We start from the raw sequence: 56,554 nt of genomic DNA on the forward strand, positions 1-56,554 counted from the left end.
CACGATTCACTACCTTTAGGATCAAGGTTTAATGTAATACTCAATATTATGAAAAAAAAACGACACCCTCATTGAAAGGGCCTGTATTTCCGTTCCAGAGTTTGCAAAACTCTACCAAAAATTAAAGCGTTCCGTTGAGCTGGCCGGCAAGAGCCAGAGTACCCTTACCAACTATGCGCGCTGCCTGGCGCACCTTGCCCTCCATTTTAACTGTAGTCCACTTGCCCTGGATGAAGAACAGATCTTGGACTATCTACACGTTTTAAAGTCGCAGCACAAGACGCCATCCGACAGTTTTTTCAAGCACACCGTCTACGGGCTTCGCTATGCCTATCGCCTCTTTGGGATGAACGAGATGCGTGTGGTTCTTCCTTCCATTGAACGTCCCAAGACACTCCCGGTGGTATTGAACCAAAGAGAGATAAAACAACTGTTGAAGACCCCTAAACTGCTCAAGCACCGCTTGGTCCTGGCCATGCTCTATGGCTGTGGACTTCGCAATTTTGAACTGTGCAACCTACAGCGCAAGGACTTGGATTTTGATAGGATGATGCTGCACGTGCGCCAGGGGAAAGGGCGCAAGGATCGTTATGTTCCCCTGTCCAAAATGCAGGTCCGCGGCCTACAGAGATACTTCCTGGCAGAAAACCCGGATACGTGGTGTTTTACGGGCAATGACAAATCAGGCAGACCGAGCCGGATCTCTTCCCAGGGCGTTCAGTGGATCGTCCGCGAGGCTCGCAGGCACAGTGGCATCCAAAAGGAGATCACCGCCCATATCCTGCGGCACAGCTATGCCACCCACTTGCTGGAAATGGGTCTGGACATTATGAGCGTAAAGGATCTTTTGGGACATGCAGATATCCAGACCACCCTTATCTACCTCCATGTGGCACAATCGGGCAGGCAAAGGCCGTTCAGTCCGCTGGACAGGCTTTATGGCCAATAGGGATGTCCAAGCCTGTCCATGAAGTAGCCCATATCCTGGAGCGAAACAGGGAGCACCTTGCCGCTCATTGTGCCAATAGCTGGCAAGAACGTACCCTGCACGCGTTGCGCAAATGTCGGACCTCGGCCTTGGGCGGTCACATCGATCGTTGTGAGAATCCAACCTGCGGTAGGTTGCACCTTAGTTATAACAGTTGTCGCAACCGTCACTGTCCGAAGTGCCAGGGCCATAAAAAAGAGGAATGGATCCGCGCCAGGGAGGCAGATCTGTTGAAGGTTCCCTACTTCCATGTAGTGTTTACCATACCTGCGGAGCTGAACCGGTTATGTCTGTACGAACCAAAGTTGGCGTACGGTCTTCTGTTCAAAACAGCTTGGGGCATTATCCGGGATTTTGGTGGCAATCCCAAGTTTTTGGGCGGCCGGATGGGAATGGTCGCCATCCTGCACACTTGGGGGCAGAACCTTTCGCTGCACCCGCACCTGCACTGTATAGTTCCCGGGGGTGGCATTGCCAGATCGGGCAAATGGAAACCTGCCAAGAGTAAGGGAAAGTATCTGTTCCCTGTAAAGGCAATGAGTAAGGTCTTCAGGGCTCGATTTGTGGCCGGATTGCGTAAAGCGCTGGGGAAGCAACAACCTCCCTCTTTTTACCAAAGCCTGTTCCAACATCATTGGGTGGTCTATTGCAAGCGTCCGTTCTTGGGGCCTTCACAGGTAGTGGAATACTTGGGCCGCTATACCCATAAGATTGCCATCAGTAACCATCGGATAAAAGGTCTGGAAGGCGGAAACGTACGGTTCATGGTAAAGGATTATCGGCACGGGGGCAAGAAATCTGTGCTTGCGCTGCCCGATGCCGAATTCATCAGGCGCTTCGCACTACATGTCCTGCCCAAGGGATTTACACGGATCAGGCATTATGGTATTTTGAGCAGTTATTACAAAAGAACTGTGATCCCGCAGCTCCAGAAAGACCTGGGAATGCCAAAGCTTGGGGAGACAGGGCCATTGATGCACCGAAAATGTCCAATATGCAAAAAGGGAAACCTTGTTACCGTTGCAACTTTTACCGCCCGTGGACCACCAGGGCACTGGCTGGAGCAGATCAATAATCAAATAAAACGACCTATATAAAAAAAAGCGCAAGTCACGCGCAACAGGATATCTATGGTCAAAAATGAAGGAAACTGAGTGAAAAACGTTGAAAAGAAGCGAAGAGGAACTGCAAAACCAATCTTGCACTTCTAATCTTCAATAATAAAGCAAGCAAATACTCCCAAACAAAAAAATCAACTATTAAAAACCCATCTTAAATCCAATCAATCCCCATAGTAGGCAAACCGACCAACACCGGTTCAGTCAACACGGCATTCATGTTGGGTCGTACCGACCACACGAATGCTTAGTTATTGTAACACGTTTTATTTAATCTTTTTATATGTCTGTTCGTAATCTTCTTGATTATCTATTAATTCATTTTTGGAGTTTAAGAAGAGGACAAAACTCCCCATTGATGTTTTATAGTCATTTATAGTGTCTTTATTTATCCAATGTTGTGAGCCAAAATATCGAAAGAATATAGCACTATCCTTAGCAATTGTAAACTTGCCTTTTTCGATAATAGTGTCGTTTTTATAATTTTTAAAAGTGCGTTTCCATATATTATTTTCATAAAAATGAATTTCACTATAAAAGTTGGGATTGTCCATTACCCAAGTACCTTCTAAATTAGACTTGGCATTTTCTGCCTTATACAAAATCGGTAATTCTATATATTTTGTACTATCATTTGTAAAATAGTATTGTGTCCCCATTCCATTGTCAAAACCTAAAACCCCATAATTTTTATTAAAAATCACAGGTCCCATTCCATCCATTATTCCTGGGTCAGAATTATATATATCAAAATCAATTGTTTTTGGATATCTATCAGATTCTATTTTTTCAAATTCCAGAGGTCCAGCCATGAGGCGGTCAGAATGCTTTAAATATCTAAAACTTTTATTTTTTGTTGAGTCTGTTTTATTTGTGTAATCATAAATTACCACACTATCCCTCTCTCGGATTGTTAATTCGTAATCAGCACTATAAACCAAAGTTCTAAAATCAAAAATTCTTAAATACCTGTTTTCAGTCTGTTTTGGTTCTTTTATCTTAGAATCAGAACAGCTAAATATTATTAAAATCAGAAATAGGTTTATTGTGTTTTTCAAAATTTTAAATAAAGGTTAAATTTAGAATAATTTTCTTCCATTAAAATTTAACTCACTCGCTTAATAAAGGAATGAATTTATTTATGTGGGGGAATGTGTTACAACGTTTAGTATATGAAAAGTAGGCGATTTCGAAGCACGCAACTTTCGGTTAAGCACAAACTTTGATACGAGCCACAAACCTTGAGTTTATTACTGTTTCGCCTATTTTTTATATACATTGTTGCCAGTAGTCTTTAGTCCGTTGTTTGTTCGGTTTCTTCTTCAGATTCTTCCTCTTCATCAAAAATTTCCGAAATCTTATTTAGCATTTCCTCTAAATTATCTTTTTCGTCATCCAATAGATTCCCAAAATCCGTATCGTCAATTGTGTTATTTTCTAACAATTGTTTTATCATTTCAGTATAAGTGAAATCAACTGGTACTGTTCCCTGCTGTATTTTCACAGTAATATCGTTGTTGTCTTCTTTATTAAATAGTAATTTCATTATTCCGTAAATTTTTTCAGATTATATTTCTTGACCCTTTTTTTGATTGAAGATTTTCCTCCGTCCGTAATTGAAGCAATTAAGTCAACAACACTCGTTCCATCTATTTCTCCCTCTAAAGGACTTGACTTGATTATAAGTTTGTTGTTTTCATTTTTGCACAGAATGACATTTTGTGCGTCTGCGAGCATTGGAATGGTAGCATTGTGAGACACTAAAATTATTTGTTTCTTGCTTTTGATTTTTTTTACTGCGTTGACCAAACCTTTATTAATGTAATCTGTTGCTAAATTATCTTCAGGTTGGTCAATTATTATTGGCGCACTATCTTTATCGTAACCTAAAATAATGTCTAGAATAACAGATGTTTTCCAGCCTGGACTTAACCTCTCAAATTCACGACCATCGTTGGTAATAATTTTATATTTCTTTTTATTTAACTCTTCAAAGCTGTTATAGATTTTACTTTCGAAATCATCATAATCGTGAACTTTGGGTTGTTGTTTTTTAAAATTAGTTTCAAAAAGTAATTCTGGTGTAATACTGTCAAAATCTGTGATTTTGGTTTTTAAATAATGATTTACAACCTCGACAAATTTTGTGGTATTCAGTACAAAATCATTTTCAATAAATAATTTATGACCCATTGATTCAATTTCTTCTGAATCAAATTTTAATGCAAAACTTGATATTGAGTTGATAGTTCTATGAAATTGTCTATATGCTCTGACATATTTCTTTAATGTCTCAAGAAGTTTATTAAAATTTTGTCTTTTCGTTTGTTCTTCTGAATTTGAATGTTTTAATGCTTGATTGTATGACTCTTTATTTAGCTCTAATAATTGTCTTACTTTTTTTTCTTTATTTGAAATTTCTAAAACAACATCTAATTCATTTTTTAAATTCTCTATTAAACTAGAATCGTGATTGATGAATGGATAATTGGACAAAAATGTTTCCAGAGAATTCAGAGATAATATATAATTGTCATAAGTTCCTTTTGAAAAACGTAGTTTTTCATTTTCGATTTCAGTTGGTTGTAAATTATCGTAAATATTAGTTTCTAAGTTAGACCTAGTTAATAACCTTGAAAGGATTGGAATGGTTAATAAAGTTTGGCTTTCTTCTTCTAAAATCTTGACACATCTAATTAATTCTTCAATGTTTTTTTTAAATTCTCTTAAACCATTATTGATATTTAATTTTATTTCATCATCTCCGGGAAAAACTCTTTTAATGATGTCAATATTTTCGATTTTGTCCTTACTGATATTATTAACAACACCCATTATATAATTTTGAGAAAGATAATGGGGCATCATTCCTGAAGGGTTTACAATCGTAATTTTGTCAATATCGTATTGGTTATAAATAGATTCCTCTGTATTTTTATTTAGACATTTGACAATAGAATCAACAAGGAGAGTTTTTCCACTTGAGGAACCGCCAATTATTACATTTAAACCTGACGTCAATTCAATGTCTATTTCAATGTTATCTTTTTTATGAGAAACGGACTGTATATTTTCTGAATAGAATTTTGGTTTAGTAGGAGAATAGACAAGTCTTGATTGTTCGGATAATGACAGCCTTAAACCGCTAAATGTTGGTTCTGCTAACATCCAAGTAGGATTAAATGGATTTTTGTCTTTTCCATTTGGGTATGTAATTGGCGTATAATTATCACTACAAGTAATTAGATTTACAAATTCGTTAATACCTAATTTCTTAAAATATTCTTGAGTTCTTTCAAGACCATTGTCGCCTCTTGCAGTAAAACCTTCGAAGTGATTATAGTAAACATTCCTTTCTAGTGTTCCATCAAGTCGTGTATCTCTTGGAATTGAAGTGTTAAACGTAGCGTGGGATTGTCCTCCGTGAGGAAGAAGCATAAATTCATAAGAATCGAACTTATTGATAATATCTTGAATTGATGGAATTTGAGGGTCATCCTTTCTCACAATTTTATCAGGATATAATTCGTCAAGCTTTGTGTTTATATCATCTAAAATTTCGTCTGTAATAACTTTTATGTCAAAATAGATGTGACAATGATATGCTGGACAACCATCATAATTCCTGATATGAAGCTCGACACCAAGAATTATATTAAGGTTTAAAGCAATTGCCTTTTGATAGGCATTTTTGTTGACCATATTATGGTCAGTAAGAGAGATTAAAAATTCTGAATTCCCATTGAAGTCGTGTATTTTTTTAACCAATAACTCAATATCGTAATCATTATTGACTTCATTTGGATTTTCAGAAGTATGTATATGTGTATCTAGGTAAATTGGCTTCACGATATTTTTTTTAGATTACTGGCAACGTTTAGTGTATGAGCAGTGGCGTGGGATATCACGGACAATTGCAAACAGGTACTTACCATTGGAAATTCCGAAGGAATTTCCAAGTAAGCGAGGACAAGCCATTGCTTATACACATTGTTCTACACCGTTTTTTATCCGCTGTTATTCATTTTAAACGTTCTCAAACATTGGATTAATATAGCCATATTTTTCTTTAATTCATCCGTCTGTGATGCAGAAGCCGTCAAATTAAAAAAAACTCCTTTTGTTTCACTTTCCAAAACGAAACTTACGGTTTCAATTTCGCCATAAGTTTCTGTATTCGATTTGGTGTGCAGAAAATATGCTTCTTCATTAAGTAAATTAGTTTTACCAGTTTCGATAACTTTCGCGTCCCAATTAGTTTCAAGTAATTCAAGATAGTAATCAAATTCAGATTCCAAATCTTTCCTGTCTCCGAAACTCTTAATTTTTTGAATTGAAAGAATATCAACAAATCCATCTTTGTCAGGATTTGAAACTGCATCTATTCCAAAAAGGATATTTTTGTTTTCGTAATCTTCTACTGTCCATTCCCAATTAATCGGAATAGAGATTGAAAAATCGCCATTTGGATATTCAATTTTTTGTTTAGTAACTTTTACTGAATAATTGGCGTAATTATCCAATGTGTTTTGTCGATTTGAGCAGGAAGCTGTCAAAATCAATAATGTTAATGCTATGAGGAATGTTTTTTTCAAATGGTGTAGAACTTGTATATAGGAGCATCAAACCTACCTATTAAATTCCAAAAAAGGGGGGATAGGCGTACTTTTTGGTGCTTTTATATTCGAATATAATCTATATTCCCATCTCATCAAACGGATTCTTAATGTTTTTTAAACTACTCTGACTGACATGGGTGTAGATCATTGTGGTTTTAGGACTGTTGTGACCTAAAATGTCCTGAATGTATCGGAGATCGGTGCCGCTTTCCAATAAATGGGTCGCATAGCTGTGTCTTAGCGTATGTAAGGTCACATGCTTCTTAATAGATGTAGCTTTAACCGCCGTACGTAAAATCTTTCGGCAACTTTCTTGAGAATAGGCCCGACCTTCATTCCCCTCAAATAAGTAAATCTTTGGTTTGTATAGCGTGTAATAGTGCCTAAGTAAAGCCAAGGTTTTTTCGCTGAGGGGTACAAATCGGTCTTTTGCGCCTTTGGCATGTTTAATATGGATAAAACCACGTTTACTGTCTATGGCATCCATTTTCAAGGCTAAAGCTTCACCAATCCGTAAGCCGCAGGCATAAACCAAACTTAAAATGGTCTTGTGCTTTACATTCTTTATATTGGTGAGTAGCGTCCGTACTTCATCTTGCGAGAGAATCTCAGGTAAGCGCCTATCCTTTATTGGGCGCTCAATGCTGCTGATATCCAATTGGAAGTTGCTGTGATGGTTGTAAAACAATTTTATGGCACTTATGACTTGGTTTTGAAATGTCCTGCTGTACCCATTGTTTAGAATATAATCTTGATTGAATAAAATGATATCCTCTTTGGTAATTTCCTGAATGCCTTTTTGCGGGTAAAACCTGAAAAATATGCGCAACACACCTACATAATTTTCTATGGTGTTTGGGCTGTATCGCTTCTGTAATAGATAAATCTCAAAACTTTTGAGCGCATCATAATGGAATTTATTAAGCTTTCCGAGTGGTGATCGTTTCGTTTTTATAACCGGTTGCACTGGCAATTGAGACCTGGAATGCAAAGCACTGTAGTTTACATAATGATTTTGCTTCCGTAAATAATCGAATAATTTACCTTTGTTTTCAGAAGTATATCTTAGATAAAAAACATTATGGGTTTTACTCCATTTCACCCCTTCTAAGGCTTTGATATACCTTTTTAAATCTTCACAGTAATCAAAGTGAATTGCAATTTGATGAACATTTTTATGAACAAGCGGAGAAAGAGTAATTGTTTGCATATCGGAAGACTAAAATATCAATTTAAATATAATACAAAACTTCCATTTGAGCTAACTTGCAGGTTGTTAAATGTTTATAGGTGTGCAGTTGATTGTTTTTTAAATAGTCTTGGTAATTATTATAATAACGAATTAAGAAGCCTATTAGGTCAAAATACGCCTTTTCATGAAGATTTTATAGGTTAATAAAATTGGAACACCTGATCTAATAAAGTTACTATACTCTCCTGATTGGCACGAATCAATTCATTCCTGGCACTTACCATATCCTTTGGTTGTTTGTCTTGTGAAAGCTTGAATTTACCTTCCCAATGAGTGATGTCAATTTCAAAACCTCTGACATAGCTAATAAACTGTGCCATTCTGGGATTATCCAATTCTAAGGTATAGTTATGTTCAGGGGCTTCTAAAAACGATGTCATGTCAATCATCGATTGCTTGATGGCCAGAGGATCAATGATTTCTTTGACCGTGCCCTTGAGATGAACCATAATGTAGTTCCAGGTGGGCAATTGTGTGGTACTGTAAATACTTGGCGAAATATAACATTGTGGACCTGAAAATATAACGGTAACATCATTCTCGTCTTTTAGCAATTCTGCTTGCGGATTGTTTTTGTCCAAATGTCCAATCAGTTTTCCTTCAGAATAGATTAAGGGTAAATGCGAAACCAAGGGTTGGTTCTCTCTGACCGAAATGAGCGTCGCCAACGGATAGGTCTTGATAACTTCAATCATATGCTCATGATTGTCGTCTTGATGATGTTGTGGTGGGTAGTTCGTCATATATATAATTCCCGCGAAAGCGGAAATTTCTTGAATTTAAAAATAGTGTTTTGAATGGCGCCGCCAATTTAAGTAATTAAGTGATTCCTATAAAGTCCTCAAATCTACTGACGAAACAGTCGAAAACAATAGGAAGAAGCTTTATTTGATTTTTTTCAACGGATTTTGCGATTTCTGTCCATGTTTTTAAAGCTTCATAACCCACTACCCACTACCGTCTCACCACTCACCACTCAAACCCCAAACTGTCTCAAGTGATGGTCCAAATGTTTGTATTGCATGCGTCCCCATTGATCAGTACTAAAACTCCCAAAATAAGGATGTTTTGGCCAATGCATGTTTAAAGCTTTACTTTGGAATTCATTGATGGTCACTTTCAATAGTTCTCTTTCCATTTCGAAAACCTGTGGCTCGGTGATCTTAAAATCTTTGGGTGTGGTAATGTTCTCCGGCCATGGCTTATCGTTGTACATGATGGGCTTATACATCCTAAATATCATTCTTTTTAAAAACCCCACATTTTCCACTAACTCCATTTTTCCGCTGGCCACCAATAATGGCATTTGACAATGCTTGACCATTTGGGCTACATCCATCTTGCCCCAAATAGGCGTTGAGTTTTCCGTCAACCGATCAATCCGAAGCAATACTTGCTGATGTACTTTTTGGTCAAATAGCGTTTGCATCCAGCTACTATTAAAGTGTTGGTCCTGAAATTTACAAATTTTATCTTTTCTTTGATAATTATTGCCTATTTTTTCTAACCAAATGAAAGAACAATTACTTCAAGCCATACTAATTTTATAGCCATTTAAAATTATTTGTGACCATGTCAGAAAAACAAACTTCATTTTCCATAAAGAATTGGTCGCAAGACGATCAGCCTCGTGAGAAATTAAGAGATAAAGGAAAGGCAGCCTTAAGTGATGCCGAATTGGTAGCTATCCTAATTGGTTCTGGAAGCAGGAACGAAAGTGCTGTAGAACTGTGCAAACGTATCTTGGCAAGTACCAATAATAATTTAAGTGCCCTGGGGAAATTGTCAATTAAGCAACTGACAGCATTTAAGGGAATTGGTGAGGCAAAGGCCATTACTATCATAGCGGCTTTAGAATTAGGAAGACGACGTAGGGGAGAAGAGGCGCTTCAACATCATAAAATCCATTCCAGCCAATCAGTTTTTGAGCTCATGCAGCCGATTATTGGCGAATTGGGTCACGAGGAATTCTGGATCGTCTATCTAAACAACTCCAACAAAGTGCTCCAAAAAAATCAACTGAGCAAAGGCGGTATCACCGGAACATTGGTCGATGTCAGATTGGCTCTTAAAACAGCACTTGAAGTTGGGGCCGTAGGAATAATTCTGGCACATAACCATCCATCTGGGACATTAAAACCAAGTGAAGCCGACAAACAAATCACAAAAAAATTGAAAAATGCAGGAGAAAGTCTCGACATTAAGGTTTTGGATCATTTGATCATTACCGAAAATGCCTATTTTAGTTTTGCTGATGAAGGGATACTTTAGAATCTGGAAGTGGAAAGTTCTATGACCAATACCTGCCGCCTGACCACAAAATTTGGGATGGCATAAATCTGCAAACAGAATATATCGTACCATGAATATGCAGCAAATAGCCATTTTGGAATTTGGAATTTGTAATTTTGAAGTTTACAACAGTCAATGCTATTAGTTTACACCCATAAAATTACCCCAAGGTTAACTTATGCTTTTAAGCATATCAGTTTGCGTATCTTAAATGTTCCGGTGAGCTTTACAACTACCGTTGAAGAGTTTATTGCGCATGACAGCATGAAAATTTCCTACACCAAACAGCCATTGAGTAGTGAACTCTTTATAAGAAGCCATGAGCTTTTGTTTGAACAGGGCCTATCTGATTTAGAAATCCACGTTCAGGATTGGGATGCTACAAAATGCTTTTTTTCCACATCAGATAAAAGTAGCGTACCTTTTGATATTTTTGCAGCTACTTTTTATTTGCTAAGCCGATATGAGGAATACCTACCACATGTGAAGGATGAATATGGACGGTTTTTGGCCACCGAAAGCTTGGCGTTCAATGAAGGCTTTCTGCATCAACCCGTTGTGGACATCTGGGCCTATAAATTTAAAGCCATTTTGCAGACGCAGTTTCCAGATTTTGAGTTTCCAACAAAAAAGTACAGCATACAACCGGTCATTGACGTACCCGTAGCCTACTACTTTAAGGAAAAAGGCCTATTAAGAACCTTTGGAGGTGCCATAAACGATTTGTTTCGGTTAAAATTTAAACAGTTTTACAGACGTTTTCAAGCCCTGGCTGGTTTTAAACGCGATCCGTACGACACCTTTAAATGGATCATCACCAAACAAAAACAAATTCCAAATAAGTTTATGGTGTTTTTTTTGATTGGCGAATATTCTACCTATGACAAAAATATCAACATCAACAAGAAACGATTTGTATCGCTTATTAAATATGTGGCCGATTACTGTAAGGTCGGATTAAAAGTATCGTTTCTAGCCCTGGACGATAAGGAAATGCTCAAACAGGAAAAACGTACCATGGAAGCTACCACCAACCACCCCTTGGAAGCTTCACGGCATTCATTCTCCAAACTAAATTTGCCCGAATCTTATAGAAATCTGATCGAACTGGAAATTAAACAGGACTTTACAATGGGATATATCAACCACATGGGCTTTAGGGCTGGTACCTGCACGCCGTTCCAGTTTTATGACCTGGATTACGAGGTTCAAACACCATTGCAGATTAATCCTTTTCATTGTGTGGACTATGCCTTGTTAAAACGCCACTCCTTATTGGATAAAAAAGAAGACTTGATGCGTATCATTAGAGAAGTGAAAAATGTAAATGGAACTTTCGTGCCTGTTTTTCATAATTATTCATTTAGCGATTTGGACCGCTGGAAAGGCTTCAGAGAATTATTTAGAATGGTATTAGCATCAGAACATGAAGATTGAATCTATTAAACACGTTTTTTTTGATTTGGACCATACGCTTTGGGATTTTGATAAAAATTCGGCGTTGACTTTCGATAAAATTTTCAAGAAACATAAAGTCGAAATTGGATTGAATGATTTTCTGGAGGTTTATGAACCTGTCAATTTACGATATTGGAAACGGTATAGAAACGACGAAATTGATAAGATAGAGTTGAGGTACGGTAGATTGCGAGATACATTTAGTGAGATAGGCTTTGTGGTAGATGAAATTTTGATCCAAAATCTTGCCACGGATTATATAGCGCATTTGTCCAGCTTTAATCATCTTTTTGAAGGTACACTTGAGCTGTTGCAGTACTTACAGCCCAAATATCAATTGCACATCATCACCAATGGGTTTGAGGAACCACAGTTAAAAAAAATGAATGCATCTGCAATTACATCTTATTTTAAAACCATTACCAATGCAGAAATAGCGGGTTTTAAAAAGCCGAATCCTATTATTTTTGATTTTGCACTCAATATTGCGAAAGCTCATCCAAAAGAAAGCATCATGATTGGCGATAATTATGAAGCGGATATTTTGGGGGCGCTTAACGTTGGTTTTGATGCTATATTTTTCAATTATAGAAACGACCAAATAGAAGCTAACATTAAACAGGTAAAGCATTTATCACAGCTTAAGAGCTATTTGTAAATTAACAGAGCTTCTATATATAGTGCAAAGTAGGTTTCAAGCGCTTAGGAGTTGTTTTTTAACGGTAGCTAAAGATTAATAGGTTTGGACTAATCCTTAACCACAATTTAAACAAGTTAGCATTGAGGTCTTTGTTCTAATTGAGATGGTGCTGATATTTTTTCTAACTTTATTGTATCTTTATATCAAATTAATATATCCAAAAATTTTATGAAATCTATTCTGACTCTAATAGCCTTTTTAATACTGTTCAACTTTAAAGGGCTTTCCCAAGAAAGTATTAATGCTTATAAATATGTTATAGTACCAACTTCTTTCAGTTTTTTAAATGAGCCAGACCAATATCAAATCAACTCTCTGACTAAATTTTTATTTGAAAAACAAGGATTTGAAACCCTTTTGGCGGATGAAGAGTTTCCTGAAGACCTAAACAATAACCGTTGTCTCGGCCTGTACGCAGATGTTGAAAAACACAAAGCGTTCTTGAACACCAAACTACAGGTGCACCTAAAAGACTGTAACAATAAAGTGGTGCTTTCATCAGAAATTGGTCAATCGCGAGAAAAGGAATATTCAAAAGTCTATAACCTAGCTATTAGAGATGCTTTTAAGAGCTTCGAGAATTTGAATTACACCTATCAACCAAGCTCTAAAATCGTTGTAAATAATACAAGAACACCGTCTAAAATTGAGGAGAATCCAAAAGTTCAAGAAGAAATTGACCGTTTAAAGAGAGAAGTGGAAGCTTTGAAGGCATTGCGACTTGAAAAAGAAGCTGCTGAGGCCAAAGCCTTGGCTGAAAAGGAAGAAACTCTTGAGCAAGAGCTGACAAATATGGAAGAAAAAGAAGAAAAAATAGTTAAAAAGGAAGCCAAGAAAGAATTGGTTGAAACCTTAAAAAAAGAAAGTAAATCTGATGAAAAAATTCAAACCTTGTTCGCAAACCCTGTGGCCAATGGCTACACAATTTCAGATGCATCTTCTAAGGTTTTGTATCATCTGGTATTTTCGGGTAAGGAAGATGTGTATATCGTTAAGGGACAGGATGCCATTGTCTATAAAATGAACAACAGTTGGATTGTTTCAAATGCCAGCGATTCTGGTGTTTCTATGAAAACGCTTAATGTAAAGTTCAATTAATAACTAAAGTTGTTTCCCAAATGAAAACCCCGAAGCACTTTTCTTGCCTCGGGGTGTTATTCCCACCAGTGGATTTTAAAACTTCAAGATCTGCCTTAGTCGAAAAGTGAATTCCTTATTCATACATCGTGGGCTTGTCCACACTTGCCGATTGGACGCCCCCCGAGATTCTCGATTTCTTATAAACTTCAAGGCTATTTTTGTATTGACTCTCAATTTTATTTATGTCATAGAGTCTGTTTTTTCAAATCTCTATGGTCTATTTTCTATGGTCTTTTCTCTCTATTCTATCCTCTAATACCCATATTTAGATTTCCAACGTTGCTTTAAAAACTCACGTTGCGAATTTTCTCTGGCATTATTACCGGGATTGTAAAGTTTGGTGTTTTTAATTTCATCAGGAAGAAACTCTTGTGGTGCAAAGTTGTTTTCGTAGCTATGGGCGTATTGGTAATTATCACCGTAACCCAATTCTTTCATAAGCTTTGTAGGTGCATTACGTACTGCCAAGGGCACTGATAAATCGCCCGTTTCCCTTACTAATTGTTGCGCTCTCCCAATAGCTTCATAAGCCGAATTGCTCTTTGGAGAGGTCGCTAAATACGTAGCACATTGACTCAGAATGATGCGAGATTCTGGATGTCCAATTACCGAAACCGCCTGAAAAGTGGTATTTGCCATGACCAATGCTGTCGGATTGGCATTGCCAATATCCTCACTGGCCAAAATGAGCAAACGTCTTGCAATAAATTTCACGTCCTCACCACCTTCAATCATCCGCGCCAACCAATACACCGCGCCATTGGGGTCACTTCCACGAATTGATTTAATAAAGGCCGAGATAATATCATAATGCTGATCTCCAGTTTTATCGTAACGCACCGTATTACTCTGTACTTTTTCAAGTACCGAGTCATTGGTAATCTCAATCTTTTCATCATCGTCATAAGAAGTGATGATCAATTCAAAAATATTCAAAAGCTTTCGGGCGTCGCCACCAGAAAGACGCAATAAAGCTTCGGTTTCCTTGAGTTGGATGTCGCGTTTAGACAATAACTCATCTTCCGAAATGGCGCGTTGCAATAAGTTTTCCAAATCTTTTTTATCAAAAGAATTCAGCACATACAACTGGGCACGGGACAGAAGGGCAGGAATAACCTCAAAACTCGGATTTTCAGTCGTGGCACCAATGAGCGTGACCCAACCTTTTTCAACCGCCTCCAATAATGAGTCTTGTTGTGATTTACTGAACCTATGGATCTCGTCAATAAACAATAACGGGTTCTTGGCCGTAAACAAACCGCCACTCTGCTTCGCCTTGTCAATCACCTCACGGATATCCTTGACCCCAGAATTGATAGCACTCAGCTTGTAAAACGGACGGTTGGATTCATTGGCAATAATGTTAGCCAAGGTCGTTTTTCCCGTCCCCGGGGGTCCCCAAAAAATCATGGACGGAATGACGCCCTGTTTAATATGTTGTGTCAAAACCCCTTTGTCGCCAATCAAATGAGATTGACTCAAATAGTCTTTTAAATATTTTGGTCGTAAACGTTCTGCTAATGGTGCATTCATAATGCAAAATTACGGTATTTCGATTGAATGAATAAGTTTCATTACAGCTCTATTTACAAGATTCTCAATTTTACCTTCCCTTTGGGGAGGTCGGAATTGACTTTTTTCAATTCCGGGTGGGGCAAAAGTCGTGCTCTCGCGGCTCAATCTTTTTGTTTTGAAAAAAAACAAAAAGGATTTCAAACAAACCGCTCCATCACTCATGCGTTAGAATTGTAAATGACAAGCCTAGCCATAAAAATTCTAACTGTGTTAAAATGAAATTACTGGTAATTTAAATTTAGTTTCAACGTCAACGTCAACGTCAACGTCAATTTCAATCTCAATTTCAAAAAGATCAGTTACGTGACAATATTTCATATTTCGGTCAAATGGATACGAATTTGATAAGAAACCTTTAAATTTAACCATGAGCAATCAACAACATTTCAGGTATTCAACAGGCGTAGTGGCCTATCCCATCTTTTTTTTGATGCTTATTTGGGTGGTGTTTTGGTTGCAAGTGCGTTTTTTCCCGATTATAAAAACTTGGGGCATAGTCCCGGAAAGTTTGATTGGCCTACGAGGTATTGTGTTAAGCCCACTCATCCATTCCAATATTGAACACATCTACCATAATAGTATTCCGTTGGTTGTACTTACCATGGCCTTATTCTATTTTTACAGACCCATTGCATGGAAAGTCTTGCTTTACGGCATTCTCCTTTCAGGATTGATCACCTGGATGATTGGAAGACCATCAAACCATATTGGCGCCAGCGGCCTTATTTATGTTTTGATCAGTTTTATATTTTTTAAAGGTGTGTTTGCTAAACACTTCCGATTGGTGGCCTTGTCACTATTGATAATTTTTTTATATGGTAGCATGATTTGGTATGTACTCCCTATTAAAGACGGCATGTCTTGGGAAGGGCATTTGGGCGGACTCATTACAGGACTGCTATTTGCCGTTATCTTCAGAAAAGCCATTGCCAAACCAGAACGTTACGTATGGCAGGAGCCACAATACAATGAAGACGACGATCCTTTTTTAAGACATTTTGACGAAAATGGAAATTTTATTGAAAATCTGGAACCTGAAATAGAAAATGATATAGAAACTGAGGGTGAAAATCAATCCCCATCGCTATCGGACGAAGTTGAAGTTACCCGCTTGACAGATGGACAGGAAGTTGAAAGTCTTGACAATCAAAGTCAGCCTAAATTCAATTATATCTACAAGCAAAATCCTAAAAAAGATTAGCTGCCTTTTTTCTTTCTAGGGTTGATGTTTACATAGTGCAAACACAGTTTTCAAGCGCCAAATCCCTAATCCCTATTAATCAAAAATCTAAAGTCTTTGCCTTACTACTTCATACAAGAACGCGCCACAGGCCACAGAAACATTCAAGGATTCAATGTCGCCCAGAATTGGTAGTTTAGCCTTCTCATCAGCAATCTTCAAAATGGACGGATTGATGCCTTTGCCTTCTGATCCCATGATAATTGCACAAGGCTCTGTGAAAGAAACATCGTATAGGGTTTGATCGGTTTTTTCGGTAGCGGCAATCACTTTAATACCTGATGCCTGCATATAGAACACAGCATCTTTAATATGATCAACCTTGCAGATTGGAATCTTGAAAATGGCACCGGCACTCGTTTTGATGGTATCACCATTAACGGGAGCACCACCCTTTTTCTGAATGATAATTCCTGAAACACCGGTGCATTCAGCGGTTCTGATAATCGCTCCAAAATTACGGACATCACTTATCTGGTCTAACAACAGAAACAAAGGTGTCTTGCCTGATTCCAGAACATTGGTCACCAATTCTTCTAACGGATAGAAGCTGATAGGCGCAATTTGAGCCACAACGCCTTGATGGTTCTTAGTGGTCAAACGGTTGAGCTTTTCAACAGGCACATAAGAAAAATTTAATCGTTCTTTATGTAAAAGCTGTTCCAATTCAGTAGATAAATCGCCGCGCAACCCCTTTTGTAAAAAGATTTTGTCAATGTTTTCACCAGATTTAACCGCTTCTATAACCGCTCTGATTCCAAAAATAGTTGTTTCGTGTTCCATGGGCACAAAGGTATAAAATAACCTTCTTAGTTTGTGAAGGTTTATTTAAGAATGCATTTTTAAATTAGCCTATTCCATAAGTCCTAAATAATAAGTGATAAACCAATTAAAATTTTATGGAATGTAAAGTATGTTTTTTAGGAGATTGATATACAGTTTTGAGCGCATTTCAACTGATTGAGATTTCCGTGTTTTGCCTATATTAACATAATGAAGGTTACTGTGATTAAGGTTTAAATAAGGTGAATTCCTGACGTGGATAGCTCGATGGGAGGTGGGAACATCAATTTAGTTCAGGTTTAAAAAGTTGCGGTCAGACTGATGTGGATTTTCGAGTTTGACAGTTTAATGCTTTGGTTTTCCGAGCTCCCATTGCTATAATTCAATTTAAAAAGCCCGGCTTGTGTGAGCACTCCAAACCCAAAACCCAATCCCAATAGTTTAGCTTTAGTGTCAAGGATCTGATTTTCATAATAGGCAAGATCGATGATACTATTAACATAGAGGTTGCTTGAAACTCTATAACGGTATTCTGTATTGAGGACCGCATACAAATTGGCTGTCAAACTTTGCTCTTCAAAACCTCTTATGGAATTTATGCCTCCAAACCGAAATAATTCGTTTTCAATATAGGTGTCCGAATATAATACGGAAGCACTGATTTGACCATATAGGCTGTTCTTAAGATTGAGATTGACTATTTTAAAACTGTTCAGTTCCAGTTTTGTCTGAGATTCTTTGAGGTTCTCAATGGTTCTTTGACCTACACCTGCAGAAATATCAAACTGAAAATTGATCGGAAACAGCTTGTCGTAATGTTGAGGTTTAGAATGATGGTAGCTCAGATTGTAAAAAACCGATTTAAAATCAGCAATGCTTAACATGGCATTGTCCAATAAATTAGTGGACGCCTGAGTATTAATGCCCATGGCTAAACTGTTTTTCGGATCGAATTGATAGTCCATCTTGGCAAACTGTGTTGTCGTTACAAAGGACGAATCCCTTTTAAAAATATTGAGCCCGAGCTGCATCCCTAAGGGCGACCCTAATAGATAGGGGAGTTTGGCCTTGACATCAAATGTCTTTTGCTCACTTTCATCGCTTTTGTATAACAACCGGAAAGATTCGCCATAATTAAGATTGTTGATTAAGTTCAGATTAAGATAGCCGTCAAACTCTAATTTATCAGAATCGCTATTCGTACCAAAACCAAGAAACCCATCAAACGTATTGCTTTTTTGTTTCTCTACATATATATATAGTAAAGTCGAATCTTTAGTAAAAAGTACTTCCGGATCCTTTATTTGGGCAGCAAACTGTAAATTCTCTAAAGCTTCCGTTTTTCCTTTTATGCTTTTTAAATTGAATACTTGCTTGCTTCTGATCTTTAAGTAGCGCTTAACATAAGATTTAGGGAATTTAGCGTAACCTTTAACAATAACCGTATCGAGGGTTCTTTGCTGTTGTTCCACAATGTTCAAATCTGCAGACAATACACCGTCCTTTTTTTTAATGTTGGTAAGTTGTAAGGTCGAAAAAGGATTTCCGATGCTGGCCAATTCAGCGTTAAGGGTTTCAAGAGAGGTCTCCAAATTTGTAATGTCTATTTCAAAATAGCGGTCAGTAATAGAATTGGATACTAATTTTAAAATTTTTGTATTAAAGTCAGCACCAAAATAGATTTTAGCCTTTTTATAACGTTCGCCCAAGGTGTAGGTAGCTACAAAAGAAGAGGCATTGGTTTGTTCTAAACCAAGAAACCCACTTTCCAAATACCCTAAATGCATTAAGGAGTTTGCTATTGAATTGAGCTCTATTTCAAGTGAATTAAAGTCGGTAAAATTTCGTTGATAATTTATGGCCTCTAATAGGGATGTCGCGTCCTCAGTGGTGCCGATAGCTTTAAGGGATAAAGATTGGGCCATAAGATTGGAAGTGGAAAGCCAACCAAGCAAAAAAATAAGGGAGATTGTTTTTATGGACATGTGAAACGTAAACAACTATAAAGCTAACGGAAAAATTTACTTAAAAATATATGCTATGTTAAATAATTGGTCAAAGATTAAAAAATTAATCACTTAACATTTGAAAAAGAAAAATTATTTTCTACCTTTGCAGCCCTCAAAAGCGAGGGTTAAAATAAATTTATATAGAAATATATGCCAACAATTTCACAATTAGTACGAAAAGGAAGAACCAAAATAACCAAGAAGAGTAAATCGGTTGCCCTTGATTCGTGTCCACAAAGACGTGGTGTGTGTACTCGTGTTTACACGACGACGCCTAAGAAACCTAACTCAGCAATGCGTAAGGTGGCAAGGGTTCGTTTGACAAACGGAAACGAGGTTAACGCATACATCGGCGGTGAAGGACATAATCTACAGGAGCACTCGATAGTATTGGTTAGAGGTGGAAGGGTAAAGGATTTGCCAGGAGTTAGATATCACATCGTTCGTGGTGCCTTGGACACTGCAGGTGTTACAGGTAGAACGCAACGAAGATCTAAGTACGGAACAAAACGCCCTAAGAAGTAAAACAAGTTAGGAGTTAAGAGTGGTGGGTTCTGAGTGCATACGCCTCAATAACTATCCTCTGACGACAAACAACTAAAAACTCAAAAGAAGACATGAGAAAAAAAGCAGCAAAAAAGAGACCGCTTTTGCCGGATCCACGTTTTAACGATCAATTAGTGACTCGTTTCGTTAATATGATGATGTGGGATGGAAAGAAGTCTGTAGCTTTTAAAGTATTTTATGATGCAATTGACATCGTAGAATCAAAGAAAACTGACGACGAAAAAACAGCTTTGGAAACATGGAAAGACGCTTTATCTAACGTTATGCCTCACGTAGAAGTACGTAGCAGACGTGTTGGAGGTGCTACATTCCAGATCCCAATGCAGATTCGTCCAGACCGTAAAGTATCTACCGCCATGAAATGGATGATTAGTTACTCACGAAAAAGAAACGAAAAATCTATGCCAGCAAAACTTGCAGCTGAAATTTTAGCCGCAGCCAAAGAAGAAGGTGCTGCTGTTAAAAAGCGCATGGATACACATAAAATGGCAGAAGCTAACAAAGCATTCTCACACTTTAGATTCTAAAACATGGCAAGAGATTTATTACTTACAAGAAATATTGGAATTGCAGCACATATTGATGCTGGAAAAACAACAACAACAGAGCGTATTTTATTCTATACCGGTGTCAATCATAAATTAGGTGAAACTCACGAAGGGTCATCTACTATGGACTGGATGGAGCAAGAAGCAGAAAGAGGTATTACCATTACTTCGGCTGCAACTACTTGTGACTGGGTGTTTCCTAAAGAAAATGGAGAGCCAACGGAAGATGCGCAAAGTTATCACTTTAATATTATTGATACTCCAGGTCACGTTGATTTTACGGTGGAAGTAAACCGTTCATTACGTGTTCTTGATGGTTTGGTGTTCTTGTTTAGTGCAGTTGATGGTGTTGAACCACAATCTGAAACTAACTGGAGACTTGCCGATAACTATAAAGTACCAAGAATCGGGTTTGTTAACAAAATGGACCGTCAAGGTGCAAACTTTTTAGAAGTTAACAAGCAAGTTAAAGAAATGCTCGGATCTAATGCAGTGCCAATTGTATTGCCTATTGGAGACGAAGGCGACTTTAGAGGTATTGTAGACTTGGTTAAGAATAGAGCTATTGTATGGCATGATGAGAACTTTGGTTCTACATTTGACGTGGTGCCTATTCCTGAAGATATGAAGGAAGAAGTTCGTGAGTTCAGAGCTTTATTAATTGAAGAAGTTGCTACTTACGACGAAAACCTACTAGAGAAATTCATGGAAGATGAAGACTCTATTACAGAAGACGAAGTGCACGCTGCTTTAAGAGCCGCTGTTATGGATATGGCTATCATTCCTATGGTATGTGGGTCATCTTTCAAAAATAAAGGCGTTCAATTCTTATTAGACGCAGTATGTCGTTACTTGCCTTCTCCAATGGATAGAGAAAGCGTTGTGGGTGTGAACCCTGAAACGGAGAAAGAAGAAAAACGTAAGCCAAGTGTTGCTGAGCCATTTTCAGCTTTGGCATTTAAGATTGCTACGGATCCATTTGTAGGACGTTTGGCTTTCTTTAGAGTTTACTCTGGACGTTTGGAGGCTGGATCTTATATCTTGAACAACCGTTCAGGTAAAAAAGAGCGTATCTCACGTATCTACCAAATGCACTCTAATAAACAAAATGCACTTGACTTTATTGAAGCAGGTGATATTGGAGCTGCGGTAGGATTTAAGGATATTAAGACTGGTGATACCATGTCTGATGAAAAACATCCAATTGTTTTAGAATCTATGGACTTCCCAGATCCAGTAATTGGTATTGCTGTGGAGCCAAAGACTAAAGCAGATGTTGATAAAATGGGTATGGCACTGTCAAAATTGGCAGAGGAAGATCCAACGTTTACAGTAAGAACTGACGAAGCTTCAGGACAGACCATTATTTCTGGAATGGGTGAGCTTCACTTAGATATTATTGTTGATCGAATGCGTCGTGAATTCAAAGTTGAAGTCAACCAAGGAGCACCGCAAGTTGAGTATAAAGAAGCTATCACCAAAGTAGCAGAGCACAGAGAGGTTTACAAAAAACAATCTGGTGGTCGTGGTAAATTTGCTGATATCCAATTTACACTAGAGCCGGCTGAAGAAGGCAAAATAGGATTGGAGTTTATTTCTGCAATTAAAGGTGGTAACGTTCCTAAAGAATTCATCCCTTCAATTGAAAAAGGATTTAAACAAGCAATGGTCAATGGCCCATTGGCAGGCTACGAAGTGGATGCTATGAAAGTAACATTGACAGATGGTTCGTACCACGATGTTGACTCTGATCAATTATCCTTTGAATTGGCTGCAAGACTTGGATTTAGAAATGCTGCCAAAGCTGCTAAAGCCGTTATCATGGAACCAATAATGAAGATTGAGGTGATTACACCAGAAGAAAACATGGGTGATATTGTTGGAGACTTGAACCGTCGTAGAGGACAAGTAAGTGATATGGGGGACAGAGCTGGAGCAAAAACAGTTAAGGCAACGGTACCTTTATCTGAAATGTTTGGATATGTAACAACATTAAGAACATTGTCTTCAGGTAGAGCAACATCAACAATGGAATTTTCACATTATGCTGAAACACCTTCTAACATATCTGAAGAAGTGATTAAGGCAGCTAAAGGCGTCGAAGCTTAAATTATAAGAAAATGAGTCAAAAAATCAGAATAAAGCTAAAATCATACGATCACAGTTTAGTAGACAAATCTGCTGATAAGATTGTGAAAACAGTAAAAAGTACTGGCGCAGTTGTAACGGGACCAATCCCATTACCAACACACAAGAAAATTTTCACTGTACTACGTTCACCACACGTTAATAAAAAGGCGAGAGAGCAGTTTCAATTAAGCTCTTACAAAAGACTATTGGACATCTACAGTTCGTCATCAAAAACTATTGACGCGTTGATGAAGCTTGAATTGCCAAGTGGTGTTGAAGTAGAGATCAAAGTATAAAAACACTTGCGAAGGCAGGTATCTCGAAATCAAAAGTGTTTTTGAATTGAGAGATCCCCGCATTCACGAGAATAGACATGTCCTAAGCTGCGGGCGAGGGAAAAACGGTAAAAATACATTCAGGGCTGAAGTATTTTCGGCCCTGAATATTTTTAAATAGTGAAGGGACAAGTCGCGACTTGTCCATTATAAAACAAAAGGAGGGCAAGTCGCGACTTGTCCATAACATACAAAATAATAATTATGTCTGGGTTAATAGGAAAAAAGATCGGTATGACCAGCATCTTTGATGAAAACGGGAAAAACATTCCTTGTACAGTAATCGAAGCTGGACCATGTATCGTTACCCAAGTCAGAACCAAAGAGGTTGACGGGTATAGTGCTCTGCAACTTGGTTTCGATGACAAGACAGAGAAAAGCGCCACAAAAGCTGAAGCAGGTCATGCTAAGAAAGCTGGTACTTCTGTTAAAAGAAAAGTCGTTGAATTCCAAGGGTTTGGAGAAGATTACAAATTAGGTGATGCCATCACTGTAGAACATTTCATTGAAGGTGAATATGTTGACGTTGCAGGTACATCTAAAGGAAAAGGATTTCAAGGCGTTGTAAGACGTCACGGATTTGGTGGATCAGAAATGACCCACGGTCAGCAAAGTATGGGAAGAGCTCCTGGTTCTGTTGGTGCAGCTTCATATCCTGGAAGAGTATTCAAAGGAAAGAAGATGGCCGGTAGAATGGGTGGCGAAAGAGTGAATGTTGAAAATTTAAGAGTGTACAAAGTAGTTCCTGAAAAGAACTTGTTGGTGGTTAAAGGATGTGTTCCTGGTCATAAAAACTCTTATGTAATTATTCAGAAATAATGAAAGTAGCAGTTGTAGATTTAAACGGAAAAGACACAGGTAGAGAGGTTGAGCTTTCTGCGGATGTGTTTGCTATTGAACCTAATAACCATGCGGTTTACTTAGATGTTAAGCAATTTCTTGCCAACCAACGTCAAGGAACGCATAAATCTAAAGAAAGAGCTGAGATCTCTGGAAGTACACGTAAGATAAAAAAGCAGAAAGGTACAGGTACTGCGCGTGCAGGATCTATCAAGTCTGGAATTTTTAGAGGTGGTGGACGTATGTTTGGTCCAAGACCAAAAAATTATAGCTTTAAATTGAACAAAGGACTTAAACGCTTAGCGCGAAAATCAGCCTTGTCAATGAAAGCAAATGACCAAGCAATTGTGGTAATGGAGGACTTCAATTTTGATGCTCCAAAAACCAAAAACTTCACTAACGTATTGAAGGCCTTGGGTGTTGAGAATAAAAAATCTCTGTTTGTGTTGGGAGCGTCAAATAATAATGTATATTTGTCCTCACGTAATTTAAAAGGTTCTGACGTTGTAATGAGCTCGGAATTAAGCACTTACAAGATTTTAAATGCAAACAAATTAATCCTTTTGGAGAGCTCTTTAGAAGGAATTGAATCGAATTTAAGTAAATAAGGAAACATGAGTATCTTAATTAAACCTATAATCACTGAAAAAGCGACTACTGATAGCGAGTTAAATAACTGCTACAGTTTCCAAGTGAATACGAAGGCGAACAAGGTTGAAATAAAAAAAGCGGTGGAAGCTGCTTATGGCGTTTCCGTTGAAAAAGTTCGCACTATAAATGTCCGTCCAGACAGAAGAACCCGTCACACAAAGACCGGTATTCAAGTTGGTAAAACAAATGCTGTCAAAAAAGCAATTGTACAACTGGCGGAAGGGGAATCTATTGATTTATACACTAACATGTAATTAAAGACAAATGTCAGTAAGAAAATTAAAACCTACCACACCAGGTCAGCGATTTAGAGTAGTTAATGGTTTTGACGCCATTACTACTGATAAGCCGGAAAAGAGCTTGCTCGTTCCGAACAAAAGATCAGGTGGTAGAAACAGTCAAGGAAAAATGACCATGCGCCAAATAGGTGGCGGTCATAAGAAAAGGTATCGTGTTATCGATTTCAAACGTAACAAAGCTGGAATACCAGCCGAAATTATGTCTATTGAGTACGATCCAAACAGGACAGCATTTATCGCACTTTTGAATTATCAAGATGGTGAAAAACGTTACGTCATTGCCCAAGCGGGGATGAAAGTGGGACGAAATGTCGTTTCTGGAACTGAGAATATTGCTCCAGAAATTGGAAATGCAATGACGTTGAAGCATGTACCACTTGGTACTATTATTTCTTGTATTGAACTGCGTCCTGGACAAGGAGCAATTATGGCAAGAAGTGCTGGTTCATTTGCCCAATTAATGGCAAGAGATGGAAAATTTGCATCCGTGAAATTGCCATCTGGTGAAACACGTTTGGTTCTTGTAGAATGTATGGCGACTATTGGTGCGGTATCTAATCATGATCATCAATTGATAGTTTCCGGTAAAGCTGGTAGATCAAGATGGTTGGGTAGACGTCCACGTGTTAGACCAGTAGCAATGAACCCTGTAGATCACCCAATGGGTGGTGGTGAAGGTCGTGCTTCAGGTGGTCATCCAAGATCAAGAAATGGAATTCCTGCAAAAGGTTATAGAACACGTACTAGAACCAAGGCAAGCAACAAGTATATTGTAGAACGTAGAAAGAAATAATTGAGATAATATGGCACGTTCATTAAAAAAAGGACCTTACATCCATTATAAATTGAGTAAAAAAGTTGAAGAGAATGTAGCTTCAAACAAAAAGACGGTAATCAAAACGTGGTCAAGAGCCTCTATGATTTCACCGGATTTTGTTGGACAAACAATCGCTGTTCACAATGGTCGTCAATTTGTACCAGTATATATTACTGAGAACATGGTAGGTCATAAGTTAGGAGAATTTTCACCAACCCGATCGTTTAGAGGTCACGCAGGTGCAAAAAATAAAGGTAAAAAATAAATAGAGCTATGGGAAGTCGTAAAAAACTAATGGCAGACGCTATTAAGGAAGAAAAAAAGCACATTGCTTTTGCTAAGCTTAATAACTGTCCTACCTCACCAAGAAAAATGCGTTTAGTGGCAGATTTGGTCAGAGGACAAAAAGCTGAAATGGCTCTAAATATCTTAAGATTTAGCCCAAAGGAAGCATCTCGAAGATTAGAGAAGTTGGTGCTTTCAGCAATTGCCAATTGGCAAGCAAAAAACGAAGATGCAAGCATAGAAGATGCTGACTTGTTCGTTAAAGAGATCAGAGTAGATGGTGGCGCAATGTTGAAGAGACTACGCCCAGCACCTCAAGGTCGTGCACACAGAATTAGAAAACGTTCCAATCACGTAACCGTGGTTATTGGAGCAAAAAATAACACACAAGCTTAAATAGAGATATGGGACAAAAGACAAATCCAATCGGAAATCGTTTAGGAATTATCAGAGGATGGGAGTCTAACTGGTATGGTGGCAATGATTATGGAGATAAACTTGCTGAAGACGACAAGATTAGAAAATATATCCATGCTCGTTTATCTAAAGCTAGTGTGTCGAGAGTAATTATTGAGCGTACGCTTAAACTTGTAACCGTTACTATCACAACTGCAAGACCTGGTATCATTATCGGGAAAGGTGGTCAAGAGGTAGACAAGCTAAAAGAAGAGCTTAAGAAAATTACAGATAAGGAAGTTCAATTGAACATCTTCGAGATCAAGAGACCAGAATTGGATGCCTTTTTAGTGGCGTCTAGCGTTGCTCGTCAAATCGAGAATCGTATTTCTTACAGACGTGCCATCAAAATGGCCATTGCTGCAACAATGCGAATGAACGCTGAAGGAATCAAGATCCAAATTAGTGGCCGTTTAAACGGTGCTGAAATGGCACGTTCTGAGCACTATAAAGAAGGAAGAATTCCATTATCAACATTTAGAGCCGACATTGATTATGCTTTAGTTGAGGCACACACTACTTACGGTAGATTGGGTGTTAAAGTATGGATCATGAAAGGTGAAGTATATGGTAAAAGAGAGCTTTCACCGTTAGTTGGTTTATCCAAAAAACAAGGCAAAGGAGGATCTGATTCGCCAAGACGAGGAGGGAATAAGGCCCGCCGTAGAAAGTAATTTTTAAAGTAAAAGAAAAATGTTACAACCTAAAAAGACAAAATTCCGTAAGCAGCAAAAAGGCCGCATGAAAGGAAATACCGGTAGAGGACATAAACTTTCAAATGGAATGTTTGGTATAAAATCGGTACACGAAACAGGCATGTTTTTGACATCTCGTCAAATTGAAGCAGCGCGTATTGCAGCGACACGTTATATGAAAAGAGAAGGACAACTTTGGATCAAAGTTTTTCCGGATAAGCCTATCACCAAAAAGCCTCTTGAAGTACGTATGGGTAAAGGTAAGGGTGCTGTAGAGTATTGGGTAGCCGTAGTTAAACCTGGCCGAGTGATGTTTGAAGTTGGTGGCGTATCAATAGACGTTGCAAAAGAAGCATTACGCTTGGCGGCTCAAAAATTACCTGTAAAAACAAAATTCGTAGTCGCAAGAGATTACGGTGTTTAATACATAGATATTATGAAGCAATCAGAAATTAAACAGCTTTCTACAGCTGAATTACAAGATAAGTTAGGTGAAACTAAAAAGAGTTATGCTGACCTGAATATGGCTCATGCTATCTCCCCATTAGAAAATCCGATTCAATTACGCAACGTGAGACGTTCTGTAGCAAGAATTGCAACCGAATTAACTAAAAGAGAAGTACAATAATTTGTATTCCGCTGAAAGATGGAAAAAAGAAATTTAAGAAAAGAACGTATAGGAGTTGTAACTAGTAACAAAATGATGAAGTCCATCGTTGTTGCCGAGGTTAAGAAAGTAAAACATCCTATGTATGGAAAATTCGTGTTAAAAACGAAAAAATACGTTGCACACGATGAGACAAACGACTGTAACATTGGAGATACGGTAAAGATCATGGAGACACGACCTTTAAGTAAATCTAAGTGTTGGAGACTAGTAGAAATAATTGAAAGAGCTAAGTAATTATGTTACAACAAGAATCAAGATTAAAAGTAGCTGATAACACCGGAGCAAAGGAAGTCATGACTATCCGTGTTCTAGGTGGTACTAAAAGAAGGTATGCTTCTCTAGGTGATAAGATAGTTGTTTCTGTTAAAGATGCAACACCTAATGGTAATATCAAAAAGGGAGCTGTTTCCACGGCTGTTGTTGTACGTACCAAAAAGGAGGTAAGACGTCCAGATGGATCATACATCAGATTTGATGATAACGCTTGTGTACTTTTAAATCCGCAAGGAGAAATGAGAGGAACGCGTGTTTTTGGACCTGTAGCAAGAGAGCTTCGTGATAAGCAATTCATGAAAATTGTATCCTTGGCACCTGAAGTACTGTAAGAACGCAAAATGTGGCGTAGCAACAGTTAAGCATTTCAAAAATAGATAAAGATGACGACAAAGTTTAAAATAAAATCAGGAGATACAGTACAAGTCATTGCTGGAGACCATAAAGGTACGGAAGGTAAAGTTGTAAAGATCTTAAAGGATAAGAACAAGGCAATCGTTGAAGGCGTGAACATGGTTAAGAAACACACTAAGCCAAGTGCACAAAGTCCTCAAGGTGGCATTGTAGAGAAAGAAGCGCCTATCCATATTTCCAACCTATCACTTTTGAACAGCAAAGGTGAAACAACACGTGTTGGGTATAGAATGGAAGGTGATAAAAAAGTGAGATTTTCTAAAAAATCAAATGAAGTAATTTAGTTATGGCATATATTCCAAGATTAAAAAAAGAGTATAAGGAAAAAGGAATTTCCGCTCTTACAGAAGAATTCGGATATAAAAACGTAATGCAGGTTCCTAAGCTCGAAAAGATAGTATTGTCAAAAGGCGTAGGTGCAGCAGTTGCCGATAAAAAATTAGTAGACCATGCGGTGGAAGAGTTGACCAAAATTTCTGGTCAGAAAGCTGTTCCTACAGTTTCTAAAAAAGATATCGCATCGTTTAAATTACGTAAAGGAATGCCAATAGGAGCAAGAGTTACATTACGCGGTGAGCAAATGTATGAGTTTCTTGACCGTTTGGTGACTTCAGCATTACCACGTGTAAGAGACTTTAACGGTATTAAAGCTAAAGGCTTTGACGGTAGAGGAAATTACAACTTGGGTATTACTGAACAAATTATATTTCCGGAAATTGATATTGATAAAGTCAACAATATTTCAGGAATGGATATTACCTTTGTGACTTCAGCTGATACAGATAAAGAAGCAAAATCGCTATTAACAGAATTGGGATTACCTTTTCAAAAGAATTAAGATATGGCTAAAGAATCAATGAAAGCCCGTGAGGTGAAAAGACAAAAAATGGTAGCTAAATATGCCGATAAACGTAAAGCTTTAAAAGAAGCTGGCGATTATGAAGGCTTACAGAAACTACCAAGAAATGCATCACCAGTACGTTTGCACAACCGTTGTAAGTTAACCGGAAGACCAAGAGGGTATGTACGTATCTTCGGAATTTCTCGTGTTATGTTGCGCGAAATGGCAAACCAAGGGTTGATACCAGGAGTTAGAAAAGCGTCTTGGTAAAAAACACTGCGATACGTCGCATTGTAGTGATGCATTGTAATGCATCTCAATAAGAGTATAAACTGGGCAAAGGTTTGGAAAGAACCAAAAACCAAGTCCGCAATTTAATATAAATGAATACAGATCCAATCTCAGATTATCTAACGCGAGTTAGAAATGCAGTATCGGCCAACCATAGGGTTGTTGAAATACCTGCATCCAATCTAAAAAAAGAAATTACTAAAATATTATTCGACCAAGGATATATTTTAAGTTACAAGTTTGATGACTCTACTGCACAGGGCAGCATCAAAATAGCTCTTAAATACAACAAAGAGACTAAAGAACCTGTTATTAGAAAAATTCATAGATTAAGTAAACCAGGTTTACGTAAATATGCAAGCTCAAGCGAAATGCCAAGAATCCTTAACGGTCTTGGAATTGCAATTGTTTCTACGTCTCACGGTGTGATGACCGGAAAACAAGCACATAGAGCGAATGTAGGTGGAGAGTTATTGTGCTACGTTTATTAAAAAAGGGAAGATATGTCAAGAATAGGAAATAATCCAGTAGTAATCCCAGATGGGGTGACAGTAGACGTCAAAGACAATGTGATTACCGTTAAAGGTAAGTTGGGTGAATTAACTCAAGAATTTTCAAACGTTGAAATTACGGTTAAAGATGGTGAAGTGTCAGTAGCACGTCCGTCAGACAGTAAAGAAGCAAGAACAGACCATGGTCTATACCGATCATTGGTTAATAATATGGTACATGGCGTATCAGAAGGTTGGACCAAACAATTGGAATTGGTAGGAGTAGGATATAGAGCTACTAACCAAGGACAAAGATTAGATTTGGCTTTAGGATTTTCACATAATATCGTACTATCAGTAGCTCCAGAAGTGAAAGTGGAAACGATTTCTGAAAAAGGAAAAAATCCAATCGTAAAGTTAACGTCTCACGACAAACAATTGGTAGGACAGGTAGCTGCGAAGATCCGTGGATACAGAAAACCAGAGCCTTACAAAGGAAAAGGAATTAAGTTTGTAGGAGAAGAATTAAGAAGAAAAGCAGGTAAATCAGCATAATCGTTTAGTTATGGCATTGACAAAGAATCAAAGAAGATTAAGAATAAAAGGCAGAATCCGTAAGGTGGTTTCTGGAACAGAAACGAAACCTCGTTTGGCTGTATATAGAAGCAATAAAGAAATTTATGCTCAAATTATAGACGATGTAACTGGTAATACTATTAGTGCTGCATCTTCAAGAGATAAAGATATTAGTTCTGCCAAAGGAACCAAATCAGAAATAGCTGTCCTTGTTGGAAAATCACTTGGTGAAAAAGCATTAAAAGCTGGTGTAGAAACGATCTCTTTTGATAGAGGTGGATATAAATATCACGGAAGAGTTAAATCATTAGCAGAAGGTGCTAGAGAAGCAGGACTAAAATTTTAAGACATTATTATGTATCGAAAATATAAAAACGCAGAATTAGTAAAACCGAGTGGATTAGATCTTAAAGATCATCTTATTGGCGTCCAAAGGGTGACTAAAGTTACTAAAGGTGGTAGAGCATTTGGTTTTTCAGCTATTGTAGTAGTTGGAGACGAAGCAGGAGTTGTTGGACAAGGATTGGGAAAATCTAAAGATGTGGCAACTGCTATTGCTAAAGGTATTGAAGATGCCAAGAAAAACTTGGTAAGAATTCCATTGCTTAGAAAAACTTTACCTCACGAGCAAAAAGGTAAGTACGGCGGAGCACGAGTTAACATTATTCCAGCTACCGAAGGTACGGGAGTGATTGCTGGTGGCGCTGTAAGAACGGTTTTGGAAGCAGTTGGTATACAAGATGTATTGTCAAAATCTCAAGGATCTTCAAATCCTCATAACGTGGTAAAAGCAACTTTTGATGCTTTGCTACAATTGAGAAGTGCAAAATCTGTTGCTGACGATAGAGGAATTTCACTTGAGAAAGTATTTAACGGTTAATCAATACAATAATGGCAAAGATTAAAGTAAAAAAAGTAAAAAGTGCTATCAACCGAACGTTACAACAAAAGCGAATTTTGGAGGCTTTAGGCTTGTACAAAATGAATCAGGTTGTTGAGCATGACGATACGCCAAGTATCCAAGGAATGATTAATAAAGTTCAACATTTAGTTTCTGTTGAAGAAACAAAATAATACAGCATTATAATGGATTTAAGTAATTTAAAACCGGCTGAAGGGTCAGTTAAAAATCAAGGCAAAAGAATAGGTAGAGGACAAGGTACCGGAAAAGGTGGTACTGCAACTCGTGGGCACAAAGGTGCTAAATCACGCTCTGGTTATTCTAAGAAATTAGGTTTTGAAGGTGGACAGATGCCACTTCAAAGACGTGTGCCTAAGTTTGGGTTTACAAATATCAATCGTGTTGAATATCAAGGTGTCAACCTCGATACCTTGCAACAATTGGTGGATGATAAAGTCATTAAGGACACCGTTAACTTGGTGACACTTTTAGAACTAGGTCTTGTTGGCAAGAATGATCTTGTTAAAATATTGGGCCGTGGTGAGCTAACATCAAAATTAACCGTAACTGCTCATAAATTTACTGCTTCAGCAAAAGCTGCTATTGAAGCTGCAGGAGGAGAAGCTGTAACTTTATAAGATCGTTTAGAGAATGAAATTTATAGAGACTTTAAAAAATGTTTGGAAAATAACAGAACTAAAAGATAGAATCATGCTTACGCTTGGTCTACTTTTAGTTTATCGTTTTGGTGCCCAAGTCGTTTTACCAGGTATTGATGCAAGTCAGTTAGGTGAGTTGGCCAGTAATACCGATCAAGGTATTTTGGGCCTTCTTAATGCCTTTACGGGTGGCGCTTTTGCCAATGCCTCTGTATTTGCTTTAGGGATCATGCCGTACATTTCAGCATCAATTGTTGTTCAGTTGATGGGTATTGCAATTCCTTACCTTCAAAAATTACAGAAGGACGGTGCAAGTGGCCAAAAGAAGATTACTCAAATTACCCGATGGTTAACCATCGCTATCTGTTTGGTGCAAGCACCTGGATATTTAGCTAGTTTACCAGCATTAGGTATTCCTACATCAGCGTTTTTGTTGGGTACAGGAACAATGTTCTATGTATCTTCAGTAATTATATTGGTTACTGGATGTGTATTTGCCATGTGGTTGGGTGAAAAGATTACCGATAAGGGTATTGGTAACGGAATCTCGTTATTAATTATGGTTGGTATCATTGCACGTATGCCTGCTTCCTTTGTTCAGAACTTTGCTTCAAGAGTTGAAGGTGGTGGAAATGGTGGTTTAATGATGGTATTGATTGAATTGGTGATCTGGTTTGTAATCATCTTACTATCTATTATGTTGGTCATGGGCGTTCGTAAGATTGCAGTTCAGTATGCACGTCGTACAGCCTCTGGTGGTTACGAAAAAAATGTATTTGGATCAAGACAGTTTTTACCATTAAAATTGAATGCCTCTGGAGTTATGCCAATTATCTTTGCACAAGCAATTATGTTTGTTCCTACCTTAATAGGTAAAGGATTGGGCGAAGGACCCGTTGGACAGTGGCTACAGACTAACTTCAATGACTTTTTTGGTCTTTGGTATAATATCGTATTCGGATTATTGATTATCGTGTTTACGTATTTTTATACAGCTATTACAGTACCGACCAATAAAATGGCAGACGATTTGAAACGTAGTGGTGGTTTTATACCTGGAATTAGACCGGGAACTGAGACCTCTGAATACTTAGATAAAATTATGTCGCAAATAACCTTGCCAGGATCTATATTTTTGGCAATGATTGCAGTGTTTCCAGCGGTTGTAGTTAAATTGATGGGCGTGCAGGATGGTTGGGCATTGTTCTTTGGAGGTACCTCATTGCTGATTATGGTGGGTGTGGCTATTGATACCATGCAACAGGTAAATTCATACCTATTGAACAAACACTATGATGGCTTAATGAAAACGGGCAAAAATAGAAAAGCAATAGCCTAAACCTGACAAAAACGGTTAGAAGTTAGTGATTAGAGCGCGTTTTTTTTAATGGAACAATTTTTGAAAGGACAATAGCTATAATCAATAACAAGTAATCAATACATAAACAATGGCAAAACAAGCAGCAATAGAACAAGACGGATCAATAATTGAAGCATTATCAAATGCTATGTTCCGTGTAGAATTAGAAAATGGACATATAGTAACTGCGCATATTTCTGGTAAAATGCGTATGCACTACATAAAATTGTTACCAGGAGACAAAGTAAAATTGGAAATGAGCCCTTATGATTTAACAAAGGCTCGTATAACATACAGATATTAAAATGGTTCGAAATTCAGGATTTAGAGTTTAAAGCTTGAATTAAGAATCGCGAACATTTAACAACTATGAAAGTAAGAGCATCAGTTAAAAAAAGAAGTGCCGATTGTAAATTGGTGCGTCGAAAAGGAAGACTTTACGTTATTAACAAAAAGAATCCTAGATTCAAACAAAGACAAGGATAGATATGGCAAGAATTGCAGGTGTTGACATACCAAAACAAAAAAGAGGAGCGGTCTCTTTAACCTACATCTACGGAATAGGTGCAAGCAGAGCGAAAGATATCTTAGCCCAAGCTAAGGTTGACGAAAACACAAAAGTTCAAGATTGGACAGATGATGAAATCAGTAACATTCGTGAAGCAGTAGGCGCTTTTACTATTGAAGGTGAATTGCGTTCCGAAATCCAAATCAACATTAAGCGATTAATGGATATTGGATGCTACAGAGGAATCCGTCATAGAGTTGGACTTCCGTTAAGAGGTCAGCGAACTAAAAACAACTCTAGAACGAGAAAAGGAAGAAGAAAAACTGTTGCTAACAAGAAAAAAGTAACGAAATAATAACAAGACATTAGTCATTAGTAATGAGACGTTAGATGAATCTGTCTGAAATGTAAAAGTCTAGGATTCTAACAACTAAAAGCTAACAACTATAAACTAAAAATTATGGCAAAGTCAAGTACAAAAGTTAAAAAACGTAAAGTTATTGTTGAAGCCAATGGAGAGGCGCATATCGCTGCTTCATTCAACAACATCATTATCTCTTTGACAAACAAAAAAGGTGATGTCGTTTCTTGGTCATCAGCTGGGAAGATGGGCTTTAGAGGTTCAAAAAAGAACACACCTTATGCAGCTCAAGTAGCCGCTGAAGATGCTGCAGCCGTAGCAAGAGAAGCCGGACTAAAGAAAGTAAAGGTATATGTTAAAGGACCTGGCAACGGAAGAGAATCTGCTATCCGTTCTATCCATAATGCAGGTATTGAAGTAACAGAAATTATTGATGTTACACCATTGCCACATAACGGATGTAGACCTCCAAAACGTAGACGTGTATAATTTATACGGTATATAGACTAAATATCAATCACATAAAGTGATTGATATTAGTTTTTTATATGTAAATTTGCAGACTGAAAAAAATAATAATCAAGTATCAACGGGAGATTACTGTTTATCGAAGGATAGATTAAGACCTTAATTCATAAGCACTTCCAAAATTTAATTTAAGAAATGGCAAGATATACTGGTCCTAAAACTAAAATAGCCCGAAAATTCGGTGAAGCTATTTACGGAGATGATAAAGCTTTTGAGAAAAGAAACTATCCTCCAGGTCAACATGGTGCTAACAAGCGTCGTGGAAAAAAATCTGAATATGCGCTCCAATTAATGGAAAAGCAAAAAGCTAAATATACCTATGGTATTTTAGAAAAGCAATTCAGAAACATGTTTAAAAAAGCAACTGCTGCACGAGGTATTACTGGTGAAGTATTGCTACAATTGTGTGAATCTCGTTTGGATAACGTGGTTTACCGATTGGGATTGTCGCCTTCACGTAGTGGTGCGCGCCAATTAGTTTCTCACAGACATATTACCGTTAATGGTGAAATTGTGAATATTCCTTCTTACCAACTAAATGTTGGTGACGTCATTGCCGTAAGAGAGAAATCAAAATCTCTTGAAGTCATTCAAAATGCATTGTCTAATTCAAACAACGTGTATGAGTGGATGACCTGGAACAGTGAAACTAAACAAGGAACTTATGTTTCAATTCCTGAAAGAGTTCAAATTCCAGAAAATATCAACGAGCAATTTATCGTCGAATTATACTCTAAATAATAACTGATACAAAACGCACTATGGCAATATTAAATTTTCAAAAGCCCGACAAAGTCATTATGATTGATTCAACTCCTTTTGAAGGGAAGTTTGAATTTAGACCTTTAGAACCAGGCTATGGATTAACAGTAGGTAATGCTTTAAGAAGAGTTTTGTTGTCTTCTTTGGAAGGCTTTGCTATTACATCTGTGAGAATTGAAGGTGTTGATCACGAATTTTCTACAATTGCAGGCATAGTTGAGGATGTTACTGAAATAATTTTGAACTTAAAACAAATTAACTTTAAGCGTCAAATTGATGAAGTTGATAACGAAACCGTTACAATTTCTATCTCAGGACAAGATCAAATTACTGCTGGCGATTTTCAGAAATTCATCTCAGGATTTCAGGTGTTGAACAAGGATTTGGTAATCTGTAATTTAGATGCTAAAGTAAGCATCAATATGGAGTTGACTATTGAAAAAGGTAGAGGTTACGTTCCTGCAGAAGAAAATAAAAAAGCATCTGCACCAATCGGTACTATATTTACAGATTCAATCTTCACACCAATAAATAATGTGAAATATGCGGTTGAGAACTTCCGTGTTGAGCAAAAAACAGATTACGAAAAACTAATTTTCGAAATCATTACGGACGGATCAATCAATCCTAAGGATGCGTTGACTGAAGCTGCTAAGATATTAATCCATCACTTCATGTTATTCTCTGATGAGCGTATTACTTTAGAAGCTGATGAAATTGCACAAACAGAAACTTATGATGAAGAATCACTTCATATGAGACAACTATTGAAAACCAAATTGGTTGATTTGGACCTTTCAGTACGTGCTCTTAACTGTTTAAAAGCTGCAGAAGTAGATACTTTGGGCGATTTAGTATCCTACAATAAAAATGACTTGATGAAATTTAGAAACTTCGGAAAGAAATCCTTGACAGAATTAGAAGAACTTGTAGGTGGAAAAGGTTTGAACTTCGGAATGGATTTAAGCAAGTACAAATTAGATAAAGACTAAACAATTTTAGATCTACGATTTGCGATTTCGGAATTAAGAAATCGTAAATCGTACATCGCAAATCAAAAATCAATTAATCACTTCATAGTTTTGCTCCTCAAAGTGGGTTGAAGCAAGATGGAGGTTATAAACAAATGTCATGAGACACGGAAAAAAAGGAAACCATTTAGGTCGTAAAACCGCACACAGAAATGCAATGTTGGCAAATATGGCGTGTTCTTTAATAGAACACAAACGTATCAACACTACAGTTGCAAAAGCAAAAGCTTTAAAGCAATTTGTTGAGCCAATGATTACTAAGTCTAAAGAAGACACCACACATAACAGACGTATTGTGTACAGTAGAATTAGACAAAAGGAAGCGGTTGCTGAGTTATTCAGAGATGTTGCACCAAAAGTTGGCGATAGACCGGGAGGATACACACGTATCATTAAATTAGGGAATCGTTTAGGTGATAATGCTGATATGGCAATGATTGAATTAGTAGATTTCAACGAGATCTATAATGCCGATAAACAACCTAAGAGAAAATCAACCCGTAGAGGTCGATCTAAAAAATCTGATGCACCTGCTACACCTGCTGCACCAGCTGTTGCAGATAAAGCTAGCAATGAAGAAGAATAAATGGGTATGCATTTATAAATATAAAAAGGGTAAACATTTTAGTTTATCCTTTTTTTTTGCAATTTTGCAAGGTTTTTAAAACGTCCTATAAGGTTCTTAAAATCTTGTAGGTCTATACAACTGAACAACTAAACAAGTAATATTTTTTATTTTGAAATATACTAAAAAACACAAAGCCATCATTCTTCTGTCAGATGGTACTATTTTCCACGGTAAATCAATTGGAAAGAAAGGTTCAGCCTATGGGGAAATTTGCTTTAATACTGGCGCCACAGGTTATCAGGAGGTTATTACAGACCCCTCTTATTTTGGTCAGCTGATGGTGGCTACCACAGTGCATTTAGGAAACTATGGTACCCATAAGGAGGAAATCGAATCTGATGCCATTCAAATTGCGGGATTGATATGTAAGAATTTTAGCTTTAATTATTCAAGGCCAGCTGCTAATGCTTCTTTGGAGGAATTTTTGGAGCAGGATAATCTATTTACCATTTCTGATGTAGACACCCGTGCGTTGGTGAGTTATATTAGAGATCATGGTGCAATGAATGCCGTTATTTCCACTGAGGTTGACCAAATTGAAAACTTAAAGAAGAAGTTGGCCGAGGTTCCTGAAATGGAAGGCCTTGAATTGGCGTCAAAAGTCAGTACCAAGGAGGCATATTTTGTAGGTAACGAAAACGCAACCTACCGTATTGCGGCGCTCGATTTAGGGATTAAAAGGAATATCCTTCGAAACTTGGCCAAAAAGGATGTCTACATTAAAGTATTTCCTTACTATGCCACGTTTGAGCAGATGGATGCTTTCAATCCTGACGGATTTTTCATATCCAACGGCCCCGGAGATCCAGAACCATTAGATAGTGCAATCACTCTGACCCAAGAGATCATGAAACAGAATAGACCTCTTTTTGGTATCTGTCTTGGGCATCAAATTATTGCTTTGGCCAATGGCATTTCCACTTATAAAATGAATAATGGCCATAGAGGTATCAACCATCCGGTAAAAAATCTCATTACGGGCAAAGGAGAGATCACTTCTCAAAATCATGGTTTTGCCATCAATAGAGAAGAAACCGAAAATCATCCCGATATTGAAATCACGCACGTGCATCTGAACGATAATACTGTTGCAGGCCTCCGGATGAAATCTAAGAACGTGTTCTCTGTGCAATATCATCCAGAAGCAAGTCCTGGACCCAATGATGCAAACTACCTGTTTGATCAATTCATAGAAAATATCAAAAACAAATAGTATTAAAACCTCAAAAAACCATCAGCTTTTTTGAGGTTTTCTTATAACGCAATCAATATCGCTGCTTTTATATGTAATTCTAATGGCTAAGCGGAAGTTTGGGCGAACTATTTCGTAAATTTACATTGACCAAACCGGTCAGGTTTAAAAAATCTTACAGGTATGGCTCAGATGTCATCAATAGAAAATTGACAATAACAAAGAATAATAACAATAAAACATATAACAATGAGTATCATCATCAACATTCATGCAAGACAAATTTTTGATTCACGAGGTAATCCAACCGTTGAAGTAGATGTCGTTACCGAAAATGGCATCATGGGACGCGCTGCGGTGCCTTCCGGAGCATCTACAGGCGAACACGAAGCAGTAGAGCTAAGAGATGGCGGAAAGGCTTATATGGGCAAGGGTGTGCTTAAGGCAGTTGAAAATGTCAATGCACATATAGCTGAGGAACTTTTAGGAACTTCAGTCTTTGAACAGAATAAAATAGACCAGATGATGATTGATTTGGATGGCACCACCAATAAATCAAAATTGGGGGCCAATGCTATTTTAGGTGTTTCATTGGCGGTTGCCAAAGCCGCAGCCGGTGAGTTGGGTATGCCATTGTACAGATATGTGGGTGGTGTTTCAGCCAACACATTGCCGTTGCCAATGATGAACATTATCAATGGTGGATCGCACTCTGATGCGCCTATCGCATTCCAGGAGTTTATGATCATCCCAGTTAAAGCAAATAATTTTACCGAAGCTATGCAAATGGGTACGGAGATTTTCCACAACCTTAAAGACGTGCTTCATGGCAGAGGCCTAAGTACTGCAGTAGGAGATGAGGGTGGTTTTGCACCAAATTTGGCAGGCGGTACAGAAGATGCTTTGGATACCATTAAAACTGCTGTTGAAAAAGCGGGTTACAGCTTAGGTGACGACGTAATGATTGCCTTAGATTGCGCTGCCGCAGAATTTTATGTAGATGGTAAGTATGATTATAGCAAATATGAAGGTGACTCTGGAAAGGTAAGAACAAGTACGGAACAAGCAGATTATTTGGCAGAGCTGGCTTCTAAATATCCAATCATCTCTATTGAAGATGGCATGGATGAAAACGACTGGGACGGCTGGGAATATTTGACCGAAAAAATAGGTGAAAAAGTGCAATTGGTTGGCGACGATTTATTCGTAACCAACGTTGAACGTTTGTCAAAGGGAATTAAGAACGGGATTGCCAATTCAATTCTTATTAAGGTTAACCAAATCGGAACCTTGACCGAAACTATCGCTGCCGTAAATATGGCTCATAATGCTGGCTATACGTCTGTAATGTCGCACAGATCAGGAGAGACAGAAGATCATACCATTGCAGATTTGGCAGTGGCTTTAAATTGTGGACAAATCAAAACTGGTTCTGCATCACGTAGTGATCGTATGTCAAAGTACAATCAATTATTGCGTATTGAAGAAGAACTTGAGAATGTGGCCTATTTCCCAAAGGAAAGTGCATTTAAAGTTAATAAATAAGCTGAAAATAAATTAGTTATTTAAAAACCCAAACGTTAATTCGTTTGGGTTTTCTGTTCAATACCTTAGCTTATTGTGTAATATTACAATCAGGCTTTAAAACGTATATAAAAGTCCGTTGGTCAGTTCGTACTGAGACTTTGGAATTGTGACCACAGGGTAGGCATCAAAGTTGTAAATGAATGTGGTTTTAAAGGCAAGATCCTCCCATATCTTGAAAAGCACACTGGTAGTGCTTGATAATCTGTAATCCTTAAACCTATCTACTCGGGGCTGGTAATAACTGGTGCTGATAATACCGATCGTTTCGGTGGGGAAGAGGCTAAAGGATAGATAGGCACTTCCACGGATGTCTTTTTCTATTCTATCCATCGCAATTTCCGAGGCCTTTTCATATTCATACATAATTAAAGTTCCTAAATAAAACCGATAATCGTCATTGGTACTTAACTTGAATCGTGGTCCAATTCCAATTAATCCCCTAAAATCAATTTCCGAAATCGCATCGTATTGTGCTTGGACAAAGCCTTCCATCTTAACTTTTTCAGTAATTGTATGGTTATAGCGCAAATGTTGGGTGCCTTTATTAACGAAAGATTCGCCTGCTGCCTTCTCAAACTTTAAATCATTGACAAAAAGCCATAACTCCTTCTTGTTATTATATTGAAGATCTGCTTTGGTTGCAATTTTAAAGATGTTGTTCTTATTTTTGATGAGGCTTGCATCCAAACTCACAGACCCCGTCCATTTGGCAGAATCCGTCTTTTTTCTTAGGGTTTCTACATTGATTACCTGTGCTTCGGAATAGCCGTATATCAATAAAAAGAACAAACAATTAATTAGTTTCATAAAAACCTCTATTTTTTTTAATAATAATTTCAATTTACATTGGAAAACAGTGCGAATAATGAGGTGTTTTCTTTAGGGACAAATTTATAAAACCAAATTAAGACAGGCCAACATAATCAATGTTTTGCATAGTTTTTATAAATATTAAGATTGTTAAAATGCTTGTTAAGTTGCTTTATATATCGTCATTTATTTCGTAATTTCGTGACATCCATCAAATAAAAACTTAAATAAAATTTATAAATCCCTATGTCAGATAAAGCTACAATAGAAATACAAGGAAAAAAGTACGAATTTCCGTTAATTGTTGGCACCGAAAAAGAGGTTGCCATTGATATCAGCAATTTAAGAAGTACCACGGATAGTGTTATAACACTTGATCAAGGGTATAAAAATACAGGTTCCTGTGAAAGTGCCATCACATTTTTGGATGGTGAAAAAGGAATTTTAAGATATCGTGGTTATTCTATTGAAGAATTGGCTGAAAAGGCAGATTTTCTTGAAGTGGCTTTTCTTTTAATTTTTGGTGAATTACCTACCCAATCACAATTGGATAAGTTCCATTCCGACATCAAGGCACAATCTGTTGTTGACGAAGATATTCGTAAAATAGTTGATGCATTTCCTAAGTCTGCTCATCCAATGGGCGTTATTGCTTCACTTACCAGTGCTCTAACTGCATTTAATCCATCTTCAGTGAATGTTGATTCTGAAGAGGATATGTACAAGGCTATCGTAAAAATATTGGGTAAATTCCCTGTTTTGGTAGCATGGACCTTCCGTAAAAAGAATGGCTTGCCTTTAGATTATGGCGATAAAAACTTGGGATATGTGGAGAACATTCTTAAAATGATGTTCAAACAACCAAATGAGGACTACCATATCAATCCTATAATTCTAAACGCACTGGATAAATTGCTAATTCTTCATGCTGATCATGAGCAGAACTGTTCTACCTCTACGGTAAGAATTGCTGGTTCATCACATGTAGGTTTATTCGCATCGCTTTCTACTGGAATTTCTGCACTTTGGGGCCCGCTTCATGGCGGAGCCAACCAAGCAGTTTTGGAAATGTTGGAGGCTATTAATACTGATGGCGGCGATACTGACAAATATATGGCGAAAGCCAAAGATAGAGAAGATCCGTTCCGTTTGATGGGCTTTGGACATCGCGTTTATAAAAACTTTGATCCAAGAGCTAAAATCATTAAAAAAGCGGCTGACGAAGTATTGAACGATTTGGGCGTAGAGGATAAAATATTAGAGATCGCAAAAGCCTTGGAAAACGAAGCTCTAAAAGATCCTTATTTTGTAGATCGTAAGCTTTATCCTAATGTCGATTTCTATTCTGGAATCATATACAGAGCCATGGGCATCCCAACCGACATGTTTACGGTAATGTTCGCTTTAGGCCGTCTTCCAGGTTGGATTGCGCAATGGAGAGAAATGCGTTTGAACAAAGAACCAATTGGAAGACCTAGACAGATATACGTTGGTGAAACCTTAAGATCATTTAAAAACATAGATAAGCGTTAAAATAAATAGATTAATGCCATAAAGCTTCATTTTTTCAAATGAAGCTTTTTTTATATTTTGCAATATGCTAAAACTGAATATTAAAAATGAAACCTCTAGGTTAAGGGCTGTTGTTTTGGGTACCGCCATTAATAATGGTCCAACACCTAAAGCAGAAGACGCCTATGATCCAAAATCCTTAGAACATATAAAAGCTGGTACTTATCCTCTTGAAGCCGATATGGTGCGTGAAATGGAAGCTGTAGCCAAAGTTTTTGAAAAATATGAGGTAACAGTTTTCCGTCCTGAAGTATTTGAAGATCTCAATCAGATTTTTTCCAGAGATATTGCTTTTGTGATCGAGGATACCTTTGTTAAAGCTAATATTCTTCCGGATAGGGAAAAGGAATTGGATGCCATTCATCATGTCATTGATCAGATTGATCCAGCTAAGGTGGTGAGCCCTCCTGAAGAGGCTCATGTTGAAGGTGGCGATGTGATGCTCTGGAACGACCATATCTTTGTGGGGACCTACAAAGGGAGCGATTATAGTGATTGTATTACTGCCCGAACCAACATGCAAGGTGTTAATTTTATAAAAGAATTGTTTCCCGGCAAAATTGTAAAAGAATTTGATTTGGTCAAATCAAAAACTGATCCCAGAGAGAATGCACTGCACTTGGATTGTTGTTTTCAACCTGTAGGAAAAAATAAGGGGATAATTTACAAAGGTGGCTTTAGAGAAGAAAACGATTATAGGTACTTGGTAAATTTGTTTGGAAAAGATAATTTATTCCATATTACTCGTGACGACATGTATAATATGTACAGTAACGTTTTCTCCATTTCTGAAGATGTGGTCATTTCCGAACGAAATTTTACCCGTTTGAACGACTGGCTTCGGGTAAATGGCTTTACTGTAGAAGAGGTGCCTTATGCTGAAATAGCAAAGCAGGAAGGCTTGCTGCGATGCAGTACGATGCCTTTGATTAGGGATTGATAAATCAAAACTAACTTAAGAAAAACGGGAACATTACAGATGGATAATAATGTTCCCGATTTTTTATTTCTACACCTATCTTAACTAGGTCATTATTGGGATTGAAACGAGAAATGAAACACATAAAGTTAAAATAAAGTAATAGCTTATGTTTTCAGTAAAATAAAAATAGAAGAACAGGATGGTGTTCAATAGCGAATAAACAAGGAATGTATAGCCTATAAAGTTGTTGCGGTCGTCTACATAAAACAATAATGCAGAAATAACAATAATGCTGCTAATAATAAAATAAGAAAGAACTTTTATGATCTTTTTACTTTTGGCTTCATCAAAAAGACTTTTGTCTATAAATAGTTTAATTGGAAAAAAATAAAAAGATACTATTATTGCAATTAGCAAATAAGAAAAATTAGGTATCACATTTTTACTGCTCAAAAAGCGCAGGGCAACAAGGATTAATATGAGGATATAATCCTTCCGTATAATTTTTGTATTAGATGCCATGACGTTATCGCTTAGATTGACTATTTTGGTGTCTTTTTGTTATCGAAATGTGAAGAATGGAATCATGAATTAATTTATCATAAATCATCGCAACAATATAATGAATAAAATACGTTAAACAATTCCTATATGAAATAGTTTAGAAAGTAATCAGTCTATTTTCCGTACAGGAAATAATGATTGACCAAATCAATATAAATCCGTTTTGCTTCGTCAGGCGTCACATTTTTCACCTGAAAAAGTGCATTGGTCTTAAAAGCTGTAATGATCGGTTTTTTACTTTTAGGACTTTTATAGTTATTGGTGGCCTTTTTATAGTAGGCATAAAGTCGAAGCAATAGATCAGCAGGAAATGGTTCTGTGTAGTTGTTGATCCGCTCTACAGCCTCATTAAATTCAATATCTAACTGGTCTTCTGAAGTCATTTTGTTTCTGCAATTACACTCATGCCACCTTTAACTTTTTGGTTAAGGGTAACTTTAATATCAGCATCCAAAGGTAAAAATAAATCTACTCGCGACCCAAATTTTATAAATCCAGAGTCGGCTCCTTGTTGAATCTCGTCATCTACATGTGCATAATTAACAATACGTTTTGCTAATGCACCAGCAATTTGACGGTATAACACCTTGCCAAAAAAATCATTTTCAACCACCACAGTGGTACGCTCGTTTTCCTCACTGGCTTTTGGATGCCAAGCCACCAAAAATTTTCCTGGATGGTATTTACTGAATACCACTTTTCCTCCAATAGGGTAGCGCGTAACGTGTACGTTAATGGGTGACATAAACACCGATACTTGAATGCGTTTATCTTTAAAATATTCTTTTTCAAATACCTCTTCAATAACAACAACCTTTCCATCCACTGGTGATAAGGCATGATGATCATGAAGCTGTCCAATACGCTTTGGATTTCTGAAAAACTGAAGAATAATCAGGAAAAACCCGATGACCACGAGCATTAACGTCGTTCTGAGCCAGTATATCGAGACAAAGTAATCAATACTCATGATGGCTATCACAACAACTGCGATAGAGATCATTACTATTTTATGGCCTTCTTTATGTAACATAAGGGAACAATCTTAAAAATAAATATAAAAATGGAGCGGCAAAAATAATACTATCCAACCGGTCTAACAAACCGCCATGTCCTGGCATGATTACGCCACTGTCCTTAACACCGGCCTGTCTTTTGAACTTGGACTCTATCAAATCTCCCAAGGTTCCAAAAACACTTGCAATAATTCCCAAGATGAGCCAGTGTGTAAAATCTAAGGTACCTGTAAATGTAGCAATAAAATAACTAGCCACACAGGCAAAAAACAAGCCGCCCATAAATCCTTCAACCGTTTTCTTTGGAGACACACTCGGAAATAGTTTTTGTTTCCCAAAATTCTTACCAATAATATAAGCTCCAGTATCGTTCATCCAAATTAAGATAAATGCACCTAATAGTAGCAATGGTGTAAACTCTTTATCATTATTGGCAATTAATATTAAAAAGATAAATGCACTGGTAAGATAAAATGTGGTTAGTAAATAGCGTTTGGACTCAAACAGAGGGATTTTTTTCTCAGAAAATAAGTCCTTAATCAAAAAAAGTTGCACAAAGATGGTAAGAACATGGAGTATTTTTATGGTTTCGTTAAAACCTAAATCGGTTTCAGGAATGACCGCCCAAATACTAAACGCTAAATATAATACCGTAAAAACAACGTAAGGCGCTTTGCTTTCTAATTGGATGAGTTTTTTAAATTCTGCCATACAGATTAGTCCGAAGGCGAAAAAAAGAACCACCAGCATATATTGCCAATAAATGGAAAGAATAAGCAATGAAATATAGATGGCGCCAGAAACGGCTCTTGTGCTAAGTTCGTTCATCTGTACGCTTTAATGGGATTTAAATAACAGATGAGACATGTATAATGAATTTATGAACATAGGTAGAATGATAAAATGAAAGGTTGCATTATAGATCTTCTAATAGCAACAAATATAGGTTTTTTGAGCTACTTCCATAACTAAGAAAGTTTTTATCTTCTATGGCTTTAAAATGTTTGATCGTAGTAATATTGGTCGGAATCTTGTCCTTATTCTTGTTTTTGATACCTCTCAGACCTTCGCCTATATTCTCAACAAACTGACTTGTGGTGGCATAGATTACAAAATTTGCAGGTAAGTCCCGCAATTGTTTCTCTGCAATTTGATTGGATGAAATCAGTAGTGAGCCATCGTCAGCAATGAGATATTCGCACGTAGATAAGAAATAATCACTTTCAGAGGAGTTTCTTGTGGTCTTGAGATCAAAATCCTTAAATAAGTCTTTGAGTCGTGAATCTAATAAAAAAACCTGCTTGTCTTCCCAGCTATTTTCTTTGAGAATATTATGAAAGGTTTTATAGATCTCTTCCATATTTTCACAATACAGAAACTTGCCCCCATTGGCCTTAAAATTTATGGTGAATTTTTCGTCTATAGGCAGCTTGATTTCAGGCATGTACTTGCCTCTCTCTTCGCTTTTTATGTGATCTTCTGGCGTGTTCTTTAGGCCGAAAATTTTACGAAATAGACTCATGTATGGGTTGCTATTAACCTGATTTCACTAATGATTAGCTCAAATATAAAAAAACTTAAAGTAACATAGGATTAATTTAAGTTTTTTATATGAATTTGAAAAGGGTTTTTAAAGTAGTGGTTCGTCTTTTTTAACATCCTCTTTAACGTCTTCTGAAGGTGTTTCAACGCTCTCAATATCTGGAGTAGATTCTTTGGCTTTATTCTCACGATCAAGAATGTCCTCCTTCGCAAATGGACGTGTACCAAAGATACGTTCAAGGTTATCTTTAAAAATCACTTCTTTTTCAAGTAATTCCTCCGCTAACTCAGTCAATTTATCTTTGTTTTCTTCCAATATTTTGATGGCACGTAAATACTGCGTTTCAATGATTGCAGAGATTTCCTTGTCAATCAACTCTGCCGTTTGCTCACTGTATGGTTTAGTAAATCCGTATTCTGACTGTCCAGAAGAGTCATAGTAAGTTAAATTTCCAACTTTTTCGCTCAGTCCATAAACGGTAACCATGGCACGTGCTTGTTTTGTCACCTTCTCCAAATCACTTAAAGCTCCAGTTGATATCTTCCCAAAAATGACCTGTTCAGCGGCGCGACCACCGAGGGCTGCACACATTTCATCCAACATTTGCTCTGTTCTTACAATTAAGCGCTCTTCGGGTAAATACCAAGCAGCGCCTAAAGAGCGTCCTCGTGGCACTATAGTTACTTTCACCAATGGTGCAGCATGTTCTAACATCCAGCTTATGGTAGCGTGACCAGCTTCGTGGAAAGCAACCGCACGTTTTTCATCAGGTGTAATGATCTTGTTCTTCTTTTCAAGTCCGCCAATAATTCTATCTACAGCATCTAAGAAGTCTTGTTTATGTACCGCTTTATTACCTTTACGAGCTGCAATTAATGCGGCTTCGTTACATACGTTGGCAATATCCGCACCTGAGAACCCCGGTGTTTGTCTTGCCAAGAAATCAATATCTAAATCTTCACCTTTTTTAATGGGTCTTAAATGCACTTCAAAAATCTCCTTGCGCTCTACAATATCCGGAAGGTCAACAAAAATCTGTCTATCAAATCGACCGGCACGCATAAGTGCTTTATCTAATATATCTGCTCTGTTGGTTGCCGCAAGAACAATAACGTTGGTATTGGTGCCAAAACCATCCATTTCAGTCAATAATTGATTCAAGGTGTTTTCACGCTCGTCATTAGAACCTGACATCGCATTTTTTCCTCTGGCTCGTCCAATGGCGTCTATCTCATCAATAAAAATAATAGAGGGTGATTTTTCCTTTGCCTGTTTGAATAAGTCACGGACTCTTGAAGCTCCAACACCCACAAACATTTCAACAAAATCTGACCCAGATAATGAGAAGAAAGGTACTTTGGCCTCTCCAGCTACCGCCTTCGCTAATAGGGTTTTACCGGTTCCGGGAGGTCCTACAAGTAGTGCTCCTTTTGGAATTTTACCACCTAATGAGGTGTATTTTTCAGGCGTTTTTAAGAAGTCTACGATCTCCTGAACTTCTTCTTTAGCGCCTTCCAAACCTGCTACATCTTTGAAAGATGTTTTTATATCAGTGTTCTCATCAAACAATTTTGCCTTGGATTTACCGATGTTGAATATCTGTCCGCCTGCACCGCCACCGGCACCTCCAGACATACGTCTCATAATAAAAATCCAAACACCAATGATCAAAACAAAAGGTAGGAGCCCTAGAAGGAAATCTCCCCATACATTATGCTCTGTTTCAAATGTGACTTCGGTATTGCTGAGGTTGTTTTCCTTTATAACGTTTCTGATCTCTTCTTGAAAAAGTGCTAAATCACCAAATTCAAATTTATAATTTGGACTCGGAGATACAGTAGGCAGAATGTTGTTTGGTCTTGTGCCTCTATGGGTTTCTGTCTGTAAAGCGGCGTCGGTAATATAAACTTTTGCCTCTCTATTATTGACGATTTCAACTTTGGCGACATCACCATTTTTTAAATATTCAAAAAATTGGGCAGGCGTTGTGCTTTTTGCATCCTCTCCTCCAAAACCACCGGAGAATATCTGAACTGCAAAAAATGCAGCAATCACCATCCCATAGATCCAATAAGGACTTAATTTTGGTTTTTTGTTTGGGTTTTTATTTTCTTTTGACATTAATTCTTTTTTAGTAACTGGTTTCTATAACGGTTGTTTTTGCGTCGCCCCAAAGGCCTTCTATATCGTAGTATTGTCTAATATGCTTTTGAAATACGTGAACTACCACATTGACATAATCCATTAAAACCCATTCTGCATTCTCACTTCCTTCAACATGCCAAGGATGATCTTTAAGTGTTTTGCTGACTTTCTTTTGAACAGCATTCACAATGGCATTCACTTGTGTGTTTGAGTTTCCTTCGCAAATAATGAAATAATCACAAACCGTATTTTCAATGTCTCGTAAATCGAGAATTTTTATTTCTTTTCCCTTGACGTCCTCAATACCTTCTAAGATAGTAGCAATCAGTGCGTCTGAGTTATTATTTTCTTTCGCCATTAATTTATTTTAAATTTGTGCAAAGTTATTGCTTTTTTTAATTCTTTTAAGCCTTATCATCTCATAAGAAAATTATAATTTATTGAAGCTTACACATGCGTATAATCAAACTTGATGCCATTGACTCTACCAACACTTACTTAAAAAGTCTAAGTGGGGCAGGTAAGGCAGAAGATGGATTGACCGTGGTAGCTCGTTTGCAGACTAATGGTAGAGGTCAAATGGGGACGGTTTGGAGCTCTCAAGAGGCTAAAAACCTTACCTTTAGTGTGTTTAAGGATGTTTCATTTCTTAATATTAGTCAACATTTCTATATCAGTATGGCAGTTTCTTTGGCGGTCTATGCAGCTTTAAAGAACTTGGGAGTGAATAAAATAAAGGTTAAATGGCCCAACGACATTTTGTCAGATGATAAAAAAATTGCCGGAATTTTAATCGAGAACGTTATCAAGCTGAACGTGATTACCGGATCTGTAATAGGAATTGGGCTCAATGTCAATCAAACTGAATTTAAAGGTCTGCCGGGAGCATCGTCATTATTGTTGCTTTCGGGTCAAGTAAATGATTTGGATGAGGTGTTAAGTGTAATCTTAAAACAGATCGATATTTATTTTGATCATCTGAAAGCAAGAAACTTCAAGTCCTTAAAAGCAGAGTACGAATCGCATTTGTTTAGAAAAAACAAACCTTCAACATTTAAGGATGCTGAAGGTAGTGTGTTTTCGGGCTATATTGTTGGGATATCCGATTTTGGTAACCTATTGGTCAGAATCGAGGACAACATTATAAGAAGCTTTGGTTTTAAGGAAGTCGTTCTGTTGTACTAAACAACTTTCTTCATATTCGTAACCAAAGTTTCGATGAATTTAGAAATAGGTCCTTTAATCATCATGGCCATCATAGGATTGAAGTCGCCTTTAAAGCTCAATGTAACATCGCTCTGATTGTTTCCTGTTTCTTCAATATCGCCAGTCAATGAAAAGTCCAACTTTCCACCTGCAGCACCAAGAACGATTTTATTTGGTGCAATACTTTCTTTTTTCTTTAAGACAATCTCAGGCATTCCTTTTAATGCAAATAGAAACTTGTCATCGCCCAAAACCTCAAATTTATTGATGTTATCAGGCATTAATTGCTCAAAATTTTTGACATCTGAAAGAAAATCAAACACTTCTTGTGGACTTTTTTCAAGATTTACTTTTGGTGACTCTAAATTCATTTTTATTCCTTGTTTTGTTCCGTTCACAACAAATTTGCGGACGGTTATGGTTCTAATAGGGATGTTACCAAGTCTTTCTTGAGTTAATAACCATCACCTAATCAATATTTATAGTAATTTATTCAAGAAGCATTCCATTGACTTGGATTGGCATTCCAATCCACTAAGACCTCTTGTTCTTTAGTGGTGATATATTTGGTGTCTAACGCTTGTTCCAAAAGACATTCATAATTGCTTAGGGTTTGCAGCGTAACATCAGCATCTTTAAAGTTGTTGTTGGCTACTTCAAACCCGTAGGAGAAAATGGCCACCATCCCTTTAACATTGACGCCAGCCTCTTCGAGTGCTTTTACGGCATTTAGACTACTTTTTCCGGTGCTGATTAAATCTTCTACCACCACCACACTTTGGCCTTTATCAATTTTGCCCTCAATTTGATTTTGACGTCCATGAGCCTTGGGCTCAGGTCTGACGTACACAAATGGTAGTCCCAAATACTCTGCTACCAAAACACCAATACCAATTGCGCCGGTGGCTACCCCCGCAATAACGTCTGGTTTGCCATATTGTTGTTCAATATGTTTGGCCATGGTTTCTCGAACAAAATTACGAATGGGTGGGTACGAAAGCACAATGCGGTTGTCACAATAAATTGGCGACTTCCAGCCAGAAGCCCAAGTAAATGGGTCGTTGGGTTGTAATTTGATGGCGTGAATCTGCAATAGTAGTTCTGCCGTCTTTTTAGCGGTTTGTTTGTTAAGAATCATGGTGCAAAATTAAGCAATTTTATAGATTTTAAATTTAAAAATTTACTGAAAATTTATTTCAAATTTACTGCTGTGAATCAAATTATTATATTTTTACCAATTCAATACTTCATTATTAGAAAAGATGTATAAAGTTTTTGTCAATGACAAACCTATAATTTTGACCACAAAAGTCGAGAAAGAAAAGCATTTCAAAAATTATTTGATGCGTACGGTCAATATAGGAAAAGTTATAAGAGAACTCAATGCTACCGACTTAAAAGGGGTACATATTATCGGTAAAAACAAAGATAAGTTGTTAAAGTCATTTCTTAAAAAACTTCCGAATGTTATTGCGGGTGGTGGTAAGGTGTACAACGATAAAGGTGAAATTCTTTTTATTTACAGAAACGATAAATGGGATTTGCCCAAAGGTAAAATAGAGGGAAAGGAAAGCATAGAAGAGACTTCGTTAAGAGAGGTTGAAGAAGAGACTAAAGTGAACGGGTTGAAAATTGTAAAGCCTTTGGAGACGACCTATCATATTTTTAAAAGAAACGGCAGATACCAGCTTAAAATTACCTATTGGTTTGAAATGACCTCTACTTATAAAGGAAAATTGGTGCCGCAAGAAGACGAGGGCATTACTAAAGTTGAATGGTTGAGCCCAAAACAGATCAAGAAGGCTATGGAGAATTCTTATGCCAATATTAAACTGCTGGTTTAATTCTTCCAGTGCATCCTTGGTCAGCTATAATCTGTAGAAGAGATTTTTGTTGATCATTACCAAATCAATTACACGCTACATGACCCTATATATGGGATATTGTAAATGCGCTAGCTCATAATAGATGCTTTGCTTATGTAGCCAATCCAACTGCGCATACCAACTTTTGGTGAAATCAGAATCTGATTTCTTTTTGGTTTTGAAAGCAGCAAATAATTCAGGATTGTTCTTTAATAATTCGGCCGCAACATCCTCAAATGCATAGGGTGAAAAACCTTCTTTTTGTTGCAGAATTGTATCGAAGAAATTCCAGTTAAAAAATGAATCCGGCGCTTGTGGCTCTAAAGTTTCCAAGAGGTATCTAAAAGCATTTTGATCTGTAGAAATATAATAATCACCTTTTTTGAAGCTAATGTCTTGGGTTGTTGTGGTGACTTTGGTATTGTAATGCTGGTAATGCCCTTCATAAGCTTGGCTTCTGGTTTGATAAGTGTCAATTTTATAGCTTTCAACAGTCATGGTGGTGTCTTTTTCGAGAACTTTCATTTCAACCTGATTCAGCTTCAATAAGTCAATGATATCCCACCATCCCTGGGGAATAATGTAAGCTGTTGGAATAGATACTTCAACTTTTGGCTTGAAATAGTTTTTATAGACCACCTCTTTTATGAACGGTTTACTTCGGTCATATTTTAAGCGGTGCCCACCTGTAACGTCACTTGGAATCATCCGTCCTTCGAAGCCCTTAAATGTCAGGTTGGTAGATTTTGTAGTGTCTACCATCCAATCCAACGGATAGGTTTTTAAAGCTTGAAATTGTGTCGTTGCGTTTGCACGTAGTTGTTTTATTTTATGGTGATCAATTTCCATGATGTTCAACATGCTTTTCATCAATTCATAAGTGCCTTCCACTCGTGGTTTATATGGTTTGAGCATGTGAGTTTCTACCATCATTCCTAAACTGTTGAACAGTGCCGCGTAGCCAGTAGAATAACGAGGTGAGTCCATAAACTGTGTAAACCCTGCTTCAGGCACATCATTAAAAACATTAACATAAGGCGTGATGTCCCATTGCTTATTGGCTAACCTCTCTTCCAGATTGGGCATCATTTGTTCATGAAGATAGGTGCCCAAATCACCTCCAAGTTTGTTGTGTTGTGTAAATAAATGGGTCAATGTATATTGGTAATCGGCACCATTGCTGACATGGTTGTCAATAAAAACGGCGGGTTGCACCAGATGGTAAATTTGGGTGAAGGTTCGTGCGTTTTTGGTGTCAACTTTTATAAAGTCGCGGTTCAAATCATAATTTCTTGCGTTCCCTCTAAAACCGTAGACCTCTGGTCCAATTTGATTAGTGCGGGTGGTGGCGTTTCTATTTAGACTTCCCCCAACATTATAAATAGGTATGGTTACCAATACGGTATGCATTGGGGCTTTAATTTTGCCTTGTGCCAAATCTCTGAACAAGAGCATTGTGGCATCAATGCCGTCGGGCTCCCCAGGGTGGATGCCGTTGTTGATCAGCATTGTTTGTTTTGTTTTTCTGATGGTTTCAAAGTTGAAAATCCCATCCGGATTGAAAGTCACCAAATGTAAAGGTTTCCCAGAATCTGTCGTACCGATACTGTCCAGATGGATTTGCGAATAACTATCTGCCAAACGTTGATAATACGCAATGACTTCTTGATAGGTCCCCGTTTTAAGTCCGTTACTTTTTTCAAAAACGGTCAAATAGTCATTGGGCGAAATTTTTTCTTGAGCGATGACGGAAAGACTTATAAAAAAGAAAATTAGAACGGTTCTCATCAGGTGTGTTTAGCGATTAATAGCTTCTCATATTTAAACATGCATTGGCTTCCAAATTTAATCAAATTAAACTAATTTTGGGGTCATAAAATCGATATCACAATGCATCAAACTACAAATACAATCTTAATGATTCGTCCTGTTCATTTTAGAATGAACGAACAAACAGCGGTCAATAATTATTTTCAGGAAGACCTGGATCTCAAGAACTCTGAAATCAATACAAAAGCTCAAGCTGAATTTGATGCATTTGTTGAAAAGCTTAGAGCTGTAGGTGTTAACGTTATTGTGGAAGATGATGATAAATTGAATGACACACCAGATTCTATTTTCCCAAATAATTGGGTGAGTTTTCATGAAAATGGTGATGTGGCACTCTATCCTATGTTTGCTGAAAATAGACGTAAGGAAAGACGTGAAGAACTTCTTGATCGGTTGGAGGAAGAAGGCTTTGAGATAACCAATATTGTGGACTATACCAGTGCCGAAGAAGATCATTTCTTTTTGGAAGGTACTGGCAGTATTATCATGGATCGTGTAAATAAAAAGGCATACTGCGCACTATCTCCGAGAGCTGATGAGGAATTGTTTATTGAGTTCTGTGAGGATTTTGATTATTTTCCGGTGATTTTTACAGCATATCAGACAGTGGATGATGAGCGTTTACCTATTTACCACACCAATGTGATGATGTGTCTTGCCGAAACTTTTGCGGTAATCTGCTTGGACAGTATTGATGATAAGAAGGAACGCAAAAATGTGGTGCAACACCTTAAAAAAGACGGGAAAGAAGTGATTGCGATTACAGAATCGCAAATGCATAGTTTTGCTGGTAATATGTTGCAGGTGAGGGGTGCCGATGAAAAACGTTATTTGGCAATGAGTAAAGCCGCACATGATAGTTTGACAAGCTTACAAATTTCTAAATTGTCCATGCATTGCGAGATGCTTTACAGCGATTTGGAAACAATTGAAACCTGTGGCGGCGGAAGTGCCCGTTGTATGATGGCGGAAGTGTTTTTACCGGAAGCAGAATAAATTGACCACCCGTTCGCTTGTCCTGAAGCAGCTTTATCGATAGGAAACGTAATCGAGGTTAAAAGTAAAAATCAATCATTGCTTCCTAAAACTTTGAACTTGGAGCTTTAACCATAAAGGGCACAAAGAGCAGCGCTAAAGTTGCAAGGAAATTGAAGTTGACATCGAAATCAGACAGTGTTATGTATAAACTGAAACTCGGAACCTGAAATTGAAGTCCTGTTTTAGCTTTCCGCTTCCGTTTTGGGAAGTTCAACATAAAATTTGGTGCCTACATTCGCCGTGCTTTCAACCCAGATACGGCCCTGATTGAGCTCTACCAATTCTTTACAAATCGTCAAACCTAAGCCTGTTCCTTTTTCATTTTTGGTGCCAATAGTGGTGAAATTATTGTTTTGAAACAATTTTCTGAGGTTCTCTTTCGGAATGCCAACGCCTGTATCTTCTACACAAATCAACGATTTTCCGTTATGTTCCTTGTTTGAGATGGTGATTATATCTCCGACACGACTGAATTTTACGGCATTTGTAATTAAGTTTTGGATAATAATCTCTACCATACTTTTATCGGCGTAGATAAAATCGCGCTGAGATTCATCAATTACAACAATGCGTTTTTGTTCAATTTTTTGTTCTACTAAACTGATTTTGCTGTGGAATACTTCTTGAATGTCGAAATGTTCGGGATTCGGTTCGAGATTCTGCATTTGGGATTTCGACCAATTTAGAAGATTGAATAATAGTAAGGAAGCATTATCGGCATTTTCACTCAATTCAGGAATCAATTCATTAAACTCCTCTTTAGTAATACTATCCTCCTTAAGTAAATCTAAAAATGCTTTGATTGACGAAATAGAGTCTTTTAGATCATGTGATACAATACTGAACAAGCGATCCTTGACATCGTTGATTTCTTGCAGATGAAGCTTCTGCTCCATAATGGCTTCATTTTGCAGTTGGATCTGCTCATTTTTTTCTTCAAGTTCCTGTGTGTATTTAATGGTGCTTTTTCTTTTTAGATAAATCAAAAGCAAAAATGTCAAAACAATTAAAAATGCAACAATCAGCCCGTAGGAAAGAAGTTTTAAACTTTTAACTTGATTGGTGTTATTATCTGGTTCGTTGGTGCTTGTGAAGGTGGTGGATTCAATAGATGTTTTGCCCTCGAGTATATCTTCAATAGAATCAGTGTCTACTGGTAATTGCGGTTGGTTTTCCTGGTCTAAGATCTGTTTTAAGCTGAAATACTCACGTTGCCAGCGGTAGGCGCTTTGAAACTTCCCGTTGGTGGAGTCCAACGCCATGAGCAACTTATAGTTTTTGAGAAGTTCTTCGTTGTTGCCAACGTCCTTAGCCAAGTTTTGGGCCTCGTAAATCTGACGTTCGGCAAGTCGGGTGTTTTTTTGTTTTAGATTAAGTAGTCCAATGGAGTTCAAAGCTCGTAAAATCCCTTCCTTATCATCTGTTCTTCTGTTAAATTTTAGGCCTTCTACAAGATATTCAGCGGCTTTATCATAATCTTTAAATTTGAGGTATTCTTCTCCAATACGTGGCAATATTTCACCTTTTAAGGATTGGTCGGTTTCGGGGTTGAGCATCCCTAACACGATTTCATAATACTCAATCGCCTTTCGGTGTTCTTTACGTTTAGAATATAATCGGGCGATGTTTTTTGTGGAAATTTTAATACCGGTACTATCTTGCAATCGTTCCCTGACGTTTAGGGCCTTCAAATTAAATTCAAGCGATTTGTCTATTTGACTCGTATTGTAATAGGCATTAGCTAAATTGTTGTAGGCTAAACTAAGATCTTCATATAGGTTTTGTTCTTCAAATATTCTAATGGCCGATAGAGAATTTAATAATCCAGCGTTGTAATTTCCTCTTTTCATCTCTATCAAACCAATACTGTTACTTACTTGTGCAACACCTAAAGCGTCTTGAATTTCAGTGTATAGTTTTTTTGACTTATTAAAATGATCAATAGCATTGAAATAGTCATTTTTATTGGCATAAATAAGGGCTTGAAAATAGTTGGCTGCAGCAACACCTTTAGTGTAGTTTAGTGTTATTGAGAGTTGCTCAGTTTCCGAAATGTAGGAGAGTGCCTTTTGATAATCTTGGGCTTTGTAAAGCGCTTTGATAAGATGAATTGAGGTGTCTACTTTGGCCGTATCCTGATTTTGAAAAGCTAATTGTATAGCAAGACTGTCTA

The 56,554-nt window shown here is 37.4% G+C and carries 67 protein-coding genes (1 of these 67 cut by a window edge); 46 read left to right on the forward strand and 21 right to left on the reverse strand.

All coding sequences use genetic code 11. The annotated features are described in order from the left end of the window. Positions 1-85 precede the first annotated feature (85 nt). Both H3Z82_RS13260 and H3Z82_RS13265 read left to right on the forward strand, forming a co-directional pair. A complete protein-coding gene (locus tag H3Z82_RS13260; protein ID WP_317172424.1) occupies positions 86-949 on the forward strand; it encodes a tyrosine-type recombinase/integrase in 864 nt (287 codons plus the stop codon). Between the two features lie 2 nt (positions 950-951). Beyond that, positions 952-2,085: an IS91 family transposase gene (locus H3Z82_RS13265; RefSeq protein WP_182202983.1), complete on the forward strand. Its 1,134-nt coding sequence runs from the start codon at positions 952-954 to the stop codon at positions 2,083-2,085. Positions 2,086-2,372: 287 nt separating this feature from the next. On the opposite strand, the gene H3Z82_RS13270 is transcribed toward H3Z82_RS13265, so the two are convergent. From H3Z82_RS13270 to H3Z82_RS13300, 7 genes are all read right to left on the reverse strand, one after another. Continuing rightward, positions 2,373-3,164, reverse strand: a complete 792-nt coding sequence (locus tag H3Z82_RS13270) for a hypothetical protein (RefSeq protein WP_182205997.1) — start codon at positions 3,162-3,164, stop codon at positions 2,373-2,375. Positions 3,165-3,400: 236 nt separating this feature from the next. Beyond that, entirely contained in the window at positions 3,401-3,652 is a 252-nt protein-coding gene (locus H3Z82_RS13275) for a hypothetical protein (RefSeq protein WP_182205998.1), read from the reverse strand. Then, positions 3,652-5,955, reverse strand: coding sequence for an ATPase (locus H3Z82_RS13280; RefSeq protein WP_182205999.1), 2,304 nt, complete (start codon positions 5,953-5,955; stop codon positions 3,652-3,654). The genes H3Z82_RS13275 and H3Z82_RS13280 overlap by 1 nt, the downstream gene beginning before the upstream one ends. A 158-nt stretch (positions 5,956-6,113) precedes the next feature. Continuing rightward, positions 6,114-6,701 (reverse strand): hypothetical protein, encoded by a 588-nt coding sequence (locus H3Z82_RS13285; RefSeq protein ID WP_182206000.1) that lies wholly within the window; start codon positions 6,699-6,701, stop codon positions 6,114-6,116. 100 nt (positions 6,702-6,801) lie between these two features. After that, on the reverse strand, positions 6,802-7,935 hold the full coding sequence (locus H3Z82_RS13290) for a tyrosine-type recombinase/integrase (RefSeq protein WP_182206001.1): 1,134 nt from the start codon (positions 7,933-7,935) through the stop codon (positions 6,802-6,804). A gap of 182 nt (positions 7,936-8,117) precedes the next feature. Beyond that, the gene (locus H3Z82_RS13295; protein ID WP_182206002.1) at positions 8,118-8,720 is read right to left on the reverse strand and encodes an FMN-binding negative transcriptional regulator; all 603 of its coding nucleotides are present in this window, start codon (positions 8,718-8,720) and stop codon (positions 8,118-8,120) included. Between the two features lie 233 nt (positions 8,721-8,953). Further along, positions 8,954-9,406, reverse strand: a complete 453-nt coding sequence (locus tag H3Z82_RS13300; protein WP_182206003.1) for a DUF1569 domain-containing protein — start codon at positions 9,404-9,406, stop codon at positions 8,954-8,956. 143 nt (positions 9,407-9,549) lie between these two features. On the opposite strand from H3Z82_RS13300, the gene radC reads away from it, so the two are divergent. The 4 genes from radC to H3Z82_RS13320 all read left to right on the forward strand — a co-directional run bounded on the left by radC (position 9,550) and on the right by H3Z82_RS13320 (position 13,525). Further along, positions 9,550-10,248: a RadC family protein gene (gene radC, locus H3Z82_RS13305; RefSeq protein WP_182206004.1), complete on the forward strand. Its 699-nt coding sequence runs from the start codon at positions 9,550-9,552 to the stop codon at positions 10,246-10,248. A 156-nt stretch (positions 10,249-10,404) separates the two neighbouring features. Then, on the forward strand, positions 10,405-11,706 hold the full coding sequence (locus tag H3Z82_RS13310) for a polysaccharide deacetylase family protein (protein ID WP_182206005.1): 1,302 nt from the start codon (positions 10,405-10,407) through the stop codon (positions 11,704-11,706). Next, entirely contained in the window at positions 11,696-12,385 is a 690-nt protein-coding gene (locus tag H3Z82_RS13315) for a YjjG family noncanonical pyrimidine nucleotidase (protein WP_182206006.1), read from the forward strand. The genes H3Z82_RS13310 and H3Z82_RS13315 overlap by 11 nt, the downstream gene beginning before the upstream one ends. A 210-nt stretch (positions 12,386-12,595) precedes the next feature. Beyond that, a complete protein-coding gene (locus H3Z82_RS13320; RefSeq protein ID WP_182206007.1) occupies positions 12,596-13,525 on the forward strand; it encodes a hypothetical protein in 930 nt (309 codons plus the stop codon). A 294-nt stretch (positions 13,526-13,819) separates the two neighbouring features. Here the strand turns inward: H3Z82_RS13320 and H3Z82_RS13325 are convergent, their stop codons facing one another. Further along, positions 13,820-15,100, reverse strand: coding sequence for a replication-associated recombination protein A (locus H3Z82_RS13325; protein ID WP_182206008.1), 1,281 nt, complete (start codon positions 15,098-15,100; stop codon positions 13,820-13,822). 409 nt (positions 15,101-15,509) lie between these two features. Here H3Z82_RS13325 and H3Z82_RS13330 point away from each other — a divergent pair, with 409 nt between their 5' ends. Further along, on the forward strand, positions 15,510-16,343 hold the full coding sequence (locus tag H3Z82_RS13330; RefSeq protein ID WP_182206009.1) for a rhomboid family intramembrane serine protease: 834 nt from the start codon (positions 15,510-15,512) through the stop codon (positions 16,341-16,343). Positions 16,344-16,430: 87 nt separating this feature from the next. On the opposite strand, the gene rlmB is transcribed toward H3Z82_RS13330, so the two are convergent. Next, positions 16,431-17,165 carry a 23S rRNA (guanosine(2251)-2'-O)-methyltransferase RlmB gene (gene rlmB / locus H3Z82_RS13335; RefSeq protein ID WP_182206010.1) on the reverse strand — a complete coding sequence of 245 codons (735 nt, stop codon included), beginning with the start codon at positions 17,163-17,165 and terminating at the stop codon, positions 16,431-16,433. Positions 17,166-17,464: 299 nt separating this feature from the next. Continuing rightward, positions 17,465-19,090 carry a ShlB/FhaC/HecB family hemolysin secretion/activation protein gene (locus H3Z82_RS13340; protein ID WP_182206011.1) on the reverse strand — a complete coding sequence of 542 codons (1,626 nt, stop codon included), beginning with the start codon at positions 19,088-19,090 and terminating at the stop codon, positions 17,465-17,467. 234 nt (positions 19,091-19,324) lie between these two features. Between H3Z82_RS13340 and rpsL the strand changes: the two genes are divergently transcribed. The 34 genes from rpsL (at position 19,325) to eno (ending at position 39,828) form a co-directional block, all read left to right on the forward strand. Next, on the forward strand, positions 19,325-19,699 hold the full coding sequence (gene rpsL / locus H3Z82_RS13345) for a 30S ribosomal protein S12 (protein WP_027126027.1): 375 nt from the start codon (positions 19,325-19,327) through the stop codon (positions 19,697-19,699). Positions 19,700-19,791: 92 nt separating this feature from the next. After that, positions 19,792-20,268: a 30S ribosomal protein S7 gene (gene rpsG, locus H3Z82_RS13350; RefSeq protein ID WP_182206012.1), complete on the forward strand. Its 477-nt coding sequence runs from the start codon at positions 19,792-19,794 to the stop codon at positions 20,266-20,268. Positions 20,269-20,271: 3 nt separating this feature from the next. Beyond that, the gene (gene fusA / locus H3Z82_RS13355) at positions 20,272-22,398 is read left to right on the forward strand and encodes an elongation factor G (protein WP_182206013.1); all 2,127 of its coding nucleotides are present in this window, start codon (positions 20,272-20,274) and stop codon (positions 22,396-22,398) included. 11 nt (positions 22,399-22,409) lie between these two features. Further along, positions 22,410-22,715, forward strand: coding sequence for a 30S ribosomal protein S10 (gene rpsJ / locus H3Z82_RS13360; RefSeq protein ID WP_129018480.1), 306 nt, complete (start codon positions 22,410-22,412; stop codon positions 22,713-22,715). 243 nt (positions 22,716-22,958) lie between these two features. After that, positions 22,959-23,573 carry a 50S ribosomal protein L3 gene (gene rplC, locus H3Z82_RS13365; protein ID WP_182206014.1) on the forward strand — a complete coding sequence of 205 codons (615 nt, stop codon included), beginning with the start codon at positions 22,959-22,961 and terminating at the stop codon, positions 23,571-23,573. Next, positions 23,573-24,202 (forward strand): 50S ribosomal protein L4, encoded by a 630-nt coding sequence (gene rplD / locus H3Z82_RS13370; RefSeq protein ID WP_182206015.1) that lies wholly within the window; start codon positions 23,573-23,575, stop codon positions 24,200-24,202. Before rplC ends, rplD begins: the two co-directional genes overlap by 1 nt. 6 nt (positions 24,203-24,208) lie before the next feature. Continuing rightward, positions 24,209-24,499 (forward strand): 50S ribosomal protein L23, encoded by a 291-nt coding sequence (gene rplW, locus H3Z82_RS13375; protein WP_182206016.1) that lies wholly within the window; start codon positions 24,209-24,211, stop codon positions 24,497-24,499. A gap of 10 nt (positions 24,500-24,509) precedes the next feature. After that, entirely contained in the window at positions 24,510-25,337 is an 828-nt protein-coding gene (gene rplB / locus H3Z82_RS13380) for a 50S ribosomal protein L2 (RefSeq protein ID WP_182206017.1), read from the forward strand. 10 nt (positions 25,338-25,347) lie between these two features. Beyond that, positions 25,348-25,626, forward strand: coding sequence for a 30S ribosomal protein S19 (gene rpsS, locus H3Z82_RS13385; RefSeq protein ID WP_163517581.1), 279 nt, complete (start codon positions 25,348-25,350; stop codon positions 25,624-25,626). 8 nt (positions 25,627-25,634) lie between these two features. Beyond that, positions 25,635-26,042, forward strand: a complete 408-nt coding sequence (gene rplV, locus H3Z82_RS13390) for a 50S ribosomal protein L22 (RefSeq protein ID WP_182206018.1) — start codon at positions 25,635-25,637, stop codon at positions 26,040-26,042. Between the two features lie 8 nt (positions 26,043-26,050). Further along, the gene (rpsC, locus tag H3Z82_RS13395) at positions 26,051-26,776 is read left to right on the forward strand and encodes a 30S ribosomal protein S3 (RefSeq protein WP_182206019.1); all 726 of its coding nucleotides are present in this window, start codon (positions 26,051-26,053) and stop codon (positions 26,774-26,776) included. A 19-nt stretch (positions 26,777-26,795) separates the two neighbouring features. Continuing rightward, the gene (rplP, locus tag H3Z82_RS13400; RefSeq protein ID WP_182206020.1) at positions 26,796-27,221 is read left to right on the forward strand and encodes a 50S ribosomal protein L16; all 426 of its coding nucleotides are present in this window, start codon (positions 26,796-26,798) and stop codon (positions 27,219-27,221) included. A gap of 12 nt (positions 27,222-27,233) precedes the next feature. Beyond that, positions 27,234-27,425, forward strand: a complete 192-nt coding sequence (gene rpmC / locus H3Z82_RS13405) for a 50S ribosomal protein L29 (RefSeq protein ID WP_027126039.1) — start codon at positions 27,234-27,236, stop codon at positions 27,423-27,425. A gap of 18 nt (positions 27,426-27,443) precedes the next feature. Continuing rightward, positions 27,444-27,701: a 30S ribosomal protein S17 gene (rpsQ, locus tag H3Z82_RS13410; protein ID WP_013869035.1), complete on the forward strand. Its 258-nt coding sequence runs from the start codon at positions 27,444-27,446 to the stop codon at positions 27,699-27,701. Between the two features lie 2 nt (positions 27,702-27,703). Beyond that, complete coding sequence (rplN, locus tag H3Z82_RS13415; protein WP_182206021.1) at positions 27,704-28,072, forward strand: 50S ribosomal protein L14; 369 nt, start codon at positions 27,704-27,706, stop codon at positions 28,070-28,072. 51 nt (positions 28,073-28,123) lie between these two features. After that, on the forward strand, positions 28,124-28,438 hold the full coding sequence (gene rplX, locus H3Z82_RS13420) for a 50S ribosomal protein L24 (protein ID WP_182206022.1): 315 nt from the start codon (positions 28,124-28,126) through the stop codon (positions 28,436-28,438). A gap of 2 nt (positions 28,439-28,440) precedes the next feature. Further along, complete coding sequence (rplE, locus tag H3Z82_RS13425) at positions 28,441-28,992, forward strand: 50S ribosomal protein L5 (protein ID WP_182206023.1); 552 nt, start codon at positions 28,441-28,443, stop codon at positions 28,990-28,992. A 3-nt stretch (positions 28,993-28,995) separates the two neighbouring features. Next, on the forward strand, positions 28,996-29,265 hold the full coding sequence (gene rpsN, locus H3Z82_RS13430) for a 30S ribosomal protein S14 (RefSeq protein ID WP_182206024.1): 270 nt from the start codon (positions 28,996-28,998) through the stop codon (positions 29,263-29,265). Between the two features lie 113 nt (positions 29,266-29,378). Then, positions 29,379-29,777 carry a 30S ribosomal protein S8 gene (gene rpsH / locus H3Z82_RS13435; RefSeq protein ID WP_182206025.1) on the forward strand — a complete coding sequence of 133 codons (399 nt, stop codon included), beginning with the start codon at positions 29,379-29,381 and terminating at the stop codon, positions 29,775-29,777. Positions 29,778-29,789: 12 nt separating this feature from the next. Further along, positions 29,790-30,332 (forward strand): 50S ribosomal protein L6, encoded by a 543-nt coding sequence (gene rplF, locus H3Z82_RS13440; protein WP_182206026.1) that lies wholly within the window; start codon positions 29,790-29,792, stop codon positions 30,330-30,332. A gap of 10 nt (positions 30,333-30,342) precedes the next feature. After that, on the forward strand, positions 30,343-30,699 hold the full coding sequence (rplR, locus tag H3Z82_RS13445; protein WP_182206027.1) for a 50S ribosomal protein L18: 357 nt from the start codon (positions 30,343-30,345) through the stop codon (positions 30,697-30,699). A 9-nt stretch (positions 30,700-30,708) separates the two neighbouring features. Next, positions 30,709-31,233: a 30S ribosomal protein S5 gene (gene rpsE, locus H3Z82_RS13450; RefSeq protein WP_182206028.1), complete on the forward strand. Its 525-nt coding sequence runs from the start codon at positions 30,709-30,711 to the stop codon at positions 31,231-31,233. A gap of 11 nt (positions 31,234-31,244) precedes the next feature. Beyond that, positions 31,245-31,427 (forward strand): 50S ribosomal protein L30, encoded by a 183-nt coding sequence (gene rpmD / locus H3Z82_RS13455; RefSeq protein WP_182206029.1) that lies wholly within the window; start codon positions 31,245-31,247, stop codon positions 31,425-31,427. Between the two features lie 12 nt (positions 31,428-31,439). Beyond that, the gene (rplO, locus tag H3Z82_RS13460) at positions 31,440-31,892 is read left to right on the forward strand and encodes a 50S ribosomal protein L15 (protein ID WP_182206030.1); all 453 of its coding nucleotides are present in this window, start codon (positions 31,440-31,442) and stop codon (positions 31,890-31,892) included. Between the two features lie 13 nt (positions 31,893-31,905). Beyond that, complete coding sequence (gene secY, locus H3Z82_RS13465) at positions 31,906-33,252, forward strand: preprotein translocase subunit SecY (protein ID WP_163517568.1); 1,347 nt, start codon at positions 31,906-31,908, stop codon at positions 33,250-33,252. A 109-nt stretch (positions 33,253-33,361) separates the two neighbouring features. After that, positions 33,362-33,577: a translation initiation factor IF-1 gene (infA, locus tag H3Z82_RS13470; protein WP_026753784.1), complete on the forward strand. Its 216-nt coding sequence runs from the start codon at positions 33,362-33,364 to the stop codon at positions 33,575-33,577. Between the two features lie 65 nt (positions 33,578-33,642). Continuing rightward, positions 33,643-33,759, forward strand: coding sequence for a type B 50S ribosomal protein L36 (gene ykgO, locus H3Z82_RS13475; protein WP_008269159.1), 117 nt, complete (start codon positions 33,643-33,645; stop codon positions 33,757-33,759). Between the two features lie 2 nt (positions 33,760-33,761). Next, positions 33,762-34,136 carry a 30S ribosomal protein S13 gene (rpsM, locus tag H3Z82_RS13480; protein ID WP_182206031.1) on the forward strand — a complete coding sequence of 125 codons (375 nt, stop codon included), beginning with the start codon at positions 33,762-33,764 and terminating at the stop codon, positions 34,134-34,136. A gap of 105 nt (positions 34,137-34,241) precedes the next feature. Continuing rightward, on the forward strand, positions 34,242-34,631 hold the full coding sequence (rpsK, locus tag H3Z82_RS13485; RefSeq protein WP_163517566.1) for a 30S ribosomal protein S11: 390 nt from the start codon (positions 34,242-34,244) through the stop codon (positions 34,629-34,631). A gap of 174 nt (positions 34,632-34,805) precedes the next feature. After that, positions 34,806-35,411 (forward strand): 30S ribosomal protein S4, encoded by a 606-nt coding sequence (gene rpsD / locus H3Z82_RS13490; RefSeq protein ID WP_182206032.1) that lies wholly within the window; start codon positions 34,806-34,808, stop codon positions 35,409-35,411. Positions 35,412-35,431: 20 nt separating this feature from the next. After that, on the forward strand, positions 35,432-36,424 hold the full coding sequence (locus H3Z82_RS13495; RefSeq protein ID WP_182206033.1) for a DNA-directed RNA polymerase subunit alpha: 993 nt from the start codon (positions 35,432-35,434) through the stop codon (positions 36,422-36,424). A gap of 139 nt (positions 36,425-36,563) precedes the next feature. Then, positions 36,564-37,049: a 50S ribosomal protein L17 gene (gene rplQ, locus H3Z82_RS13500; protein WP_182206034.1), complete on the forward strand. Its 486-nt coding sequence runs from the start codon at positions 36,564-36,566 to the stop codon at positions 37,047-37,049. 151 nt (positions 37,050-37,200) lie between these two features. After that, positions 37,201-38,304, forward strand: coding sequence for a glutamine-hydrolyzing carbamoyl-phosphate synthase small subunit (carA, locus tag H3Z82_RS13505; RefSeq protein WP_182206035.1), 1,104 nt, complete (start codon positions 37,201-37,203; stop codon positions 38,302-38,304). A 228-nt stretch (positions 38,305-38,532) separates the two neighbouring features. After that, positions 38,533-39,828, forward strand: a complete 1,296-nt coding sequence (gene eno, locus H3Z82_RS13510) for a phosphopyruvate hydratase (RefSeq protein WP_182206036.1) — start codon at positions 38,533-38,535, stop codon at positions 39,826-39,828. A 96-nt stretch (positions 39,829-39,924) separates the two neighbouring features. Here eno and H3Z82_RS13515 read toward each other — a convergent pair whose 3' ends face one another. Beyond that, positions 39,925-40,677, reverse strand: a complete 753-nt coding sequence (locus tag H3Z82_RS13515; protein WP_182206037.1) for a DUF481 domain-containing protein — start codon at positions 40,675-40,677, stop codon at positions 39,925-39,927. A gap of 249 nt (positions 40,678-40,926) precedes the next feature. Between H3Z82_RS13515 and H3Z82_RS13520 the strand changes: the two genes are divergently transcribed. Both H3Z82_RS13520 and H3Z82_RS13525 read left to right on the forward strand, forming a co-directional pair. Continuing rightward, positions 40,927-42,213 (forward strand): citrate synthase, encoded by a 1,287-nt coding sequence (locus H3Z82_RS13520; protein WP_182206038.1) that lies wholly within the window; start codon positions 40,927-40,929, stop codon positions 42,211-42,213. Positions 42,214-42,277: 64 nt separating this feature from the next. Beyond that, positions 42,278-43,192: a dimethylarginine dimethylaminohydrolase family protein gene (locus H3Z82_RS13525; protein ID WP_182206039.1), complete on the forward strand. Its 915-nt coding sequence runs from the start codon at positions 42,278-42,280 to the stop codon at positions 43,190-43,192. 659 nt (positions 43,193-43,851) lie between these two features. Here the strand turns inward: H3Z82_RS13525 and H3Z82_RS13530 are convergent. From H3Z82_RS13530 to rsfS, 6 genes are all read right to left on the reverse strand, one after another. After that, a complete protein-coding gene (locus tag H3Z82_RS13530) occupies positions 43,852-44,121 on the reverse strand; it encodes an acyl-CoA-binding protein (RefSeq protein WP_182206040.1) in 270 nt (89 codons plus the stop codon). Further along, complete coding sequence (locus H3Z82_RS13535; RefSeq protein WP_182206041.1) at positions 44,118-44,771, reverse strand: phosphatidylserine decarboxylase family protein; 654 nt, start codon at positions 44,769-44,771, stop codon at positions 44,118-44,120. Before H3Z82_RS13535 ends, H3Z82_RS13530 begins: the two co-directional genes overlap by 4 nt. Next, positions 44,761-45,582, reverse strand: coding sequence for a phosphatidate cytidylyltransferase (locus tag H3Z82_RS13540; protein ID WP_182206042.1), 822 nt, complete (start codon positions 45,580-45,582; stop codon positions 44,761-44,763). The genes H3Z82_RS13535 and H3Z82_RS13540 overlap by 11 nt, the downstream gene beginning before the upstream one ends. An 88-nt stretch (positions 45,583-45,670) precedes the next feature. Then, complete coding sequence (locus tag H3Z82_RS13545) at positions 45,671-46,276, reverse strand: LUD domain-containing protein (RefSeq protein ID WP_182206043.1); 606 nt, start codon at positions 46,274-46,276, stop codon at positions 45,671-45,673. A 108-nt stretch (positions 46,277-46,384) separates the two neighbouring features. Then, the gene (gene ftsH, locus H3Z82_RS13550) at positions 46,385-48,418 is read right to left on the reverse strand and encodes an ATP-dependent zinc metalloprotease FtsH (RefSeq protein ID WP_182206044.1); all 2,034 of its coding nucleotides are present in this window, start codon (positions 48,416-48,418) and stop codon (positions 46,385-46,387) included. A gap of 10 nt (positions 48,419-48,428) precedes the next feature. After that, positions 48,429-48,800 carry a ribosome silencing factor gene (rsfS, locus tag H3Z82_RS13555; RefSeq protein ID WP_182206045.1) on the reverse strand — a complete coding sequence of 124 codons (372 nt, stop codon included), beginning with the start codon at positions 48,798-48,800 and terminating at the stop codon, positions 48,429-48,431. Positions 48,801-48,895: 95 nt separating this feature from the next. On the opposite strand from rsfS, the gene H3Z82_RS13560 reads away from it, so the two are divergent. Continuing rightward, positions 48,896-49,627, forward strand: a complete 732-nt coding sequence (locus tag H3Z82_RS13560; protein WP_182206046.1) for a biotin--[acetyl-CoA-carboxylase] ligase — start codon at positions 48,896-48,898, stop codon at positions 49,625-49,627. On the opposite strand, the gene H3Z82_RS13565 is transcribed toward H3Z82_RS13560, so the two are convergent. Both H3Z82_RS13565 and pyrE read right to left on the reverse strand, forming a co-directional pair. Continuing rightward, positions 49,624-50,019, reverse strand: a complete 396-nt coding sequence (locus H3Z82_RS13565) for an SRPBCC family protein (RefSeq protein ID WP_182206047.1) — start codon at positions 50,017-50,019, stop codon at positions 49,624-49,626. The two genes, H3Z82_RS13560 and H3Z82_RS13565, sit on opposite strands and share 4 nt — an antisense overlap. A 122-nt stretch (positions 50,020-50,141) precedes the next feature. Next, positions 50,142-50,786: an orotate phosphoribosyltransferase gene (gene pyrE, locus H3Z82_RS13570; protein ID WP_182206048.1), complete on the reverse strand. Its 645-nt coding sequence runs from the start codon at positions 50,784-50,786 to the stop codon at positions 50,142-50,144. A gap of 124 nt (positions 50,787-50,910) precedes the next feature. Between pyrE and H3Z82_RS13575 the strand changes: the two genes are divergently transcribed. Next, complete coding sequence (locus tag H3Z82_RS13575) at positions 50,911-51,492, forward strand: NUDIX hydrolase (RefSeq protein ID WP_182206049.1); 582 nt, start codon at positions 50,911-50,913, stop codon at positions 51,490-51,492. Positions 51,493-51,567: 75 nt separating this feature from the next. Here the strand turns inward: H3Z82_RS13575 and H3Z82_RS13580 are convergent, their stop codons facing one another. Beyond that, positions 51,568-53,301: a M14 family metallopeptidase gene (locus H3Z82_RS13580; protein ID WP_182206050.1), complete on the reverse strand. Its 1,734-nt coding sequence runs from the start codon at positions 53,299-53,301 to the stop codon at positions 51,568-51,570. Between the two features lie 102 nt (positions 53,302-53,403). On the opposite strand from H3Z82_RS13580, the gene ctlX reads away from it, so the two are divergent. Beyond that, a complete protein-coding gene (ctlX, locus tag H3Z82_RS13585) occupies positions 53,404-54,339 on the forward strand; it encodes a citrulline utilization hydrolase CtlX (protein WP_182206051.1) in 936 nt (311 codons plus the stop codon). A gap of 224 nt (positions 54,340-54,563) precedes the next feature. Here the strand turns inward: ctlX and H3Z82_RS13590 are convergent, their stop codons facing one another. Continuing rightward, a protein-coding gene (locus tag H3Z82_RS13590) for a tetratricopeptide repeat-containing sensor histidine kinase (protein ID WP_182206052.1) crosses the window boundary here: on the reverse strand, positions 54,564-56,554 show its 3' portion. 67 nt of this gene lie beyond the right edge of the window; only the last 1,991 of its 2,058 coding nucleotides appear in the window; its start codon lies off the right edge, out of view; it ends in the stop codon at positions 54,564-54,566.

The sequence above is a fragment of the Gelidibacter maritimus genome, from assembly GCF_014062315.1.
Classification (GTDB): domain Bacteria; phylum Bacteroidota; class Bacteroidia; order Flavobacteriales; family Flavobacteriaceae; genus Gelidibacter; species Gelidibacter maritimus.

Coding starts and splice junctions, on each gene's coding strand:
- H3Z82_RS13265 (WP_182202983.1), top strand. CDS start 952: ATGTCCAAGCCTGTCCATGAAGTAGCCCATATCCTGGAGCGAAACAGG.
- H3Z82_RS13275 (WP_182205998.1), bottom strand. CDS start 3,652: ATGAAATTACTATTTAATAAAGAAGACAACAACGATATTACTGTGAAA.
- H3Z82_RS13290 (WP_182206001.1), bottom strand. CDS start 7,935: ATGCAAACAATTACTCTTTCTCCGCTTGTTCATAAAAATGTTCATCAA.
- H3Z82_RS13295 (WP_182206002.1), bottom strand. CDS start 8,720: ATGACGAACTACCCACCACAACATCATCAAGACGACAATCATGAGCAT.
- H3Z82_RS13300 (WP_182206003.1), bottom strand. CDS start 9,406: ATGCAAACGCTATTTGACCAAAAAGTACATCAGCAAGTATTGCTTCGG.
- radC (WP_182206004.1), top strand. CDS start 9,550: ATGTCAGAAAAACAAACTTCATTTTCCATAAAGAATTGGTCGCAAGAC.
- H3Z82_RS13310 (WP_182206005.1), top strand. CDS start 10,405: ATGCTATTAGTTTACACCCATAAAATTACCCCAAGGTTAACTTATGCT.
- H3Z82_RS13315 (WP_182206006.1), top strand. CDS start 11,696: ATGAAGATTGAATCTATTAAACACGTTTTTTTTGATTTGGACCATACG.
- H3Z82_RS13320 (WP_182206007.1), top strand. CDS start 12,596: ATGAAATCTATTCTGACTCTAATAGCCTTTTTAATACTGTTCAACTTT.
- H3Z82_RS13325 (WP_182206008.1), bottom strand. CDS start 15,100: ATGAATGCACCATTAGCAGAACGTTTACGACCAAAATATTTAAAAGAC.
- H3Z82_RS13330 (WP_182206009.1), top strand. CDS start 15,510: ATGAGCAATCAACAACATTTCAGGTATTCAACAGGCGTAGTGGCCTAT.
- rlmB (WP_182206010.1), bottom strand. CDS start 17,165: ATGGAACACGAAACAACTATTTTTGGAATCAGAGCGGTTATAGAAGCG.
- H3Z82_RS13340 (WP_182206011.1), bottom strand. CDS start 19,090: ATGGCCCAATCTTTATCCCTTAAAGCTATCGGCACCACTGAGGACGCG.
- rpsL (WP_027126027.1), top strand. CDS start 19,325: ATGCCAACAATTTCACAATTAGTACGAAAAGGAAGAACCAAAATAACC.
- rpsG (WP_182206012.1), top strand. CDS start 19,792: ATGAGAAAAAAAGCAGCAAAAAAGAGACCGCTTTTGCCGGATCCACGT.
- fusA (WP_182206013.1), top strand. CDS start 20,272: ATGGCAAGAGATTTATTACTTACAAGAAATATTGGAATTGCAGCACAT.
- rpsJ (WP_129018480.1), top strand. CDS start 22,410: ATGAGTCAAAAAATCAGAATAAAGCTAAAATCATACGATCACAGTTTA.
- rplC (WP_182206014.1), top strand. CDS start 22,959: ATGTCTGGGTTAATAGGAAAAAAGATCGGTATGACCAGCATCTTTGAT.
- rplD (WP_182206015.1), top strand. CDS start 23,573: ATGAAAGTAGCAGTTGTAGATTTAAACGGAAAAGACACAGGTAGAGAG.
- rplW (WP_182206016.1), top strand. CDS start 24,209: ATGAGTATCTTAATTAAACCTATAATCACTGAAAAAGCGACTACTGAT.
- rplB (WP_182206017.1), top strand. CDS start 24,510: ATGTCAGTAAGAAAATTAAAACCTACCACACCAGGTCAGCGATTTAGA.
- rpsS (WP_163517581.1), top strand. CDS start 25,348: ATGGCACGTTCATTAAAAAAAGGACCTTACATCCATTATAAATTGAGT.
- rplV (WP_182206018.1), top strand. CDS start 25,635: ATGGGAAGTCGTAAAAAACTAATGGCAGACGCTATTAAGGAAGAAAAA.
- rpsC (WP_182206019.1), top strand. CDS start 26,051: ATGGGACAAAAGACAAATCCAATCGGAAATCGTTTAGGAATTATCAGA.
- rplP (WP_182206020.1), top strand. CDS start 26,796: ATGTTACAACCTAAAAAGACAAAATTCCGTAAGCAGCAAAAAGGCCGC.
- rpmC (WP_027126039.1), top strand. CDS start 27,234: ATGAAGCAATCAGAAATTAAACAGCTTTCTACAGCTGAATTACAAGAT.
- rpsQ (WP_013869035.1), top strand. CDS start 27,444: ATGGAAAAAAGAAATTTAAGAAAAGAACGTATAGGAGTTGTAACTAGT.
- rplN (WP_182206021.1), top strand. CDS start 27,704: ATGTTACAACAAGAATCAAGATTAAAAGTAGCTGATAACACCGGAGCA.
- rplX (WP_182206022.1), top strand. CDS start 28,124: ATGACGACAAAGTTTAAAATAAAATCAGGAGATACAGTACAAGTCATT.
- rplE (WP_182206023.1), top strand. CDS start 28,441: ATGGCATATATTCCAAGATTAAAAAAAGAGTATAAGGAAAAAGGAATT.
- rpsN (WP_182206024.1), top strand. CDS start 28,996: ATGGCTAAAGAATCAATGAAAGCCCGTGAGGTGAAAAGACAAAAAATG.
- rpsH (WP_182206025.1), top strand. CDS start 29,379: ATGAATACAGATCCAATCTCAGATTATCTAACGCGAGTTAGAAATGCA.
- rplF (WP_182206026.1), top strand. CDS start 29,790: ATGTCAAGAATAGGAAATAATCCAGTAGTAATCCCAGATGGGGTGACA.
- rplR (WP_182206027.1), top strand. CDS start 30,343: ATGGCATTGACAAAGAATCAAAGAAGATTAAGAATAAAAGGCAGAATC.
- rpsE (WP_182206028.1), top strand. CDS start 30,709: ATGTATCGAAAATATAAAAACGCAGAATTAGTAAAACCGAGTGGATTA.
- rpmD (WP_182206029.1), top strand. CDS start 31,245: ATGGCAAAGATTAAAGTAAAAAAAGTAAAAAGTGCTATCAACCGAACG.
- rplO (WP_182206030.1), top strand. CDS start 31,440: ATGGATTTAAGTAATTTAAAACCGGCTGAAGGGTCAGTTAAAAATCAA.
- secY (WP_163517568.1), top strand. CDS start 31,906: ATGAAATTTATAGAGACTTTAAAAAATGTTTGGAAAATAACAGAACTA.
- infA (WP_026753784.1), top strand. CDS start 33,362: ATGGCAAAACAAGCAGCAATAGAACAAGACGGATCAATAATTGAAGCA.
- ykgO (WP_008269159.1), top strand. CDS start 33,643: ATGAAAGTAAGAGCATCAGTTAAAAAAAGAAGTGCCGATTGTAAATTG.
- rpsM (WP_182206031.1), top strand. CDS start 33,762: ATGGCAAGAATTGCAGGTGTTGACATACCAAAACAAAAAAGAGGAGCG.
- rpsK (WP_163517566.1), top strand. CDS start 34,242: ATGGCAAAGTCAAGTACAAAAGTTAAAAAACGTAAAGTTATTGTTGAA.
- rpsD (WP_182206032.1), top strand. CDS start 34,806: ATGGCAAGATATACTGGTCCTAAAACTAAAATAGCCCGAAAATTCGGT.
- H3Z82_RS13495 (WP_182206033.1), top strand. CDS start 35,432: ATGGCAATATTAAATTTTCAAAAGCCCGACAAAGTCATTATGATTGAT.
- rplQ (WP_182206034.1), top strand. CDS start 36,564: ATGAGACACGGAAAAAAAGGAAACCATTTAGGTCGTAAAACCGCACAC.
- eno (WP_182206036.1), top strand. CDS start 38,533: ATGAGTATCATCATCAACATTCATGCAAGACAAATTTTTGATTCACGA.
- H3Z82_RS13515 (WP_182206037.1), bottom strand. CDS start 40,677: ATGAAACTAATTAATTGTTTGTTCTTTTTATTGATATACGGCTATTCC.
- H3Z82_RS13520 (WP_182206038.1), top strand. CDS start 40,927: ATGTCAGATAAAGCTACAATAGAAATACAAGGAAAAAAGTACGAATTT.
- H3Z82_RS13525 (WP_182206039.1), top strand. CDS start 42,278: ATGCTAAAACTGAATATTAAAAATGAAACCTCTAGGTTAAGGGCTGTT.
- H3Z82_RS13530 (WP_182206040.1), bottom strand. CDS start 44,121: ATGACTTCAGAAGACCAGTTAGATATTGAATTTAATGAGGCTGTAGAG.
- H3Z82_RS13535 (WP_182206041.1), bottom strand. CDS start 44,771: ATGTTACATAAAGAAGGCCATAAAATAGTAATGATCTCTATCGCAGTT.
- H3Z82_RS13540 (WP_182206042.1), bottom strand. CDS start 45,582: ATGAACGAACTTAGCACAAGAGCCGTTTCTGGCGCCATCTATATTTCA.
- H3Z82_RS13545 (WP_182206043.1), bottom strand. CDS start 46,276: ATGAGTCTATTTCGTAAAATTTTCGGCCTAAAGAACACGCCAGAAGAT.
- ftsH (WP_182206044.1), bottom strand. CDS start 48,418: ATGTCAAAAGAAAATAAAAACCCAAACAAAAAACCAAAATTAAGTCCT.
- rsfS (WP_182206045.1), bottom strand. CDS start 48,800: ATGGCGAAAGAAAATAATAACTCAGACGCACTGATTGCTACTATCTTA.
- H3Z82_RS13560 (WP_182206046.1), top strand. CDS start 48,896: ATGCGTATAATCAAACTTGATGCCATTGACTCTACCAACACTTACTTA.
- H3Z82_RS13565 (WP_182206047.1), bottom strand. CDS start 50,019: ATGAATTTAGAGTCACCAAAAGTAAATCTTGAAAAAAGTCCACAAGAA.
- pyrE (WP_182206048.1), bottom strand. CDS start 50,786: ATGATTCTTAACAAACAAACCGCTAAAAAGACGGCAGAACTACTATTG.
- H3Z82_RS13575 (WP_182206049.1), top strand. CDS start 50,911: ATGTATAAAGTTTTTGTCAATGACAAACCTATAATTTTGACCACAAAA.
- H3Z82_RS13580 (WP_182206050.1), bottom strand. CDS start 53,301: ATGAGAACCGTTCTAATTTTCTTTTTTATAAGTCTTTCCGTCATCGCT.
- ctlX (WP_182206051.1), top strand. CDS start 53,404: ATGCATCAAACTACAAATACAATCTTAATGATTCGTCCTGTTCATTTT.